Annotated in this window: 51 protein-coding genes and 4 pseudogenes (2 of these 55 cut by a window edge); 28 read left to right on the top strand and 27 right to left on the bottom strand. The window is 50.9% G+C overall.

Going from position 1 to position 57,671, the window contains the following annotated elements:
- From ACP3TY_RS05900 to ACP3TY_RS05915, 4 genes are all read right to left on the bottom strand, one after another.
- Nucleotides 1-1,140, bottom strand: partial view of an EAL domain-containing protein gene (locus ACP3TY_RS05900; RefSeq protein ID WP_426619470.1) — the 5' portion only. The gene continues 24 nt to the left of window position 1, outside the view; only the first 1,140 of its 1,164 coding nucleotides appear in the window; the start codon lies at nt 1,138-1,140; its stop codon lies beyond the left edge, outside the window.
- Nucleotides 1,141-1,263: 123 nt separating this feature from the next.
- A complete protein-coding gene (locus tag ACP3TY_RS05905; RefSeq protein WP_053122317.1) occupies nt 1,264-1,602 on the bottom strand; it encodes a hypothetical protein in 339 nt (112 codons plus the stop codon).
- Nucleotides 1,599-1,985: a phage holin family protein gene (locus ACP3TY_RS05910; RefSeq protein ID WP_008079909.1), complete on the bottom strand. Its 387-nt coding sequence runs from the start codon at nt 1,983-1,985 to the stop codon at nt 1,599-1,601. Before ACP3TY_RS05910 ends, ACP3TY_RS05905 begins: the two co-directional genes overlap by 4 nt.
- A gap of 2 nt (nt 1,986-1,987) precedes the next feature.
- A complete protein-coding gene (locus ACP3TY_RS05915) occupies nt 1,988-2,302 on the bottom strand; it encodes a DUF883 family protein (protein WP_053122315.1) in 315 nt (104 codons plus the stop codon).
- A gap of 307 nt (nt 2,303-2,609) precedes the next feature.
- Here ACP3TY_RS05915 and ACP3TY_RS05920 point away from each other — a divergent pair, with 307 nt between their 5' ends.
- Nucleotides 2,610-3,818, top strand: coding sequence for an ammonium transporter (locus tag ACP3TY_RS05920; protein ID WP_053122313.1), 1,209 nt, complete (start codon nt 2,610-2,612; stop codon nt 3,816-3,818).
- On the opposite strand, the gene ACP3TY_RS05925 is transcribed toward ACP3TY_RS05920, so the two are convergent.
- Nucleotides 3,815-5,527 (bottom strand): cation:proton antiporter, encoded by a 1,713-nt coding sequence (locus tag ACP3TY_RS05925; protein WP_282352569.1) that lies wholly within the window; start codon nt 5,525-5,527, stop codon nt 3,815-3,817. The genes ACP3TY_RS05920 and ACP3TY_RS05925 overlap by 4 nt on opposite strands.
- Before the next feature lie 209 nt (nt 5,528-5,736).
- On the opposite strand from ACP3TY_RS05925, the gene ACP3TY_RS05930 reads away from it, so the two are divergent.
- The 4 genes from ACP3TY_RS05930 to ACP3TY_RS05945 all read left to right on the top strand — a co-directional run bounded on the left by ACP3TY_RS05930 (nt 5,737) and on the right by ACP3TY_RS05945 (nt 7,936).
- Entirely contained in the window at nt 5,737-5,973 is a 237-nt protein-coding gene (locus tag ACP3TY_RS05930) for a glutaredoxin family protein (RefSeq protein ID WP_053122310.1), read from the top strand.
- 165 nt (nt 5,974-6,138) lie between these two features.
- Nucleotides 6,139-6,456, top strand: a complete 318-nt coding sequence (locus tag ACP3TY_RS05935) for a transcriptional regulator (protein WP_053122309.1) — start codon at nt 6,139-6,141, stop codon at nt 6,454-6,456.
- Nucleotides 6,457-6,527: 71 nt separating this feature from the next.
- Nucleotides 6,528-7,418, top strand: coding sequence for a pseudouridine synthase (locus ACP3TY_RS05940; RefSeq protein WP_426619471.1), 891 nt, complete (start codon nt 6,528-6,530; stop codon nt 7,416-7,418).
- Nucleotides 7,419-7,627: 209 nt separating this feature from the next.
- The gene (locus ACP3TY_RS05945; RefSeq protein WP_426619472.1) at nt 7,628-7,936 is read left to right on the top strand and encodes a class I SAM-dependent methyltransferase; all 309 of its coding nucleotides are present in this window, start codon (nt 7,628-7,630) and stop codon (nt 7,934-7,936) included.
- 4 nt (nt 7,937-7,940) lie between these two features.
- Here ACP3TY_RS05945 and ACP3TY_RS05950 read toward each other — a convergent pair.
- Nucleotides 7,941-8,270 (bottom strand): annotated as a pseudogene (locus ACP3TY_RS05950) (GreA/GreB family elongation factor); the annotation flags it as partial.
- 696 nt (nt 8,271-8,966) lie between these two features.
- Here ACP3TY_RS05950 and ACP3TY_RS05955 point away from each other — a divergent pair.
- Entirely contained in the window at nt 8,967-9,878 is a 912-nt protein-coding gene (locus ACP3TY_RS05955; protein WP_426619473.1) for a DUF5677 domain-containing protein, read from the top strand.
- Nucleotides 9,879-10,632: 754 nt separating this feature from the next.
- On the opposite strand, the gene ACP3TY_RS05960 is transcribed toward ACP3TY_RS05955, so the two are convergent.
- On the bottom strand, nt 10,633-11,664 hold the full coding sequence (locus ACP3TY_RS05960) for a serine/threonine-protein kinase (RefSeq protein WP_093099605.1): 1,032 nt from the start codon (nt 11,662-11,664) through the stop codon (nt 10,633-10,635).
- Nucleotides 11,661-12,137: a hypothetical protein gene (locus ACP3TY_RS05965; protein ID WP_093099608.1), complete on the bottom strand. Its 477-nt coding sequence runs from the start codon at nt 12,135-12,137 to the stop codon at nt 11,661-11,663. The genes ACP3TY_RS05960 and ACP3TY_RS05965 overlap by 4 nt, the downstream gene beginning before the upstream one ends.
- Nucleotides 12,138-12,424: 287 nt before the next feature.
- Between ACP3TY_RS05965 and ACP3TY_RS05970 the strand changes: the two genes are divergently transcribed.
- The 5 genes from ACP3TY_RS05970 (at nt 12,425) to gmtX (ending at nt 19,812) form a co-directional block, all read left to right on the top strand.
- A complete protein-coding gene (locus tag ACP3TY_RS05970) occupies nt 12,425-13,687 on the top strand; it encodes a hypothetical protein (protein ID WP_093099611.1) in 1,263 nt (420 codons plus the stop codon).
- Nucleotides 13,688-13,891, top strand: coding sequence for a hypothetical protein (locus tag ACP3TY_RS05975; protein WP_093099614.1), 204 nt, complete (start codon nt 13,688-13,690; stop codon nt 13,889-13,891).
- Nucleotides 13,892-14,187: 296 nt separating this feature from the next.
- Complete coding sequence (gene gmtY, locus ACP3TY_RS05980; protein ID WP_426619474.1) at nt 14,188-15,567, top strand: gamma-mobile-trio recombinase GmtY; 1,380 nt, start codon at nt 14,188-14,190, stop codon at nt 15,565-15,567.
- A 55-nt stretch (nt 15,568-15,622) separates the two neighbouring features.
- Nucleotides 15,623-19,219 (top strand): gamma-mobile-trio integrase GmtZ, encoded by a 3,597-nt coding sequence (gene gmtZ, locus ACP3TY_RS05985; RefSeq protein ID WP_426619475.1) that lies wholly within the window; start codon nt 15,623-15,625, stop codon nt 19,217-19,219.
- Nucleotides 19,216-19,812: a gamma-mobile-trio protein GmtX gene (gmtX, locus tag ACP3TY_RS05990; RefSeq protein WP_426619476.1), complete on the top strand. Its 597-nt coding sequence runs from the start codon at nt 19,216-19,218 to the stop codon at nt 19,810-19,812. Before gmtZ ends, gmtX begins: the two co-directional genes overlap by 4 nt.
- Nucleotides 19,813-19,968: 156 nt before the next feature.
- Here the strand turns inward: gmtX and ACP3TY_RS05995 are convergent, their stop codons facing one another.
- Nucleotides 19,969-22,206, bottom strand: coding sequence for a restriction endonuclease (locus tag ACP3TY_RS05995; RefSeq protein WP_426619477.1), 2,238 nt, complete (start codon nt 22,204-22,206; stop codon nt 19,969-19,971).
- Nucleotides 22,207-22,323: 117 nt separating this feature from the next.
- Nucleotides 22,324-22,935: an LA2681 family HEPN domain-containing protein gene (locus ACP3TY_RS06000; RefSeq protein WP_426619478.1), complete on the bottom strand. Its 612-nt coding sequence runs from the start codon at nt 22,933-22,935 to the stop codon at nt 22,324-22,326.
- Nucleotides 22,936-23,376: 441 nt separating this feature from the next.
- Between ACP3TY_RS06000 and ACP3TY_RS06005 the strand changes: the two genes are divergently transcribed.
- A complete protein-coding gene (locus tag ACP3TY_RS06005; protein ID WP_426619479.1) occupies nt 23,377-25,227 on the top strand; it encodes an NACHT domain-containing protein in 1,851 nt (616 codons plus the stop codon).
- A 721-nt stretch (nt 25,228-25,948) separates the two neighbouring features.
- On the opposite strand, the gene ACP3TY_RS06010 is transcribed toward ACP3TY_RS06005, so the two are convergent.
- From ACP3TY_RS06010 to ACP3TY_RS06030, 5 genes and pseudogenes are all read right to left on the bottom strand, one after another.
- Nucleotides 25,949-26,437: a hypothetical protein gene (locus tag ACP3TY_RS06010; RefSeq protein ID WP_426619480.1), complete on the bottom strand. Its 489-nt coding sequence runs from the start codon at nt 26,435-26,437 to the stop codon at nt 25,949-25,951.
- Complete coding sequence (locus tag ACP3TY_RS06015) at nt 26,434-26,754, bottom strand: STAS-like domain-containing protein (RefSeq protein ID WP_426619481.1); 321 nt, start codon at nt 26,752-26,754, stop codon at nt 26,434-26,436. Before ACP3TY_RS06015 ends, ACP3TY_RS06010 begins: the two co-directional genes overlap by 4 nt.
- Entirely contained in the window at nt 26,751-27,269 is a 519-nt protein-coding gene (locus ACP3TY_RS06020) for an ATP-binding protein (RefSeq protein ID WP_426619482.1), read from the bottom strand. Before ACP3TY_RS06020 ends, ACP3TY_RS06015 begins: the two co-directional genes overlap by 4 nt.
- A gap of 393 nt (nt 27,270-27,662) precedes the next feature.
- Nucleotides 27,663-27,977: pseudogene (locus ACP3TY_RS06025) on the bottom strand (DUF4113 domain-containing protein); the annotation flags it as partial.
- Between the two features lie 256 nt (nt 27,978-28,233).
- Nucleotides 28,234-29,265 carry a TauD/TfdA family dioxygenase gene (locus ACP3TY_RS06030; RefSeq protein WP_426619483.1) on the bottom strand — a complete coding sequence of 344 codons (1,032 nt, stop codon included), beginning with the start codon at nt 29,263-29,265 and terminating at the stop codon, nt 28,234-28,236.
- 88 nt (nt 29,266-29,353) lie between these two features.
- Between ACP3TY_RS06030 and ACP3TY_RS06035 the strand changes: the two genes are divergently transcribed.
- The 6 genes and pseudogenes from ACP3TY_RS06035 (at nt 29,354) to ACP3TY_RS06060 (ending at nt 36,037) form a co-directional block, all read left to right on the top strand.
- Nucleotides 29,354-30,430 (top strand): hypothetical protein, encoded by a 1,077-nt coding sequence (locus ACP3TY_RS06035; RefSeq protein ID WP_426619484.1) that lies wholly within the window; start codon nt 29,354-29,356, stop codon nt 30,428-30,430.
- 2 nt (nt 30,431-30,432) lie between these two features.
- Nucleotides 30,433-33,735 carry a UvrD-helicase domain-containing protein gene (locus tag ACP3TY_RS06040; protein WP_426619485.1) on the top strand — a complete coding sequence of 1,101 codons (3,303 nt, stop codon included), beginning with the start codon at nt 30,433-30,435 and terminating at the stop codon, nt 33,733-33,735.
- 445 nt (nt 33,736-34,180) lie between these two features.
- A pseudogene (locus ACP3TY_RS06045) lies at nt 34,181-34,393 on the top strand (serine hydroxymethyltransferase); the annotation flags it as partial.
- Nucleotides 34,394-34,429: 36 nt separating this feature from the next.
- Nucleotides 34,430-34,507 (top strand): annotated as a pseudogene (locus ACP3TY_RS06050) (BREX system ATP-binding domain-containing protein); the annotation flags it as partial.
- Between the two features lie 58 nt (nt 34,508-34,565).
- Complete coding sequence (locus ACP3TY_RS06055) at nt 34,566-34,709, top strand: hypothetical protein (RefSeq protein WP_426620531.1); 144 nt, start codon at nt 34,566-34,568, stop codon at nt 34,707-34,709.
- Between the two features lie 971 nt (nt 34,710-35,680).
- Nucleotides 35,681-36,037: a hypothetical protein gene (locus tag ACP3TY_RS06060; protein ID WP_426619486.1), complete on the top strand. Its 357-nt coding sequence runs from the start codon at nt 35,681-35,683 to the stop codon at nt 36,035-36,037.
- A 203-nt stretch (nt 36,038-36,240) separates the two neighbouring features.
- Here the strand turns inward: ACP3TY_RS06060 and ACP3TY_RS06065 are convergent, their stop codons facing one another.
- The 3 genes from ACP3TY_RS06065 to ACP3TY_RS06075 form a co-directional block, all read right to left on the bottom strand.
- Nucleotides 36,241-37,407 carry a reverse transcriptase family protein gene (locus ACP3TY_RS06065; RefSeq protein WP_426619487.1) on the bottom strand — a complete coding sequence of 389 codons (1,167 nt, stop codon included), beginning with the start codon at nt 37,405-37,407 and terminating at the stop codon, nt 36,241-36,243.
- A 192-nt stretch (nt 37,408-37,599) separates the two neighbouring features.
- On the bottom strand, nt 37,600-38,901 hold the full coding sequence (locus ACP3TY_RS06070; protein ID WP_426619488.1) for a phosphoribosyltransferase-like protein: 1,302 nt from the start codon (nt 38,899-38,901) through the stop codon (nt 37,600-37,602).
- A 181-nt stretch (nt 38,902-39,082) separates the two neighbouring features.
- On the bottom strand, nt 39,083-39,409 hold the full coding sequence (locus ACP3TY_RS06075; RefSeq protein WP_093099638.1) for a hypothetical protein: 327 nt from the start codon (nt 39,407-39,409) through the stop codon (nt 39,083-39,085).
- 219 nt (nt 39,410-39,628) lie between these two features.
- On the opposite strand from ACP3TY_RS06075, the gene ACP3TY_RS06080 reads away from it, so the two are divergent.
- Together ACP3TY_RS06080 and ACP3TY_RS06085 are read left to right on the top strand one after the other, a co-directional pair.
- The gene (locus ACP3TY_RS06080) at nt 39,629-40,291 is read left to right on the top strand and encodes a hypothetical protein (protein ID WP_093099640.1); all 663 of its coding nucleotides are present in this window, start codon (nt 39,629-39,631) and stop codon (nt 40,289-40,291) included.
- 228 nt (nt 40,292-40,519) lie between these two features.
- The gene (locus tag ACP3TY_RS06085; protein WP_426619489.1) at nt 40,520-41,530 is read left to right on the top strand and encodes a hypothetical protein; all 1,011 of its coding nucleotides are present in this window, start codon (nt 40,520-40,522) and stop codon (nt 41,528-41,530) included.
- 68 nt (nt 41,531-41,598) lie between these two features.
- Here ACP3TY_RS06085 and ACP3TY_RS06090 read toward each other — a convergent pair whose 3' ends face one another.
- A complete protein-coding gene (locus tag ACP3TY_RS06090) occupies nt 41,599-42,777 on the bottom strand; it encodes a hypothetical protein (RefSeq protein WP_426619490.1) in 1,179 nt (392 codons plus the stop codon).
- Nucleotides 42,778-43,046: 269 nt separating this feature from the next.
- Between ACP3TY_RS06090 and ACP3TY_RS06095 the strand changes: the two genes are divergently transcribed.
- The 3 genes from ACP3TY_RS06095 (at nt 43,047) to ACP3TY_RS06105 (ending at nt 45,388) form a co-directional block, all read left to right on the top strand.
- Complete coding sequence (locus ACP3TY_RS06095; protein WP_093099646.1) at nt 43,047-43,211, top strand: hypothetical protein; 165 nt, start codon at nt 43,047-43,049, stop codon at nt 43,209-43,211.
- A 48-nt stretch (nt 43,212-43,259) separates the two neighbouring features.
- Nucleotides 43,260-44,831, top strand: a complete 1,572-nt coding sequence (locus tag ACP3TY_RS06100; RefSeq protein ID WP_426619491.1) for a hypothetical protein — start codon at nt 43,260-43,262, stop codon at nt 44,829-44,831.
- Between the two features lie 110 nt (nt 44,832-44,941).
- Nucleotides 44,942-45,388 carry a hypothetical protein gene (locus ACP3TY_RS06105; RefSeq protein ID WP_231990201.1) on the top strand — a complete coding sequence of 149 codons (447 nt, stop codon included), beginning with the start codon at nt 44,942-44,944 and terminating at the stop codon, nt 45,386-45,388.
- A gap of 110 nt (nt 45,389-45,498) precedes the next feature.
- Here the strand turns inward: ACP3TY_RS06105 and greB are convergent, their stop codons facing one another.
- From greB to ACP3TY_RS06120, 3 genes are all read right to left on the bottom strand, one after another.
- The gene (gene greB, locus ACP3TY_RS06110) at nt 45,499-46,011 is read right to left on the bottom strand and encodes a transcription elongation factor GreB (protein ID WP_093099650.1); all 513 of its coding nucleotides are present in this window, start codon (nt 46,009-46,011) and stop codon (nt 45,499-45,501) included.
- A 91-nt stretch (nt 46,012-46,102) separates the two neighbouring features.
- Nucleotides 46,103-47,662 carry a hypothetical protein gene (locus tag ACP3TY_RS06115; protein WP_426619492.1) on the bottom strand — a complete coding sequence of 520 codons (1,560 nt, stop codon included), beginning with the start codon at nt 47,660-47,662 and terminating at the stop codon, nt 46,103-46,105.
- Between the two features lie 170 nt (nt 47,663-47,832).
- Entirely contained in the window at nt 47,833-48,315 is a 483-nt protein-coding gene (locus tag ACP3TY_RS06120) for a helix-turn-helix domain-containing protein (protein ID WP_426619493.1), read from the bottom strand.
- Nucleotides 48,316-48,660: 345 nt separating this feature from the next.
- On the opposite strand from ACP3TY_RS06120, the gene ACP3TY_RS06125 reads away from it, so the two are divergent.
- A complete protein-coding gene (locus ACP3TY_RS06125) occupies nt 48,661-49,101 on the top strand; it encodes a hypothetical protein (protein ID WP_157720830.1) in 441 nt (146 codons plus the stop codon).
- A 781-nt stretch (nt 49,102-49,882) separates the two neighbouring features.
- On the opposite strand, the gene ACP3TY_RS06130 is transcribed toward ACP3TY_RS06125, so the two are convergent.
- The 4 genes from ACP3TY_RS06130 to ACP3TY_RS06145 form a co-directional block, all read right to left on the bottom strand.
- Nucleotides 49,883-51,049, bottom strand: a complete 1,167-nt coding sequence (locus ACP3TY_RS06130; RefSeq protein ID WP_426619494.1) for a PLP-dependent aminotransferase family protein — start codon at nt 51,047-51,049, stop codon at nt 49,883-49,885.
- A 733-nt stretch (nt 51,050-51,782) separates the two neighbouring features.
- A complete protein-coding gene (locus ACP3TY_RS06135; protein WP_426619495.1) occupies nt 51,783-52,175 on the bottom strand; it encodes a hypothetical protein in 393 nt (130 codons plus the stop codon).
- 574 nt (nt 52,176-52,749) lie between these two features.
- Nucleotides 52,750-53,562 (bottom strand): hypothetical protein, encoded by an 813-nt coding sequence (locus ACP3TY_RS06140; protein WP_093099661.1) that lies wholly within the window; start codon nt 53,560-53,562, stop codon nt 52,750-52,752.
- Entirely contained in the window at nt 53,559-54,035 is a 477-nt protein-coding gene (locus ACP3TY_RS06145; protein WP_426619496.1) for a hypothetical protein, read from the bottom strand. Before ACP3TY_RS06145 ends, ACP3TY_RS06140 begins: the two co-directional genes overlap by 4 nt.
- A gap of 782 nt (nt 54,036-54,817) precedes the next feature.
- On the opposite strand from ACP3TY_RS06145, the gene ACP3TY_RS06150 reads away from it, so the two are divergent.
- On the top strand, nt 54,818-55,426 hold the full coding sequence (locus tag ACP3TY_RS06150; protein WP_426619497.1) for a hypothetical protein: 609 nt from the start codon (nt 54,818-54,820) through the stop codon (nt 55,424-55,426).
- A gap of 60 nt (nt 55,427-55,486) precedes the next feature.
- The gene (locus tag ACP3TY_RS06155) at nt 55,487-56,161 is read left to right on the top strand and encodes a hypothetical protein (RefSeq protein ID WP_426619498.1); all 675 of its coding nucleotides are present in this window, start codon (nt 55,487-55,489) and stop codon (nt 56,159-56,161) included.
- A gap of 174 nt (nt 56,162-56,335) precedes the next feature.
- On the opposite strand, the gene ACP3TY_RS06160 is transcribed toward ACP3TY_RS06155, so the two are convergent.
- Nucleotides 56,336-56,677 carry a hypothetical protein gene (locus tag ACP3TY_RS06160; protein WP_426619499.1) on the bottom strand — a complete coding sequence of 114 codons (342 nt, stop codon included), beginning with the start codon at nt 56,675-56,677 and terminating at the stop codon, nt 56,336-56,338.
- 323 nt (nt 56,678-57,000) lie between these two features.
- On the opposite strand from ACP3TY_RS06160, the gene ACP3TY_RS06165 reads away from it, so the two are divergent.
- Nucleotides 57,001-57,306: a hypothetical protein gene (locus tag ACP3TY_RS06165; protein ID WP_426619500.1), complete on the top strand. Its 306-nt coding sequence runs from the start codon at nt 57,001-57,003 to the stop codon at nt 57,304-57,306.
- Nucleotides 57,307-57,371: 65 nt separating this feature from the next.
- Nucleotides 57,372-57,671: the 5' end (the start) of a hypothetical protein gene (locus ACP3TY_RS06170; protein ID WP_093099671.1), read on the top strand. It continues 447 nt past the right edge of the window; only the first 300 of its 747 coding nucleotides appear in the window; it begins with the start codon at nt 57,372-57,374; its stop codon lies beyond the right edge, outside the window.

Consider the following 57,671-nt stretch of genomic DNA (forward strand, 5'->3'; position numbering starts at 1 on the left):
GATCAGCAGCAGTCGTTCACCGTTGTCGAAAAACTGTCCGGCGGTGAGGCAGTACTGGTTGCTGGTGGCATCGCGGTAGGTGTTCGACAGGGTCAGACGGCGTTCTTCCCAGCCTTCGGCGAGCAGATGATAGAAGTACGGGCGCCACGACCAGTTGTGCCCCAGATAGCGGTTGTCGGCGAACCAGCCGTTCTGCCGCCACTCCAGATTGGGCGTCAGTTGTGTGCCGTGGCGGTCGCATTGGTAAAACCGCAGCAGCCACGGAAAGGCATCCAGTTGCGGCAATGCAGTCAAGGGCGCGCGGGCCTGAGCCCAGGTTTGCAGGATCGTCATCAGTTCGCTGAGTTGCTGGCGCATCTGCATCAATCGCCCGCGTTCGTTGAGTTTCTGCCGGACATAGCGTTGGCGAAGTTCAGCGAAGCGTTGCACAAATGCGTCGGCGGGGAAGAAGTCTTGCTGGGCACGTGCGAACAGAAAACCCTGCACGTAACGCGAGCCACACTCCAGGGCAAAATTCAGCTGCGCTTCGGTCTCGACACCTTCGGCGATGATCCAGCAGCCGGTCTTTTCTGCCATCTGTGCCAGCGCTTTGACCACGTCACTGCTGGGCCCGCCCAACGCGGCCGCCTGGAACAGGCGCATGTCGAGTTTGAGGATGTCTGGCTGCAAGGCCAGCACTCGATCAAGCTGCGAATAGCCCGCGCCAAAGTCATCAATGGCGATTCGCGCTCCGGCCTGACGATAGCGCGCGACCACTTCGGCCAGGCGTTGGCTATTGCCGCCCAATTCAGTGATTTCGAAAACGATGCGCTGCGGATCGACGCCATGCCGGGCCAGTTGCTTGAGACTGGGCAAGGCTTGGTCGGGGCGCAGACGACTGATCCAGCGCGGCGACATGTTCAGGCTGAGAAACCAGTCTGTCGGCGCTTCATGCAGACGGCTCAAGGCGTTGTCACGGATCTGCCGGTCGAGGCGGCGCAGGGCAATGGCCGGCACGCGCGGGTCGGCGAAAAGCGGCCCGACCGAATTCAGTTGTCCATCAGCCTGACGCAGGCGGCCCAATGCTTCAACGCCGGCAATGCGTCCGGTGGCAGTATCGATAAAAGGCTGAAAGCAGGCGAGCGGTTGCCCGTCGATCACGGGGCCTCCTTAGTCGTTCTTGTTCTGGTTGAACCCTGCCGACCGGGTAGGCATGCAGGATTGAACCTCTGGATAAGAGGTTCATCCCGCCGGTGTTGCAAGAATGTAGCCAGATGCGTCAGTTCAGCGTTTGCCAGAGCTTTGCATGACCAGTCTGATCAATGGCCCAAGGCTGGTGCCGAGACGGATCAGACGGGTCAGACCACCGACGCCACCGCTTTTCGCGCCTTTGCCGGTGATGAAGCCCAGCAGCGTTACCGCCGCCACACCCCATAACGGCGCGTGTTTGATGCCGAAGCCGCCTTGCAGGTTTTGCGTCATGCCGCGCATGCGCTGCAGGGGTTGCAGCACTTGTGCGGTTTCGTGGCGGATTTCCTGACGGTGCATTTCCATGCGCAGACGGATCAGTGCCTTGCGCATTTCCCGTCGCGAACCATTGTGCGGAAGTTGAGGCAGGCTCATGGCAGCAGGCGCTCCCGGTCGTTGGCCAGCTCTTCGAGCGTGCCGTGAAAGGGTGAGGACTCATCGAAGATCGCGGCTTTCAGGCGTAGCCCGCAGAAGATCGAGGCCAGGGTGTAAAAGACGCACAGGCCAATGATCGCAGCAAGACGATAGGTGTCCCAGAAGATGATCATCACCAGCGTCGATAAACCCACCAGCAACAACAGGGCAAAGACCAGCGCCAGGCCTGCGAACAACAATAGGCTGACGGTACGTGATTTCTGCTCCTGTAATTCAATGCCGAATAATTCGACATGGCTGTGCAGCAGACCGAGAACGGCGGCGCCCAGACGCCGCGTGGAGGAGGCGGTGCCCGCTGTCGGGCCGGATTCACCGATCGACATGATCAGCGCCGAGTGGCCAGCAGGCCAATGAGGAAGCCGACGCCAGCGGCGATCCCCACCGATTGCCAAGGGTTGGCCGACACGTAGTCTTCGGTAGCGGAAACCGCAGCCTGACCGCGTTCGCGCAGGGTGTCTTCGGTCAGCTTCAGGGTCTCGCGGGCGCGCAACAGGCTGTCGTGGATCTGCTCACGCAGTTCATCTGCCTGATCGCCGGCCAGGGTGGCGGTGTGCTCGAGCAACCGTTCGGTGTCGGCGACCAGTGTCTGGAAGTCGTTCATCAGGATTTCTTGAGCAGTCTTTGCCTTGATGCTGGCCATGGGTGGATCTCCGTAGTTGGCTTTCTGATGCGTTCGAGTATGAGCCTTGCGCGAAGGTTCAGTACAAATGACTGGTACAACTTTTGCTATCTCGTGGTGCGTGGCCCGGTCGCTGTGCGCTGTTGCCGGGCGTGCGCGCTGGAAAACCTTAACTCAAATAATCCCGGTACGTGTCAGGACATCGACCTCGTGCGCCAAAGCAGTTCACTGGACAAATCCCTTCAGTGACTGCGTGGTCGCAACTTGGTGCATGAAATGCCCGCATGAACCGCTTTGGTGCCTTTTTCGCCTTTAGGTCTGCCTGCTTATGGAAAATCTGCAAAGCGCTGTGGACACCCTGGTGCACAGCTCCAACACCTTGTTCATTTTGATCGGTGCAGTGATGGTGCTGGCGATGCACGCCGGTTTCGCCTTTCTGGAAGTCGGTACGGTTCGCCAGAAAAACCAGGTCAACGCCTTGGCGAAAATCCTCAGCGATTTCGCCGTCTCGACCCTAGCCTATTTCTTTATAGGCTATTGGCTCTCTTACGGCGTGACCTTCATGCAACCGGCGGCGGTACTCAACGCTGATCACGGTTATGGCTTGGTGAAGTTTTTCTTCCTGCTGACCTTCGCGGCGGCGATCCCGGCGATCATTTCCGGTGGCATTGCCGAGCGCGCGCGCTTCGTTCCGCAGTTGTGCGCGACGGCACTGATCGTGGCGTTCATCTATCCGTTTTTCGAAGGGATGATCTGGAACGGTAACTATGGCCTGCAAGCGTGGCTGACGGCGCAGTTCGGCGCGCCATTCCATGACTTCGCCGGTTCCGTGGTGGTGCATGCGATGGGCGGCTGGCTGGCGCTGGCGGCGGTGTTGTTGCTCGGCCCGCGCAATGGACGTTATCGCGATGGACGCTTGGTGGCGTTTGCACCGTCGAGCATTCCGTTTCTGGCGCTGGGTTCGTGGATTCTGATTGTCGGCTGGTTCGGCTTCAACGTGATGAGCGCGCAGACGCTGCAAGGCGTCAGTGGGCTGGTGGCAGTCAACTCGTTGATGGCGATGGTCGGCGGCACCATGGCGGCGTTGATCGTCGGGCGCAATGACCCGGGCTTCCTGCACAACGGCCCCTTGGCCGGCTTGGTGGCGATCTGCGCCGGTTCCGACTTGATGCACCCGGTGGGCGCATTGGTCACCGGCGCGATTGCCGGTGCGCTGTTTGTCTGGTGCTTTACCGCTGCGCAGGTGAAATGGCGTATCGACGACGTATTGGGTGTGTGGCCGTTGCACGGTTTGTGTGGCGTATGGGGCGGGATTGCCTGTGGCATCTTCGGCCAGACCGCGCTCGGTGGACTCGGCGGCGTCAGCCTGATCAGCCAGTTGCTCGGCAGCGCGCTCGGCGTTGCGGTGGCGCTGATCGGTGGCTTTGTCGTGTACGGCGCGATCAAGGCCTTGCACGGGCTGCGCCTGAGTCAGGAACAAGAGTATTACGGCGCCGATCTGTCGCTGCACAAGATTGGCGCGGTGAGTCAGGACTAGGCTTCTTCATCGTCGGCACCGGGATAAAAACCGTGCAACAGGCGATAGCGGTCGATGCGCACTTGATCGACTTGTTCCTGCACCTGGTGTGCGGGCAGACCGAGCATGATCAACGCGTGTGAGGCGAGCATCAGGCTCGACTCCAGCAGCTCCGGCACCACTTCGGTGGCGCCGGCGGCTTTCAGTTCGCTCCATTGGCTGTCGTCGCGGGTGCGCACCAGAATCGGTATGTGCGTGTTGAGTCGGCGCGCTTCTTTAAGAATGCCCAGGGCGACATCGCTTTGATCGACGGCGATCACCAATAAGCGGGCGCGCAACAGGCCGACGGCGGTGAGCAGATCACCGCGCGCGGAATCGCCATAATGCACGTCACTCTCGCCGGATGCCGCTTCCTGAACGCGAACCGGATCATTGTCCAAAGCAATGAACGGTTGTCCGGCGTTGCGCATGAAGCGGCCGATGGATTGGCCGACACGACCGTAGCCACAGATCACCACGTGCTTGTCGAGGTCAGCGTTGAGCGCGCTGATTTCTTCGATCTGCGCTTCCTGATTGGGCTTGCGGTGCAGGGCAGCGGCGATGCGTGGTGCGGCGCGTAACAGCAGCGGCGTCAGCACCATCGAGCAGAACGTCGCCGCCAGCAGCAAGGCGCCGAGTCGTTCCGGCAGCAGACTGCTTTGCTGCATCTGCGCCATCAGCGCGAAGCAGAACTCGCCACCCTGCGCCAAGGCGAGACCGCTGCGCCACGCGGTTTCGCTATCGCTACCGCGCCACTTCACCAGCAGCGCGACGACGATCCCCTTGATCACCATCAAACCGACCGTGAGGCCAAGAATCAGCAAGCCATCGCTGACAAACAGTTGCAGGTCGATCAGCATGCCGATGCTGACGAAAAACACCCCGAGCAAGATGTCGCGGAATGGCCGGATATCGGCTTCGATCTGATGCCGGTAATGACTCTCGCCGAGCAACATGCCGGCGAGAAACGCGCCGAGGGCAGGGGACAAGCCGAGCAAGTGCGTCAGCCACGCCGTCAGCAGCACGATCACCAGCGCCAACAGCACGAACAATTCCGCGGAGCGCGAAGCCGCCACCTCATGAAACAGTCGTGGCAGCAACCAGCGACTGGCGAGCAGCAGACCGACAAACAGCACCACGGTTTTCGCCAGCGTCAGCGGCAGGGCCCAGTACCAGGCCTGTGCGCTGCTGCCGGCGAACACCGGCACCAGCGTCAGCAGCAAAACCGCCACCACGTCCTGAAACAGCAACACGCCGATCGCGTTCTGGCCGTGGCTGCTGAACACTTCGCCGAGACTGCCGAGTTCCTTGGTGACAATCGCCGTGGACGACAACGACAGCCCGGCGCCGAGCAACAAAGCGGGCGTCACCGGCATGCCCAGCAAAATCAGGATCAGACCCAGAAGCGCGGTGCTGATCAGCACCTGCTGACTGCCCAGCCGGAATACCACTTGGCGCAACGCAATCATCTTCGACAGAGAAAATTCCAGCCCGAGCGAAAACAACAGGAACACCACGCCCAATTCAGCCACGTCCGGCAGATGCTCACTCTCGTTGACCCAGTCGAACGCACTCGGCCCGACCAGCAAACCCACGAATAGGTAACCCAGCACCGGCGGCAATCGCAGACGGCGGAACAGGGCAATCACCACGAGGGACGAGGCGAGGATGATCAACAGGTTGGCAAACACTAGACACTCCGATGTCAGGCTCTGGCTGTTCAAGCGTAGAGGCAAAAAGAGCGGGAGGATCACGTAATTGCGATTTCTGCGGACTGATTTGCATCAGGGTTTTGCGCGCAAGCGCTGTCGGAAAGGCTCAAGCCTTTGGGCGGCGGTGGGTCGACGGGTTTTGCGCTGCGGCCTAGAATAGGCGCACTCTTTTTGTGGTCGAGCCCATCATGCCTCCTGAATGTCAGCTGTTCGGCACCCTTGGATGCCATTTGTGCGAATTGGCCGAAGCCGAGCTGATGCCTTTTGTCGAGCACGGTTTGCTGGTGGAACTGGTCGACATTGCTGACGACGAGTCGTGGTTCGAGGCTTACAGTCTGCGCATTCCAGTGCTGCGCCGCGTCGACACCGGCGCGGAGTTGGGCTGGCCGTTCAACGCTGATCAGGTTGTGGCGTTCCTCCAATAGTCGGTTTTCTGCATCCTCCCCGCCGGTCGCGACCGCGCATCCATTCCTTGGCAGTTTGCCAAATATTCGGTTACTGTATGTTCATACAGTAATTGGGTTGACCTGCTGCATTCTGTGTTTTTTGCAGGGCGTGAGCTGGTGAGCCGGACGTCAGAGGGATGCACCGTGGTCAATGTCGAACAGTTGAAGAACAGCGTGAACCGGATGTCGGTTGACGTGGTGCGCGAGGCCGTCGCCGAATTGCGCCTCGACGGCTTGGTCACGGAAGGCAAGACGCCCTTCAATAAAGTCCATTTCAATACGTGCTTTGCCGAGATCGAGGCGCTGTTTCAGCGTGCCGGTTATCACAAGCAACTCGACGTAGTCGGTTATCAGGGCTTGCTTTACGCCTTGTATGACCCGGGTCGCTGGGAGGCGGTCGAGGTGTTGCGCTGGCTCAAGGAGTTCACTGAGGCGGCGGCGCTCAAGTCGATTCCGGCGTGAGGATTCTGCGCTAGGTTCGTTTCCCTCAGTGTTGGATAATGCCGGCCTGCACTGAGGGTTAGAATTTTCGTATGTCCACATCTCCATTTTCCGCTGCACACAATCAGGCCAGCACCCTGTATCTGCCACCGGGTTCCTGGTCGACGGTGCTTGATTGTTTGTGCGAGCACTTTCGGGCCATCGGCCGTGAGCAGTGGCTGGATCGTATCGCCCGTGGCCGAGTGCTCGACGGTAATGGTCAACCGATTTCGGTGGATCTGCCTTACAAGGAAGGTCTGCGCATTCACTACTTCCGTGAAGTGCCGGACGAGAAACCGATCCCCGTGGTCGAGTCGATTCTTTATGCCGACGAGCATCTGGTGGTGGCGGACAAACCGCATTTCCTGCCAGTGACCCCGGCCGGTGAGTACGTCGAACAGACGTTGCTGCGACGCTTGATTCGGCGTCTGGACAATCCCCATCTGGTGCCACTGCACCGTATCGACCGGCACACCGCCGGGCTGGTGATCTTCTCGGCTAATCCGCAAACGCGCTCGGCGTATCAGTCACTGTTCCCGACCCGGCAGATCGACAAGCGCTACGAAGCCATCGCGCCAGCGCTGCCTGAGCTGAATTTCCCGTTGGTGCACAAAAGTCGACTGGTCGATGGCGAGCCGTTTTTCCGCATGCAGGAAGGGCCGGGCGTCAGCAATACAGAAACGGCGGTCGAAGTTCGCGAGAAGAACGGCGATCTGTGGCGCTATGGCCTGTACCCGGTCACCGGCAAAAAACATCAACTGCGTGTGCACATGACCGCATTGGGCGCGAGCATCTGCAACGATCCGTTTTACCCGGATGTGTTGAAAGACGTTGAAGATGACTACGCCAATCCGCTGAAACTGTTGGCGCAGGGCCTGCGCTTCATCGACCCGGTCACTGGCGAGGAGCGCGAATTCGAAAGCCGCATCACCTTGCAGTGGTGATGTCGCTTATAGCTGCTGATTCTTGACACTGTACGGTCACGTTATCTAGCATGTGTTTATGCGCCGATTTAAACAGCTACTTGCGGGGCGCCAGGTGACTTAAACAGTTGCCGTCAGAAGCCGGAACAGGGCTTCGAAATACCGCTAAAGCGCTGGTTCGGTGTTGCCTCTCACCTGCCATGCAGACTTTTGAGGCAGAGACACGACCAATGAATGCACTACGCCCTCCTGCACGTCCCGCGCCGATCACCGCGCATATCACTCAACGCAACCCGAAAATCCTGCTTGGCAGCAAACATCAGCCGACGCTGTTGCGTTATCTCGATGGTTGGCCACGCCGCAGCGGCGGCCCTGCCGCATTCCTGATCCAGTTTGTCGAAGACGGCGAGTCGCTGGCGCGGTTTGCCAGTGACAGTTTTGATCTGGCAGTGATTCAGGCGCCAAGCGCGGAAGACGCGCCGGAAATGATCAAGCAACTGACCCGCGTTGCGCGGCAAGGCCTGATCACCCGCCGCTGACTTTTCAGAGATATTCGATCGCCACGATGTAGACGAACTGTTCTCCGGTCGGCGTTTGCACGCGTACCTCTGCGTCCAGCGCCTTGCCGATCAAGGCGCGGGCCAGTGGCGAATCGATGCTGATCAAACCGAGTTTGAGATCCAGTTCATCGGGGCCGACGATGCGGTAACGCGATTGCTTGCCGTCTTCGTCCTCGATCGTGACCCACGCACCGAAGTAAACCTTGTTCGGGTCGCTGGGTTTTTCGCTGACCACCTTGAGTGCTTCCAGACGTTTGGTCAGAAAGCGCACGCGGCTGTCGATCTCGCGCAGCATCTTCTTGCCGTAGGTGTATTAGCACCCCTACCTAAAACATACTATTTTACCCTCCAAACCCTCGTTTTAGCGGTAGATTTCAATCATCCTCACCAGTGTCTTTTGTATTAGATCCACATAATTTGTACTACATACTATCTCTGATGGGGGAGTCAGACACTGTGATGGGGGTGGAGCAGGGGATGCCATTCGCGACCAAGGTGAGGGTTCATTACCGGAGCGACGATACGGGGCGTGGAGTACAGCGATAATGTTTGCGAACTGAGGATGGATTATTTATTTCGCACCTTCAGTACCTGGCGAGTGAGCTGATCAGGTGCGAGTCTTGGCTGCGAAGGGATTATGTTTGCTACGAAACGGCTGATTCAGTGCATCGCTGCAAGCCAGAGGGGTTCGCGGATACGAGGGATTTGCTGGACGCCTGCGCTCAATCTGTTGAATTCAGAACGATCAACACTGAGACCCTGGAAGACCCGATTCGCTTGAACTGGATGCTTAGAAATATTCGCATCTGTTTAATTGCAGGCTTGGGGATTGGGCCTGAAGAGCGAAGCGTACAACTGCCAAAAATTCTATATTCAAGAATAACAGGGTGTTCTGCATTGCTTTACGGCTAGGCGTCTGTTCTGCAAAGATGGCAACGACCCGTATCAAGGAACATCAGATAGCACTTCAAGGTACTAAGTGAAGTGGCTGCATGTTTAAGGAAGATTCATGGATAGCTTTAATCGTAAAGAAGACTTTACCAAACCGCATCTTTCCCACGCACGTCATCTACCTGCCCTAGAAAGTTTGCAGCTTCAAATTGAAGATACGCTGCATGGTATAAATTTAAATGAGGCAGGCGGATTTACAATGCCAACTCGTGTTTGCTGCTACTCGATAGCAGAAATCATTGAGGATCTTAATAGAGCGATTTTGCAAAGCCTAAAGGTTGGGAGCTATTCAGCAGCTGAAACGTTATCGAGAACGTCTTTGGAGAACTCGATAAATCTGATATTTATCAATAATGATAAAACATCAAATACTGCGAAGTCTCTATTTTTAAATTATTTTAAAACTGCGAAGGACAGGGCGCGGAAGTGGCATCGGTATGCTGTGAGTAATGATAATGCTGAGAGCATTGAACGGTCTGCTGGTTTCGAGCAATCGCTCGATCTGATTAGGGGGCTATTTGCTGACTTGGATTCAGGTGGGGTTAAAGGTTGGCCGGATGCTTATAGCCGGTTTAGAGATGCAGGCTATGAGTTTGGCTATCATACGCTATTTGCACCAGCGTCAGATTCTACACATAGTTTTAGTAATGACATTTTCAACCGATTCTTTGTAGAGGCTTTCCCAGTAAGCGACGAAGAGAAGAAAGATCAGCTAGATGGGCATTTCGCTGAGAAGGTGTCATTTGCATTTTATCTCGCGACTCATGCTATACAATTTTACTGCGTTGCAGCCTCACATATCTCGGATAGGGCTGCAGATGAAAGTGCGGGTGATAAATTAAACGTCATCGGTAAGACGATAGCCGAGATGTTGATGGAGCATGAGTCTCTTACGAAAAATTGTTTGGATATGCTAGCTTCCACAAAAAAAGACGCGATGGAAATGAGGAGTCGCGCCAAGGATACATGAAATGTAGAGACCAATTTTGTTGAGATCGCAGGAGCCATGAGCATGTAGATCTCCCCAAGATTTGTTTTCAAGCTCTGATATTTGTAAGCGGACATGCCAATACGAGTATTTAAGTCTGCGGGCTTAAATATGGGTTTTTGAAATGCATTTTATCCTCCAGAGCTATCTGCCGGAACTATTAGGCAAAGCCGTTTATCAGAAGCGCATCCAAGCAGCAGGCTATTCGCCCTTAGGTAGTGACCACCCTGTGCCTGAGCTACTCTACGAGGCGCTAACGAATTGGGCCTGATGCATCGAATTCTGAAAATAGCTCGAAATCTGGTGAGATTTGGTGCGAGTTGGGGTTGCGAAGGATAGGTCGCCTTGCAATGACTAACAATCTCGCTATGCTATAGCTTGTTTCAAAGCACTGTTTGTCTGTACAGTAGTAATGTACCGATTCGGTTATGCAAACGGGAACGTTTATCGCAGGTGAAACCTGCTTTACCACAGTGGCTGACAAATGAGCGTAAGCCGATCCAATCTCAAGCTATCAATGCCTCGTTGCGGCTATTGTGGCGCGGTGTGGGTGCCTCCAGAGGGTGTAAATGCCTTGGAGTCCTTTTGTCCGCATTGCGCCGCTGAGCGACGTGCTGCTGCCTGCGAGCGTTTCCAGCTTGATAGTCTGAACACGACTGATATGCCGGGTCGCTATCTCTTGCCTCGCCGTTTTCGCTTGAACGGGTGAACGGGGCTTGAATTGTGAGTCGAGACGTTACCGGCTGAAGTAGGATTCAAGCTCACGAATTGCCTTGCTTCTTCCAATTACGCCGGCGGATCCTCCAAGCGTTTTCACGCGGCCAGCATCCAGCGGCTCACTCCAGGCTTTCCATTCATGCTTGCGTTGACCGTGGCGGTACCATTCCACGATGATCCGGCGGGTATTGTTAAGTCTTTCCCAGCGTACGAGATCCGGGTTCACAATAGGCACCGTCCAATTAGGTTCAATCGGCAAACGTGAAAGTGCATTCAGAGCTTCGTTGGCGTTTTGATAGCGATTAGCTGGGATATCGTTCAGCATCTTCCGGATGACACGCCGCCATGACTTGGGCACGTGCGGCAGCCAATTTAGCTGTTCGACGAAGTTGCCCTTCACAACAAGGTCATAAGGTGAGTCATTTTCCAATATGTACCAGGCTTCGCCACTTAGTAGGCGGAACAGCGTCATGCCGTACGCCCATACGTCACTTTTGGCGCTGGTTGGTTGTTTTTTCCAAACTTCGTACGCAATGTGGTCGCCGTAACCGGCCGCTGATCCATAGCCCAACAACAATTCATCGGTAACGAGGCCAAAGTCACCAAGCAATGCAGTGCCTGCGTCATTTAGGAGGATGTTTCCGGGCTTGATGTCACGGTGGAGCATGCCTCGGGCGTGAAGCGCGCTTAACCCCATCAGTACATCGATTCCGAATTTTCGTACCTGGCTGATTGTGATCGAGCCCTTTTCATGCAGGCTCTGCAGAGAGCCGCCCTTGCAATAAGCCATCGAGAAGCGAATGCTGTCGTCGTCCTCCTCGATACTGTGAACCTGAACAACGTTGCGATGATTGGCCTTGGATAAATGTTGTGCTTCGGTGAGAAAAGCCGACTTAAGGCCCTGCCATTCCTCATCTGTTTTGGCTAGCGCGCGGCTAAGAACTTTGATTGCCACTTGGCCGTGCACGCTGTCTTCGCCGAGGAAGACCTCGCCGAAGTAACCCTTTCCGATTATTTTCTCTAGTTTTAGCTTGCCGACGACTTTGTTCATTTGCGGCCACGCTGGGAAACTACAAGCATGGCGGCTTCCCTACTGCCTTTACGCAGCGATCCCCCTGCAACCTGTTCGTCCCAAAAGCTGTCGTCTTTGATGCAGTCGTCGACTTTGCGTTTGTAAGCGCGGCTAATTGCTGCTTTAGCCAGCGCCTTGGTGGGACAGACAGAGGCAGCGGCTGCCATGATTACGCCTCTCAGCTCAGCGCCCTCCAGCAGGCTCTGTTTTGCACCGCCGCCTTGGGGGAGGGCGCTTGCTTTGATGAAGACCTGACGGATGTTTTGCTCTTTCAGGTAGCTCACGCATTGCTGGTGCAAGATGTCATACGCATGCAGACGATCGCCTGTAGGTAGTTTCCAGCTGGCATCCATCAGGATGGTAACGGGTTCTGTCATGTCCGTCGGTACTAGGGTGTCGACCACCGTCACATCCCCAGCGGAAACTAATAATCCAACGCAGCGCACAGTCATGAAGCAATCCTTGTCGAGCCGAAAGATGGCGCCATGGTATTACAAGTGAGAGGGGGGTCAACCAGAATGCACGATTGCTTTTTTTGCTCTGCGTATATCGGCGTTGGCGAGTGAGTGCGTGCTTTAGGCATCGTAATCTTGCCAGCTAGTACAGCTATTTTTACTGGCGTATCATGCGCTGGTTGGGCATTGTGCCATCAGGCATTCATTGGCCCAGCTTCCAACGCCGCTTGAGCAATCAGTGGGATCAACGGTGGAGTTTCGCTTAGCTGAAGGAAAGCAGCCTCTTGAACAAGTCTCCAAAAAAGCCCGCTTCCAAGCCATACCTGGCGTATCTCGACGCGAGGGCGAGCTTCGAGCACACAGTTGAAAAACTCAAAGCATGGTGGGCTCAGACCTTGTTGTGTCGTGGACTTGCTCTGTTTTCAAGCTGCGTATGGTTTTTTCTCCTGCCAATTTGCAAGTTCATGAGTTCAGGAGTGGGTTCCTTTCTCATCGCGCTTGTCACCATTGGGAGTGCAGCGACCGTCTCTGTCACAAGTACCGAGATATTCAAAGAGTATGGGGAAACAGCAGATTGGAATACGCTTTTTGCAACCCCGCATTTGTGGCCCGCTGTACTATTTTCGCTGGTGGCTGTCGCCTTTATCACCCTGAGGGAGATGGGGGTTGTTGATTCAGCCAAGAAAAAAGAGAGGGAGTTGCAGCAGCAGATCAACACCATGCCCCCCAAGAATTTTCTGACCGCCTACCGTGACGCGGTGATCGACATTCGCATGCTCTATGAATTCCAAGTGTTGGGTGATACCTCAAATGTGACTTTGGAGTCCATCGCGGCTGATATTCGCCTGGTCATGTCTAAGATGCTCATGCTAGCCCAGCAATGGGAGGGGGCGCCGAGCGATGTCTATCGAGCTAATGTCATGTTGGCTGAAGATGACAAGGCTTGGTGCAAGGAACATTTGTCCAACGAGCTCAACCAAAGTCCGTTCTTTTTGTTTGGGTCTAATCTTGACGCTCGTCTGGACGGAACTGATGGGATCTTGCACATTTCATCTAATGAGCTATCAACAGTTTTTGCCGGACAACTCGATGGGGAGCCCGACGCTGATATTGAACCCATTTGCTTTCCCTTTGTCTTGCCGAATACGAAATTGAAGGCTCATCATCCCAATATACCGGGAGCGCCGGAAGCAGTTTCTTCACTTCGCCCTCAATACATTGCAAATTGCCGTACTCATTACGATGAATGGTTGGATACGGAGTTGCGAGATGACTCGCATATTTCGCCCCATTATCAGGGAGTGATCTCAAAGTACTATGGCCGACATAAATTTGCAGTGTCGATTCTTGCAATCCCTTTATATGTAAAAAACATCGATGGGAGTAAACAGCGTTTAGGGTGCCTTAATATTTACAAGGACAAGAAAAATATTCTGATGGGGGATAGCCGGAACAACCAGTTCGTAGAGCTTCTGCTCCCGCTTTGCTCATTTTTGTCTGATATGATATCATTATACCGTGTCTATAAAGACGTGGAGGCCGCATAAATGCATGAGCCTATTGATAGAGGCGATATTATCGACCAATCGGTGGATAGCCACGCTTGTCTCCAAACCCGTGCGGTTGCGAAAATTTATAGGAGTCGTGCTTCACGTTCCGACCTTCGCGCCGCCATGATCGAAAAAAGCCGCCGCGTTGTGGAAGACGGCATTGATTCGCTCGAAGTGGTTAGTGTTAAAGAGTATCGGTAACCTAACTGTCATTCTGAAGTCGTAGACTAAGGCCACCCATGGGTGGCCTTTTTCATACGCATATGGTTGAGCGCTCGCCTCATTCATTATTTCGGGCGCCACATAGGCTAGCTAATAGGATCACACATTAGTCAGCACGCCTGCCAAAAAAAATTTACTACTTACTCAGATCTTCTCGCATTCGAGGGGTAGATTTCACTCATTCTCATCGGCTATGGTTGTGTTAGATCCGCATAATAAATACTAGGCCCTGAGTCAGATGCATAGTCAGACACAGTAGTGAGGGAGGATGGGGGGTGTCATACGCGACCAAGGTGAAGGTTCGGTATCGGAACGATGATACGGGGCGTGAAGTCCAGCTACCTGGTTTGCTGACCGAGGGTGGCGTACTAATTTCGCACCTTCGATATTTGGCGAGTGAGCTTCCCAAGAGCGAGTCTTGGCGCGAAAGGAGTGTGTTCGCGACAAAGCTGCTGATTCAATACATCGATGCAAACCAGGGTCGGTTCGAGGATAGAAGGGCTCTGCTGGCGGCCTTTGCTCAATCTCTTGAGTTTGGGACGGTCAACACCGAGACCCTGGAAGACCCGAGTGGCCTGTACTGGATGCCTAGAAAGCCTGACGACTTTCGCGCGTTGATGTTCCACCTGAACCAGTACACCGACTGGCTTGCTGAACGTCCTGAGTACCACACAAGGCGCGCGAATCCATTTCGTAACGCCTCTGGTGCGGAGGAGCGAATGAACTGGTGCGCCTACTACAACAAGGAGGCGCATGTGTTCCTGTCACACCTAAGTGACCCGGACGAGGCCAAGAGTTTGAATGAACAGGTTCGTAGTGTGCGTACTGGCCGGACGCCCAAAACCAGTGGCCGCATTACGAAACGGTTTCCCGAGAACGAAATCCATAACTTGATGGTGAACGGTTGGATCCGTCGTTGCGAAAACCCGACAGCTGCCATTCACGATTTCGTTGACTACAAGGGGCGTGCTCTCACATTGCTGATGCATTACGGGGGTGTAAGGAAGAGTGAGGCGTTCCAGCTTTATCTGTCCGACATCATCGTAGATAGAAAGCGGGGAGAGGCGGTAGTCAGGATTTATCATCCCGCATTTGGTGCGTCCCCTGACAAAAAATACAGTACTCGTCGTGAGTATTTGGCTCGTCGGTATCGTCTGAAGCCCAGAACTGAATATCCTAGATCTGAAGCGCTGCATGCAGGGTGGAAAGCGCCGCTGTTGGAAAATCCAGAAAACTATTTCCAAGTGCATTTTTCACCTGTATCGATGGCGAAAGAGTTTTTACTTACGTTTGAACTTTATCTAGCTAAACAAAGGGTCGATGCACCAACGCATGCTGATCATCCTTATGCGTTCACAAATAGCAAGGGTGAACCCGAGACGCTTAAAAACTTTTCTAGACAGCACAAAAATGCAGTGCACCGTATTGGATTGGAGCACGAAAAGTATCTGGGAACTACTGAGCATGGGCATCGACATGCTTACGGTTTTAGACTGCGAGCATATGGATTGAGCCAGTTGGAGATTCAAAAGGCGATGCACCATAAGGATCCTAGTTCGTGCTTGGTTTACTTAGAGCAAACTGATGAGGAGTTGCGGGCAAGCCTGGAACATGCTGAAAAATTAGCAAGTGATCGTTCAATAATAAAAACCTAGAATAATAAAAAACGCGATACGCAGAAAAATTGCAGCCGTGCTGATGGGGTGGATAATGTCAAAGAAAATTCATAAGTTTCTGAGCTATTCTGTGGCGTCAGAAATTGCTTCAAATATGAAGTTGGCGTCATATAAAGATTATCTGGCTAGGTACAAGGAGTATCCCGGTCTACCTAGTAATCCTGCCAGGATTTATGGCGATGAATATGTAGGGTGGGATGAATTCGTTGGCAGAAGTACGAAATATTACGAGACTTTCGAGCAAGCGCGAGATGCTGTCATCCAATTGGGCATTAAGACATGGCCTGAATACAAGGCGCGTTATAAGGAAGACTCTAAGCTCCCCGTAAGCCCACATGCTACTTACGGACAGACCTACCTTGGTTTTACTGAGTACAGCGGACAAGCAAAACCTGATCGATATGCCACTATGGCAGAAGCATCACATGCTTGCCAAAAACTACAATTCAAAAGTAGAACCGACTATAAAAATCGTTATTTTCAGGATGCTTTGCTGCCTGGCGATCCTCCATCGTATTACTCAGATGTGTGGAAGGGCTGGGTATTTTTTCTGAAAGTTGATAACACTCCGAAAACAGGCAAGGGGAAGTACGACACTTACGAAAAGTTTGTGGAGGCGGTGCGTGTTCTAGGTATTACTGGGCAGATTGAGTACAAAACTCGCTACAAAGAAGATCAAAAGTTACCGAGTCATCCATACAATGTTTATAAGAACGACTGGGTCAGCTGGCCCGAAGTTTTCGGGGTTAGTCCTTATCTGAAACGCTGTGAAAGTTGGCAGGAGGCCAAGGTTGTAGCTGCGCCTTATCGATTCGCCACAAGTACAGAATATCAGGAAGGTTGCTCGGCAGACGAGCGCTTGCCCAAATATCCTGGTACGAGATATAAGGATTTTCCCGGGTGGGTTACTTTTCTGCTGCCTGAAGATTACGACTGCTTGGCTGATGTCAAATGTGCAGTAAAAATTATCAATTTAAAGAGCAGCGTTGGTTACAGGAATGCTCGCAAAAAATTTCCGCAGTTACCTGCTCATCCCGACAGAATGTTTGCTGACGAATGGGTCGATTGGTACGACCTGTGCAATATTCCGCGTCCATACAGTTACGATGAACTTCAAGAACTCGTGATTTCGCACGGCTGTACGATTATCAAGGATTACCGGGAGCTTATGGCAAAGCTCAAAGATCCGAGGATGCCTAGTAGTCCTGAAGAGGTCTATCCTCAATGGAAAAATTGGCACGTATTTTTGGATAAGCCGGAGCCTTACACATTAGATTTCCTTCAAGGTTACGGCGTTGGGTGGATTCCGAGCATCCAGCACTTTTTGAGAACTCAAAGAGGTGGGTTGGTTAAGGAAACGAGCCTCTGCCGGTTTATCCGGCACTTCATCGAGCCTCATGATTTGGGCAGGACTCCTCGTGAGTTTCTTACGAGAAAAGCCACCGATATCAAGCCGTTTAGAGAGTTGATCGAGAGCCAGGCTAGTAGACAAGTTGGTCGGAATTTATTGTTAGCCGTAAACGCATACTTGAATGATATTTTGGCGAGCGAGCTCACGATTGAGGATGAAGACACCGGTGAGCTGGTCAGGGTAGATGGTGCGAGCAATCCACTTGCAACGCTGTCGTACAAAGGTGACGGAGCACCGGGCCCCAGTGAGTCGACGAAGCCTGCACTTGCGTTTCAGTACGTTAGCGGGATGAAGAAATGGATGGCGCCCGAAAATGCCATGACTTTTTCCGATCTAGCGTCGCTCCATCAGTTCGATGCTGACTATTTTGAGGTTGATGAAAGTCTTATTGATAGGAACGATCCGGACTGCGTGTTCAAGTCACAAGGTGACAAATTTTTGTTGTGGTACCCCGGCTATTGGATGCACGCCTATGCACTGGTTTCCATTCCGGCGCGTGGTCGTCAAATCGCTTACAACGACTCTGGTGAGGCCGATGAATACATTCCTGATCTCCAAGGCGATAAAGTTGTTTGGGTCAAGAATAAGAATCCATTGGCTCGGAGCAAAAACCAACACGGTTTTATTAAGCGTTGTGACGATGGTGGTTGGGGAATGCATTTCACCTCAAACAAGACTGGCTTTATGGGGAAGGGGTATGACGTACCTTGGATCCCGGAGGAGCTCGTCTATTGGATGATCAGGCTTCGGAAATGGCAGGAGAAATACAATCCAATTCAGCGGCCTATGCCATGGTTGGAGTGCAAGCGAACTAATCTCAATGAGACACAGCTAAAGCGAAAAGGGAAGAACTGTTTCCTGTTCAGGTCATTCAGAGAGGAGGAGCCTCCTGCGTACTCGGCGCGCCTAGCTGAACGTTTGGCGGCAGCACTGTATTTTACCCAGCCTAAAAAAATGGTTTTGGCGACTTTCGCGCACGGTGGGAGCCACAGCACGTTATCCCGCTACGACTCCAAGTACACCCCGCATAGCATGCGTGTAAGCCTTATCACTGCTTACGTTATGGAGTTTGGTCTCCCTATTGAAATCATCATGAAGCTCGCCGGCCATGCTTCGGTGATCATGAGTATTTACTACGTCAAGGTCGGTGCAGCAGTGCTGCGGCGGCGAATGGATGAGGGGGAGAAGCTGGCGCTTCGAGAGCAGGTATATGCGGCGCAAAACATGTTTGAGCAAAACAGGGCGGATGAGCTGACACACACTCTGGTGGCCAATAGCGAGCAAGCGCTGGTGGCATTGATGGCAGGGAATGTCGGTAGCACTTTGGTGCGTGATCACGGGTTGTGCCCATACGGAGCATCACGCTGCGAGGATGGGGGCGCCCAAATCGGTGCGACACAGGTCTGGAGTGCGGTACCAGCGGGATATTTGGGTATGCAAAATTGCACTCGCTGCCGTCACTTCGTAACCGGGCCGATGTTTCTTGGCGGGTTGCTTTCACTGTGGAATGAAATCTCCCTTCGCATTACTTTTCTGTCAGAACAGTATCTCGATTTTGAGAAAGAGATCAGTGACTGTGATTCGAAAATTGCGGGGTTGGATGAGCTTGAATTCGACATGGAGAAAATGGGCGGTATCTTCGACGCCAGCAGCCGCGTTCGAATCGAGCTTGAAAAGAATAAGCTGGAGTCCGAGAAGGAGCAGGTTGCTAAGAAGATGGACATGTTCTTGTGTGACATGCAATCGCTTACCAAGCAGATCAATGACTGCAAAGCGATGATTTCCGAGCAGGCTAGCGACGACGATGATCAGGTGCGACTCGTTGTTCATGACCAAAATGAGATCGTGGTTGAAGTTGAGGAGACATCTTTGTTTCAGCAGTTGAACGAAGTGTGTGTTAACGCGAGTATTTTTCAGTCAGCTTCAGCCGATTTTGCGACGCCTCGTCGTTCTCAAATGTTTGACAACATGGCGCTTCTCAACCGAATTCGGCCGTCCTTGTGCAGCCTGTCTGAAAAGGAACAGCTCGCTGTAGGAAACCAAATTTCAAAATTTTTGCTGGGCCGTTTGAAAACCTGGGAACGTGTCGATCAGGTTGTTACGGGTCAGATTCTGCTGGAAGACTTGAGTGATGAAGAAAGAATCTCGCACGCTGACTTTATTGAAGTCCTCACTGTGAAGACGCCGCAATTGTTGAACGTGCGGGAGGTGATGGCATGACGCCAGAGGAGATCATGGCTCACCTTAAGGAGAAGGCTCCGAGGCAGGAGGCAACGCTTGAGGCCATATTTGCAATTTGCCAAGAGCAGGTTGAACGGGGGAGTACTGACTTCTCATTTGCCACCATTGCTCGTTTTGGGGCCGGGAAGGGCGTCCCAAAAGTGCAAAGCATCCGTAACAAGACGGGGGAGAACTACCGGACGCTGATCAAGTGCTTCGAGGATAGCCAAGGTGCACGTAAGCGTGTGCCGAAGTCGAAGCCTGCTGACTCGTGGGTCGATGAAATTGAAGATCCGAAACTACGGCTGATGGCCAATATCACGCTCTCAAAATTGGCTGAGGCTGAACGTCTCAACCGAGAGCTGATCCCTCCTGGGATGGAGATACGAATTGATGATCGGGGCGCTAGCGGAACAGAGTACAAACTCAGTCCGGTGGAGCGTCGTGCGATTGAGCATTTGATGTCTGACGATCTTCTCACCACTTGGCGTCTCAAGGTCGGCAACAGAGGGACGGTAATCGATGAGCAAGGAAAAGTCGTGTTCAAGCCTGGGACACTGGACGCACTCACGAAGATTTTGAAATATCATTAATTAGCAAAGATCGGAGTGTGCCTTCAGTGCAGGGATGTGCCCAGAATGTGTGACTAACATGGTGGCTTCTGTAGTGGAATACTTAGCCCAATTCATCGAAGGGGAATAATGGCTTCCATTCGATGAATGTGCTGCCTGAGAGTGGCGAACCGATTGTTAGCTATCTCTCTGAAAGAGATCATCAATGCTTTCTATATCCAACTTGCTAGACGCCCGTGATGGTGAGTAGCCCGAATCATTAGATGCAAGGAAATCTTGCATTCGATCCTTTAAATCATAGGCATCGACTATTTCATCGAACATTTCTGCCGTTGGCGTTATATGCCAAGTCGCAAATTTTTCGGTAACGAGGTTTTCTAACTGTTCCTGTGAGGAATCCAAGTCATAGCCATAGCGAAACACATCTCTTTCCTCAAAATATTCACCTAGGGAGGAAAGCACATTGTCGAGTGCTGTTTCGGCAAAGGTATTGGAAAGGGTAGTTGCTTCGCTAGGCTCAAAATGGGTGATTAACTCACCAAGCAACTCGATCTCTTCGTCATTTGCGCCAACCTGCATCGCTTCTAATGCAAATGCCTCTGCATCAATAGGCGCTATGATACCTTGCTTGATGCAATCAAGGAGCAAGCGTAAGCAGTAATAATACTCTTTAGGTGCTTTGTTTTTTAAGATGACTCTGCCAGTTGCTTCAAGTGATCTTTTAGTTACGGTTTGCGATGTTTTAGCAACCCCTCCTACGCATAAACGTGCCAAATACTCAGAATCGCTCCCCCTGAATTCAAGATAAGCCTCGTGCTCAAAAAGAGTCGACAGAATTTTGTTGGTATCCTCGTGGCCAATCATTTTGTTTTGAGTCATATCGAATAGTACGGCGATTGCACTTTGACTGCGTAAACATTTGAGTATTGCTTCAAGAGTAGGCAGGTTACCGGCGTACCTATGCAGTATAAAGTCACCCAGGGATGGGTTGAAGAGTTTATAGTATACCTTGTCGCCGATTATCAGTCGCGTAAGCAGCGAATTGGAGAGATGACGAATCGCCACGTGAAAATCACGTCTACCCACATAACTAGCATGACTCGGCATTGCTATACCGTTGGCATAAGCTTCGGCTAGGTCGTGTTCAGAAATGTTGTCGCGGTTAAAGGCTGCCAATAGGACGATCAATCTCCCATAATCATCAAGCTGTGCGTCGAAGGGATGTTCCCATACCTTGGCCGGGTTTTTAAAAAGATCGCTGATGTAATTCCAGTACTGTGAAGATGGGATGTCAGTTAAGCGCTGCGGGTCAGTTATGAACTGTATGATTCGAGGGTTAAAGTTTTTGTGGCGCACTAATTGTCTATATCTATGCTCAGAATAGAAAGTATCGATGTATGCATGCTCAAGCCCTGAATGCCAGATGTGGTTGTACAGGATGTGTGCCTTATCCAAGTCGGAAAGCGAGTCCAGCTTTATTTCCAATTCATTCTTTTCGATGTTGTTTAGCTCAAAAACATCATTAAGAATGCGTCCTTGGTTAAGGATCGTGGAGCGTGACGTCAGTACAAATTTCTTTTTTGCTTTGTCACGGTTGATTCGCTTGATAAAGTTAACTATCTGGCTACCTTCATGCCCTGACAATGCTTGGAGATAGTTTCGACCTAGGAAATCATCAAAGTAGAAAAGCTGATGTTTCTCTGGTTCGTATGTTTGCTCAGCCTCGCGGACGTCTTGACTGATGCATGTGAGCTCAAATCCATTGCTGGAAAACAACAGAATGAGCTGTTCCGCAAGCGTTGTTTTGCCGATGCCCGCCTGGCCAGTGATAATAACGGTGCCGAGCTGGTTAAGCTTTTCTACCGCTGAATCGAAATTTCGGGTCTGAACGAAGATTTTCGATTTATCAATGATGTCCCTCATCATCGAATCGCTGCGCCCATGGATCGCATTGTTTAGAAGATGCGTCAGAACAGTGGAGCTACTGATCCAGAGCTTGAAATGTCGACGCTCAACCTGAGGATGTTGGGACAGCAGATCGTTCAAATCTTCTCTGCCGTATATGTCGATCGGGCAGGACGCATGGGCGCGTAAAATCCTAGTGAGCTCAGACTTGTTCGCCCTTGAGAGGGAATGAGAGAGCACCAGGATATATCGCTCTGGATTGAGCAACCCTACCTTGGGTGCTTCGGATTTACTGATGTGGGATAGAAGCTGCGGGAAGGGGGTTCCAGACCAGTGCTTTGCCTGAAGAATTCTTTCTCCACCACTGACGCTAAAATAGCGGCCATCGACGCCGCTGTCGCGACCAGGCTTGAACCGCTCGAATCTGACGTTCTCGCTAGCACCGATGAGATCCGTGCATAGCACCTCGAATTCCTTATCGTTCAGACGTGAGAAATCGTAGTCGTTCACTTGAATATCCGCTCCATGACAAGCCGGTAAGATAGCATTTTGCCGTCCCGAGTTAAGAATGCGATGGCAGAAAACGTGCGCAGCAAGTAGTCACGATCATGAAGCGAACAGCCTATTTTAGATCTGCGTGATGCTGGTTATGGAGTCTATTGCGGAGTAAGTGCCCCTCGCCAGCACTACACAATGCCAAGTAATCTGACGACGCCGGTCGTTGCTGATTAACTCCTGACTCACTGTAAAGCGCGGATTGATACCCGCGTTCCGTAAGTCGTTCTGCGAGCGGAGAATTCCATCATTGTCATCATAGTCTTCGGCCAGCTCGGCCAGCTCGGCCAAGCCGTACATCGCGTACACGCCTGCACGAATTATTACTTCTACTTTTTTGCGAGCGGAGTACCTGTTTTCTTGTCTGCGGAATCTCTCCACCGCCTTCCGGAACTTACTTTTTTGAGGGCTAATCCAAGCTCGAAAAAAGTGGTTTGCCGTTACGGCTACCTTGTCGAGTAGGCCAGGGGCTATTCGATGTGCCAGCATAAGTGCGGAGGTATAGGGGCCGTACATTGCATAATCGAGCCTGTCCGCAAACTGTCCTGTCCTCGGCCAAACGCTTGCATCACTTGCACGCCATGCCAGGTCTCGGGCTGACAGAAAATCGCTCTTCAGCAAATCAAACATGGCAAACAACGGCGGAAAATTCCGGGAAGGGTAGGAAGAGTCAACTGTTTCCATCCGGCTGTCCGGAAGTGGGAAAAGGTTTCACTCAGTCAATGGTGACGTTTCCATGCCTGAATGTGACGCTAGCGACATGCGGGCAGGTACGTCTGCTTATATGGAAAGCAGTTATTTTATGAGTGTCTGCTTCGGCCAAAAGCAGCTAGGCAAAAGTGATCAGTTGCCCCACTCACGGCGAGTTGCATCAAGTTCATCGGAAGCTATTTCACTGCGCAGGCGGCACGCTGATTATGTTTGGCCCCTAACCAACTATTGTGATGTTCGGCATAACCTCAATAAACTCTATACCCTTCATTTTTGCACCTCGTTTCACATTATACTTTTATGTCACATTTTTAAGAATGTGAAGTGTCCTGCTGGACAAAATTGGGGTAAATTAGTAATCTGCTAAAATTACAGTTTAATCCCGATTTTCCGCAAAATTAGATGGAGCTTATTTTGGAGCCAACAACTGCACTTATCAGCACTGCTGTGTCAGTAGCTAACACTTCAGGATTAACAAAAAAAATATTTGGTGATCGAATTGAAAGCGCTATTGACTATGTAAGTAATCGCTATAAATTGGGCAGATTTTCTGATTTCAAAAGCAAATATGTGGCATTTTGTTATAGTCATCTTTTAATCAAAACAATATCATCACCTCTCGCGTCCGTGCATATTGATGAGATATATGTACCTCTTGTCCTGAGGGGAGCCGGCACTGTTGAGGTTGGCGATGGTACAACCTTAGACACCGTCAATAGAATAGCCGTAATCACTGGCCTGGCTGGCCAAGGTAAATCAACGTTATTGAAGAAATTGCTATCCAACAATATCGATCGGATTGATAGACTTCCATTTCTATATGAGTTAAAAAATTATAGGGGAGGAACAATTGAAGCTGCGCTTTCGTTGAGTTTGAAAAATCACGGAATCGAGCTTTCATCAAGTGGTTTTGAGCAGATCTTAATGGATAGTAACGTTCGTCTGTATCTGGATGCTTTTGACGAGTGTCCCACCTCGTACAGGCGCGAACTGTTTATTGAAATAAATAAACTAGTAGTAAAATACAAGTGCAGCGTAACATGCACAACTCGACCAGATACTGAATTAAATGCCTTAAGCTCTGCCGACAATTACACAGTTGATTATCTCACGAATGAAAAGGTAAAAGAGATTATATCTCGTGCTTGCCAAGATGTAGGCAAGTCGGAGCTGCTTTACGCTGCGCTTGAGAAAAGCAAATTTCACAATGGTAGTGAGAGTGTATTAAGGTCTCCAATACTAGTTGTCTTGTTTTGTGTAAGTTATAACTTGGGGATGTGTATCCCTGAGTCGCTATCGCAATTTTATAAAAATATTTTCGAAACCGTTTTTCATCAGCATGATAATTTAAAGGGTTTTGTTGAAAGAGCAAGGCACTGGAACGATAACAGACAAATATACAAAAATATATTCGATTATTTTTGCTACATCTCCCAGCGTATTGGACTCAACAGCTTCGATCGAGCGCAATACATTAAGCTTGTTGGGGATTCATTAAGCTATTTAAATGAAAGCGTGGCTATTGCGGACAAAATCGCTGATGAAATAGCTGGAATTACAAATTTGATAATTATGGATGGTTATAATGAATATAAGTTTATTCATAAATCCATTCAAGAATTTTTCTCGGCAACATTCCTTTCTGGTCTTGATACAGAGAAAAAAGAAGCATTTTATAATAAATGTGCATCAAGCTTTGAATTTTACAGTATATTTTCCAATACTCTGATTTTCCTAGAAGAGATTGATCATCACTCGTACGTGAAATTTTACCTGATTCCAGCTGTTTCTCAATTTTTAGGTGTCAATGGAAAGAAGATAGAAGACACTTTCGTATTGCCTGCTGTTATATCAAATCTATTCCTTAAAAGTGTCCGATATAGTGTTGTATACAAAGCCGGCTATGACAGAAAGGCTAAAGCTCCAACAATCGAAACGTCGTTAGGCATACCCTTGATAACCCTAGAGTCAGGTTCGACGCTAGCTTATATAGTTTTCTCCAGGGCGCTTGGTTTTGCGCCTGTTATTACACCGTCAAAAAAACAATTTGATGTATTCGCGGATCGGGGAGTAAAGGTAGATAATGATACTTACGAAATTGACATGGGTATGTATGCAGAGGCAATGGATATCCCAAAAGAAAATATTACCCAGCATTTATATATGGCCATCCAAGCTGTTTTTAGAGAAAAATATAATGCAGCCATAAACGAAGTAAAAAATAGAGATGCTCAAACGAAAGAGCAAGGTTATCTGGATTTCTGAGACTTTCAATGTCATAGATATGGACGCGGCAAGGACTCACTACCGTACTTATTATGAGTGAGCGTCCCGCTGAATTTCCGTGACATGAGTGGTTCTATGGTCATAGATGGTAAGAATCCGTAGGCCTTTAAGCTTTCTACCCGCTAAGAAGATTACCTGTTAGCTCGACGAGGTGCTATTCATGGAAATGAATCAAAAGGTTCTTACTGCAAACGAAGAAATTACATCCTGAAGGTGTGTTCGGGGTTGGGGGGGGGACGCCCTGTGTGACTGGCGATCAGAAATGGACGTTCACCTTTAGGCTCGCCCCCCTGACGGACTTTTTCGAGCGAGGCTAAATGTGGATTGACAGATCCTTCCACGACCTTTTGAGTTGGATGTATTCGTTGACAGAGGTAATCGAGGGGTTGGTAGAACTAAAATATCTGGAGATTAGTGAGGGTCGAGATCGAACGGCTCTGTATGGATGGTCGCCTAAGCATGGTCACGCCTTAACGCAATTACGAGTCAATGGCTGTTTCGGCCGGTCTCTGCGCTTTACTTTACGAGGGACTGCTATGGGTAGATTGGTAGGCTTTAGGGGAAAGCAGAAGTTGGCAAAAGCGAACAGCTTCCACGCGGTTCGTTCGGATTATATCGAGGTCTCAGAAGAGCGCTGCCTATAACAGATTTATTGCAGCTACCTCGAATTAGCCATAACATTTCATAATCACAGTTCAGCTCAAGCTTTCGGATTTCTGACAGCGTCGCGCCATCTGTAGTTGTTTTTACGGGCGCGTAAGATCTCACATTTCAGGTTTTCCGCAGTATTAAGTATTTCTGCGAGAGGTGCCGGGTGTCCGGGTTCCATTTCTCGACTCGGAAAGTTATGGCCCGTACACGCGGTGTTAAATTTACCAAATGCATCGAGAATCTGCTTGCCATTGAACCCTTTATAATCCTTGTTCAGAGCATCAATTGCTACAGACAGACTAGATCTCAGGCCGAGAATATAATCAGCCTCGACTTTAAGTTTGTCGGATACGTCTTTTATCCAATACCGACAAGCGCACTCACCCAACTTGTCAACTAAAGCGGTTAGTTGCTCCATTCTTTTTGAGAAGTCAGCTGAGTAGGCTGTGTACTTGGTTCTGGATATCGTAATCCAAACCCCAAGCACCGCACCGACGACTCCTGTTAGGAGAGGGATAAAACTGAAATCGGCGCTCATGACAGCTTTGTATAGTTCTTGATGCTGTTAATAATCAAAGATCGTTCTGTGTCTGTATCTGCAATGACATTCAATCGAGAAATGAGCTCTTGCTGGGAATGGCCGTGCAGCCGCTTTAAGCCTCCGAATGTCTCCTCAAGAAAGGATTCCCCCACCCCATGTATTCCTGAAAAATCGAGCGTCACAGATTTCTCGGCTTCCAAGGCTGGTTGAAGCACATCCTCGCGAAACTCCTCAGCGCTTCCTTGGCCATCCCTTCGGTAGCGTCCACTTGGGAATGGACAGGTTTGCTTCACCTCGATGATCTTCCCTTTCATATAGATCTAATCCATAGCGGAACGGTAAATACGACGCGTGTACCCTGAGCTATCGAATGAGGAACGGAATCAGAGGCTGCTCCCCCCATTTTAACGGTGCCCGAGGGGCTCTGGAAAATTACGCTGGATACCTTTTTCAAATCGAGATCGCGCAGTAACGCTGACAGCCCCATTCCACGATGTGTCAATCTTGCGTTGGAGGGCTGCAACAACGTTTCGAGCGGCAATTCGGAACCATAACTCTTCATTAAGGACTCGAATATGCCCACACCATCGTCCTCGACGGCCACTTGAAACTCATTTCCGACCGCACGGCAGTCATAAAACCACTTCACTGTATGTTTTTCACCACTAGGGGCGTGCTGATAGACGTTTGAAATGATTTCAGAAGCATGCGCATATATTGTCTTGAGTATGGATTCGCCACCCTTTTCACAAGCGTGCTCACAGAAGGCCTGCATGTCGATAGGTTCGGCAGTATTCCGTACTATGAATTCGTATTGCTCACGCCACATGGGAAGCCCCATATTCCTTTACTCCCTAAAGGTAGCGGTGCCGAAAGCTGCCTCGCTTTCGTATGGATTAGCAAAATAGTAACATTTGCTTTAGATCGAAATGACATCGTACTCGCCAACCTGATCGAAAGGTAGTCTTCGGACTCTAAGCTCGCACACGCATGCAAGCGTTTGCCCCAGCCAAGGGCGAAATTTAGTTGCTTCTATGCGAACGCCAGCTCTAAATGGTGATGGGCTATAGCCGGTTCGGCCATTAGCTATCGTGTTGTCTAGAAGATTTCTAATAGCGGCTGGAGGCACACCTAGCGGGGGGCTAATACCAGTGTCTGCTTCTGGCCGAAAACCGTCATTCACGACGGCGCTATTAAAACGCATATGCTTTTTGCCGCGCCGTTATTGGGCTCTCACCGTCCACAGCTCATTTTCCTTGATCGTGTAGCTCTGGCTCATCAGCTCCCGACGCATCGCCGAATTAGGTGCGACAGGCACACTAGCCACCCTAAGAACTCCCTTTCCCCACCGGCGAACGCTCGTGACCTCGTCCGCCACCACAGGCTGGGAATGCGCAAACAGGACATCAGTAAATTCACCGGGCTGTCGCAAATCCATCAGCAGAACTTCCGCTTTGCTGTATTTGAAGCCTGATCGCAAGAGCCGATTGACCGCTTCTGTCGCAGCCTTTGTCATGAGTCGAACATCGTTTGTCGGGTTGTGGAATCTTCAAGTCAGAACAGTAGAAACCAATGGGGCAGCACAAGTCGTGAAGCAACAGAAAGCGGGATGACTAGAGTGTTGATCTCGTACCTGGCGGGCGTTGCAGAATCGAGGACGTCTCGGAGGTATATCAAAGCCTCAAACGAGTCGAAAAGCGAACAGATTGTCATCTGCAAGGTAGCAGAGGAGGGCATCCGTAACAGGCAGGCCGCTTGCTAGCGGCCTTGCTTGGGTGGACACCTCCAAGCTATCAAGGGAACAGCATAAAGGTGCTATCGGGGTGGCGTTGAAACTCATCAAGATCTGACGTATCCAGCCCATAAGTGCGAAGCATCCAGCGACTTTGGCCTCCGAATTCCTCACCTACCTTCGTTCGGCCATGCAAAGCGATTCGATTATTTACGATGGCGATATCGCCAGGAGCGAGTGCAACTGGGATAGCGCAGTTCAGGCAAGCTTCCGTCAGTGCCAGCATTGCTTGCTTTGCTGGAGACTCACCTGCATCGGCGGCTTTCGTGGAGCTATGGCTGTATCGAATCCAGAAGCCGTTTTGCATCTGGAATAGCAGTTGAGCATCGTCCACGAGCAGCTCCTGCCCCAGAATTTCTTCCATGCCATCACGGAACGTGAGCTGCGACTGGAGGATGTATTGAGGCTTCTGCAGCTCATGAATGTGCTGAGCATCCAATTGACTCAGGATTGCTTCGAGCTGCATCACTGTGGTCGGTACCGCGTTAGGGTTGCGTAGCGCAGCCAGGCATACGAAGTCTGGCGAAGGAGCAATACGAGGATCTTCTGGATCGCGATACCCTCGCATAGGGAATGTAACAGCGTCCGTATGGCCGTTCATTTTGCTCTGCGACTTCTCGGAAACCCGACCTTCACCTGGAATTACCACCAAATTCACGAAGAGGTCTCCGCCGTTTTCCGAACCGTATGACACTGTATCCGCGTCCAATGCGGCCAAGCATACGATTGCCGTTGCACGAGCGATCAGAGTGCCTTCGGAGTCGGGGACAGGACGAAAGTCGAGCGGGGTATCAGGGATGCCCTGTGGGTCGAAGACGCTCCGCAAATGAAGGCATGGTGTTTGCCATGCCAACCCTACGATGTGACTGCGTGTGCACCCCAGCTTGGCCAACTCTTGATCGAGCGCAGGCAACAGCGCGCGGCCGAATGTTACGGGATCGCTCAGTTGCTGAGCCATCTCATCAACGGTCAACTGCGATTTCCAGTCTGTAATGACGATTCGCAAAGCTGTGCAAAAATGAGCTTCAATCAATTGTGTGCCTACGCATGCGGGTGATATATATGTGATATACGCCAGCGTGACCTTTCACGCGCCTTCCAGCTAGCGATCATACTGTTACATGAAAATGCCCAGCCTCAAGCTCGCCGATTATCTCAATGGGTGCGCTAGTTTTCTAGCCTGCCTCGCGCCTTATATAAACCTGACCCATACGGGCGAAGGGGTCAGGTGCCGGCTTACCCTGCCTGATGGCACCTATGTGACAGTGATCGGCAAGGATGAACCTCATGTCGTGCTGAAATTGATGAGCGAGCTTGTGAGCGTAATGCCTCACACGCAACACGAAGAACAGAACGAAAAGCTGTCTGTCTCAACCATACAACCTGTGGTGGATTCCCAGGTAAGGGAGACGATCATGCATTCTGAGGTGAAGGCTAAGCAGATGGACGAAGCTACTCGTAAGGCTCGTGAGCAGATTGGCGTCACGACCAAGGTATCGCTGCTCGACGAAATCGACCAGGTCGCGAAGAGCAGAGGTGTTCCGCGTTCGGTTGCCGCTCGTGACTTGCTGCAAGATGGACTCAATCGTTTTGACCGTGAGTCCCGAACGAAGAGCACGTCAACATTGTTGGCGGAGTACGAGCGTAAGGCGAATGACTTCTCGGGCGCTAAGACTCAAAACTGGAGCATCCGAGCTGAGAGACGCTTGGTTATGAAAGCCCGACTAACAGCGGGAGAATACGAGCGCTCTACGTCCCTATTTGTGAATGGACTTCTCGCTGAGGCCTTATCTCATTGTCCGACGGCCGTAGCGTTAGCGCAAAAAAGTCCAGTAATTTCAGAGGCTTCCGTAATGATGGCTGTCAAAGCAATTAATGGCGTGCGAGGGCCTAAGGCGAAGACGATTGCGATTGAGGCTGGTTTAGGTGAAAACCGTGCCTTGGCTCAGATGATCCTGAGCGGATCCGTTTTTGCACCTGCTCGTGTTCTCAGAAAAATGGCAGACTTCTTACAAGTGCCTATCGACGCATTCTCCGTGGCATTGGAGCGATGCTTCGCGAGTCAGTCACTACCATCCTTCAAGGCAACTGAAGGTAAACCGGAAGTAGATCTAAGACGTAAACCTTGGGATGTCGCGGTGAAAGAATTGCAGTTGCCTGCGAACGAGGAAGCTCGGTTGTTGCAGCTGGAGGGTTAAGCATGAACCCGTTTGACAGGGCTCGCCGGAAAGCCATGGAAGTCCGCGAGTCCCTAGTGGGTTTAGCTGGTACTCAGGCCGCAGTGCCTTCAATAGCACTGCTCGCCAACGCGGAAGAAATTCTGGATGTGGCAATCGAACCACTACCATCCAGTCACTCAATATTAGGTGGTTCAGATGGTGTGCTCAAACGCAAAGACAGAACGCTCTATATCCGCAATGACGTCAGCTTGGCAGAGAAAGCGTACCTCATAGCACATGAGCTCGGTCACTGGTTCTTGGATGCAGACTTGCCTGAGACCACTTACGCTGAGCTCGCTGCTATTACAGCATCAGAGGGTAGTCAGGCGACTGTTGCAATCGATGCATATGGGGCCAACGAGCGCACTGAGCTGCAAGCGAATGTTTTCGCTCGCGAGTTCCTGTTACCGCGCAGTGTTGCTAAGCAACAGTTTTTTGCCAACCTCGGGGCGAGCCAGATTGCACAAACTCTGACGGTGCCGTTGGAGATCGTTCGTCAGCAACTTTTTGACGGATTATTACTGCCTATTCTGCCTACTGTTCAACCATCTCCTCTGCCTGAGATGATCGATGCGCAACGTATAGCGGCTCATGCTGAAGAAAACTTCGTAAACGTCGTTGCTGGGCCAGGCACAGGGAAGACGACTACGTTGGTGCATCGCATCAAGCATTTGCTTGAGCGGGGTGTTCCACCGAATAAAATTCTGGTGCTCACATTTACCAACAAGGCTGCCATCGAGCTGATCGAGCGCTTGGCTGCATCGGGAATTACGGGCGCGTCAAATGTCTGGGCCGGAACATTCCATGCGTTCGGTCTGGAGTTCCTCCGTAAGCATTATCACCTGTTCAACCTCAGCTCTGACGTCAGCGTGGCGGATAAGCTCATGCAGGTGAGGCTGATGGTTGGTTGCTTGGCAAAGGTGAGACTGAAGTATTACCTGCGTTTGCAGAATCCATACGATTGGCTTCCTGATGTGGTCGAGCACATCAAGCGACTGAAGGAAGAGTGTTTGACGGTGGATGACTATCGCGATCGACTCAAGACTTTGTCCCCGTGTGATCAAGACGTACAGGATCAGCGTGAGGACATCGCCACACTCTTCGAAGCCTACGAGGAGGCTATGCGAAAGAAACGGTTGGTTGACTACGTGGATTTGGTTGCTTTTCCTTCCATCCAGGCGCGACGCGCGCGTGCAACCGTATCCCAGTTTCTCGATGAGTTTGAACACGTGCTGGTAGATGAGTATCAGGACGTCACGGAGGTCATGGTCGAGTTAATCAGAGAGTTGGCCCGAAATGCTGAATCGGTTTGGGTTGTTGGCGATGTTCGGCAAGCTATCCATCACTGGCGAGGCTCCTCCATCAAGAGCCTAATTGACTTCGATGGCACGTTCAAAAGCGACAAATATCCATCACCCACCTACAAGCGCTATGCATTGGATCTGAATAGGCGAAGCACGCCTGAAATTCTTGACCTGTTCACCCACGCCGGAACACGTCACGCTTTGAGTGAGTTGATGCCGCTGGAAGCAGTGGCCGCTTATAGGCCTTCGATTGGTGAAACCCCTAGGCTGTACCGGTGCGATTCGAACATCTCTCAGGCATCAACTCTTGAGACGTGTATCAAGGCGCTCGTAGAACAAGGCATCCCTTACCGCGACCAGTTGGTCATCAGCCGTAGCTCATCGAATGTGGAGCGCGCTGTAGAGGAGCTTACAAAGCGAGGCGTTCCGATCCTTCACCTCGGAGAGATCTGTCAGCGTCCTGAAATCAAGCGGCTCTTTTGCTTAATGGAGTTGCTCTGCATGCGGCAGCCCAGATCACTGGTTGGTCTAATGCAGGATCCAGGCTTTTCCATGACGCCTCACGATATTGAGCTGCTCCTTAGTGTGACGCAGAAAGGCAGTGGGACTGATCTTCAACGCGGGCGTTGGATCTGGAAGGATATTCCGGGACTCTCGATGCAGGGGCAATTGGCGAAGGCCAACCTCGCCACGCTGCTCCAGGGTTTTACGCGTAACACGAAGCCTTGGATATTTGTGTCCACTCTTATTCTAGATCGTCGCTACGGGCTTCCTGATACAAGTGACCTTTCCATTGCGGCCCACACCATCAGGCTTGCGCTTTGGCTCTTCGTCTATGCCGTACGTAATGGCGATGGTGATGCAAGTCAGTCCCGCCTCTCCAAGTTTTTGCTTCGAGAAGAACTGCGTAGGCGCATCGGCGAAAAGCTTGCTGATCGAGGCATGCCACCAGAAGCGAGAGCTCTAGATGCCGTCAACGTGATGACGGTGCATTCGAGCAAAGGACTTGAGTACCCGGCGGTGCATCTTACCAACCTGGACGACACTGCTTATGGGAATACTCGCCCCTACTACTATGACTATCGCTCCCTGGAGCTGATCCCTCCTGAGGTAATCAATAGTACCGATGAGGATTTTGCGTTCGAAGAAACGGTAGAAAGGAATAATCTTCTTTACGTAGCGCTGTCTCGCGCCCGCGATCATTTGTATCTCTATCAATTGGCCGACGCGACCAGGCCGGTGGCCTTGAACGCGGCAGGTAGAAAACTGAGAGTCTCGACCGGCATCCGCGAACGCGCGGCACCGCCGATAGCATTAACTCCGCCAGGCAGTCCAATAGGCGCGATCAGATACGAAGCGTTCCAGACTTACATAAATTGCCCGCTTCAGTTTCACTACCGGCATGAGCTGACGTTGACCTCCGAACAAGAAATCGATGTGTCCATGCGAGCTCGTTGGGCCGTGACGGCCATGATGTTTGAGGTGGTAAAGAACAGCGCGGTGCCCCAGACAGCTTTTCAGGCTGCGTGGAAAGATAATTTCTTGCCGCTCAAAACTGAGGATCCCCAGCTATATGAGGATGCTGTGACCGCCGCAAAGCGAGGTCTCGCGCTTTTGAAGGAAATTCGTGGAAATCTTGTTGAGGGGCTCATTTCAGACGTCGGTGGATTGCAAATCGAATTGCCCTGGATGCTTTCAGAGGGGAGCGAAGTGCATTGGATCAGAGCGCACGAAGGTCAATCAGCGGCAATGAAGCAACTGAAGCCAATGTTGGTCAAACTGAATGATCCTGATGTCAGGCGCGCCACGATATATTCGCTGATCACTAATAAAAGGATCAGCGATGGGGCTTCTCGCGGTTTTGAGCGGACGACGGTATTCAAAATGGCCGAGCGATACGTTGCTGGTGATCGCTCTCCCAATAAAGGTAAAAGCTGCAATCGCTGTGCTTATTTGAGTATCTGTGACAGTAGGCCTTAGGCGTTACCCAATCTGCGAAGCGACCATCATGTAAATGAGACGAAGCATACGGGTTCGCACGCTTCACTCGCACATGTCGCATGCTGATTTGCAGTTGATGTAGATCTCTCCTGAGGCGCTATGAGCATCATGGATTTGGTGGGGATGATAATGGGCTTTGATGCATTCTGGTGGGATGGTCTGACTGATGACGTAACACGGAGCTGATCCCAGACTCAGCGCTCGCCTGGTCTGCAATTGCCCCCACGCAGCGAGGATGGTTCTGGCTAGGGAAAGCTTTTGGTGGTGAGTAAGGTACGCCACAGGAATATCGACTTCCAAGACGGTTGGGACACCAACGTGGCGTAGCCGCAGCCTGTAATCCACATCCGGGTTGGAGCGGGTAAGTTTTGTAGCTAGGCCTAGCAGGTACTCGCTTCCATGGATGACATAATGGCCATATCCATTGATCATTTTCCCGTCATCAGCAGTGAGAAAGATTTTTCCAGGTTCCCCGCCAGCTTGGCCGGATCTTGAGAAAAAGCTGAATTCAGCTGTGTTCCCTGGTGGTCAGGGTGGCCCATTGATGCATGTGATTGCAGCCAAAGCTGTATGTTTCAAAGAGGCGTTGCAGTCTGAATTTAAAGAATACCAATACCAAGTGATTCAAAACGCACAGCGAGATCAATGCAGACATTCTGGAAGAATTAGCCCTATGAGCACTATCAGAGCCAAGGATCGCGACGCGGTCATCCAGTCGCTACGTGCTGGTGTCGTACCTCGCGTAGGTCAGATGATAAGCAGTTGGTCGAAATGGGCATCCATCATTTGTCCTGACTGGGCGTGTATTTATGATGCGAGGGTTGGTCGTTGCAAAAGGCTACCTGTCACGCCTGCTTCGCGATGAAGCCATCTCCGCTTACCTGAAGCGTCATTACGCAGAATTGCTCGAAGAACTGCAATCCATCATGGACGCAGTCACTTCCGATGCTTAACAGTTAATCACCTGATGATTAGTGGGTTGTATCGTGTGCATAATTGATAGATATGCTTAGGCGAATAGTGGCAATCAAGATGACAAAAAGCGTCTATGGTATAAATCACTTGCCCTGACTGAATTAGCGTGTGAGCTTGACGGTCAATTGAGCCGCATAGTTATTGTTCTGCAGGTATTAGCACAGGAGCGTTTGAATTCAACGGAGTGCCCGGTTCATCGTTAAAAATGCGTATTAAAATCATAACGAAAAAAAACCGCCCATTGGGCGGTTTTATGTAGAGGCAGTTAGTAGCTGCTTCCACTGCACACCAAAGTGTGCTGACGCACCGACATAATATCTTTGAGCGCAGGAGAAATCAAATGGCCATCAGTTGCCCGCGAATAATCTGTTATCGGGTGGTGGCGTTTTGATACTTTTTTGATATCTATTTGGTGTGCCTGATGATGGCATCAGGCTACGATTTCGCTATCACGAAAAATTGATTATGATGCGGACGTCCGCCGGTCAAAACGGTAGGGCGAAGATTTTTGGCCCCTCTGCCGCAGGCCTAGTAAACCTGTTCAGCTTAACAGAGGGCTCATTCATTCTTAAGACCTGCGCACCGAATGTGCTGACGCATCACTCATTCGAGGACAGAGGGGCTGGGCTCTTCCTCGACTGCAGGTCTGTCCGAGAGGCAAGCATGCTCAGGATTTTGAAGGTCATTTTCAGGACGTATTTGATCGCCTTCCACGTTTGGAAGCTGATTCGCGATTACTACAGATAACGTGCAATCAATAAACCACCGCAGCATGCATTGCTGCGGTGACTATGAATAATACTGCAAGGTCGTTTGCCTCTGCCAAGTTCCCACGATTAATAGGGCAAAGCGAAGATCGCATCCAAGTCGCGTGAGCAATAAACCATGAATCTATTCGTGCGTTTAGAGTTCGTTGTAATTGAAAACATCATATTGTAAGGATAGGATTATGGACATCAAGTCATTGGTGTTTTGGGGCATTGTCGGCACTGCTGCGGGTGGTGGTCTTTACGGTGCCTACATGAAATTTTTTGGTAAGGCTGCTTTTACAAGTGTTGAAGCTATGCAGTTGCTGAATGACTGCACAATTCTGCGTACTGACACATTTTTAAATTACGAAAAGGCGCGACCTGTACTTGAGAAGGTTGAAGAAGAAATCCCTAATATAGAAAAATCTGACTCTGTGATTGCTATTACAGCTATGTTTGCGGGTGATAAAAGCCTTCCAAGTGGTTTTGCAGCATCTTTGCGCGAATGTGTTTTAGACCTACAGGAAAAAATAAAGAGCACGGAAGAGTCGCAGTAGTCAATTACTGGGTTTTACATGAAATTGAAGAGCTGAGGTGCTAACCGCACCTCTTAGCATTGCATGAGAAATTTATGGCGCGTTTTGATGCTAAAGCGCTCTTAAATTAGGGAGTTTGGCATAAAGCCTCTTTGATGCTTTACCCCAAGCTCAATTTCCTTCCGATCGCAAGCCTCAGCATCCAACCTTCGGCCAGGATCAATTTAATACAATACAGGCCAAGCAATGCGCTCAAATCTCGCCTTGATAGCTTGACCGTACGCAGGCTCAATTTGAGCCGCGTAGGCCGCAAGTCCCATCAAATGATTACGCATGCCCGCCACAGCAGAAAACCCTCGTCGCTCCGCATGCTTCAGCGGCCCGACATCTTCGCGTTCTAGATAATGTAGATGCATGCGTATCTTCATTTTGAAGTCGCGGGTCAGTCTCGGAACATCTTGGTTGACCTGAAGTCCCAAAACGATCTTCCTACTTCGCGGTGACACAATAGCTGTTTTGGTCAGATTGGGAGCCAGACCGAATCGCCTCAATACTCCATAGATTTCGTGGACGGCCATGCGGGCATCATTTCGTTTGAAAGAATGATCTGCCGTGGAAAACGTAAGGTCATCAGCGTACCGGGTGTAGTTCAGAGAGTACCGATTTGCCAGAGCAGTCAGTAAAACGTCCGCTTCTTTCATGGCGAGATTTGCCAGCATTGGGCTCGTTGCCGCTCCCTGGGGTAAATGTCCAATTCTCGGCACTGCATACGATCTGATTTTCGACTTGGCGAGAGGAGCTTTTCGAAACCATTTTGCAGAGCGGCGCAAACTGTTGAGCGGCCCGATTCGAGTACAGATGCGTGACAGTTCCAACGACACGAGGGGTTGATATCCAAGGCTGCGAAACACACGGTAGCAATCGACTTCTGATATCGACTCGAAGAATCGTTGCACATCGACTTTGATAAGCCAGCGACTGGCGCAATGGGGGGCGGCAGCGTCGATTAGGCGGCAGTCCGGTGCAAAAGCCGTGCTGGCAGAATGAGGAACTCCCTTCGCCAACACATGCTTGGCAATCCAATGCTGGGCCACCGCCAAGCTGTGCGGTGGTACGCAGATCACCCGAAATGAGGTGGGCTGCCCCGGTCGCGCACGCTTACGAACACGGAATATTTTGTAGGCGTCGGTTTTTCTCGTAATGTAATCACGCAGATGTGGGTATGGCACCTGAGTCAGCAAGGCCAAATGTTTTAAGGTATAAATAGGAGGAAGAGAGCGTTGGACTGCGACGGTTTTTGCACCGGTTGCAATCGCCGCTGCCATTACTGATGCTGGTACATCGGCAGCGCCAGGGGCGCGACGATAGTGTTGAGGCTTCCAATCCTTCATCTACTTTGACACCCGCAGGGTGAGTGCTCCCGCCGCAGGCCGAAGGCCACGCCACGTGAACTGTGGCGAGAGCGCTTAACCGTAAGCGGGGGCTAGGACATAGAGCAGCAGTAGTCTGCGCCCGGTAGATGAGTCTTAAAGCCTGACTCGTCTTGGCGGCAACATTCCAGGAATGCACGCCGATGCTAGAATCTAGACTGGTCGCCTCAACGAGGAGGGATAGTACGGTTGTGGCTCATGATTGCCAACAGGCATGGCGTTTGAAGCGAGCTGAAGCTGCTTTTTTGCATGCGCGAGCTGGCCGACCCCCTTATCAGTCACACGCCGTTGGGAGTCTATCCACCCGTATGCTGTCATCTCTTTTAAAAGCTTGTTAAGTTCGTGCGATGGCAGGCCAACCTTCCCAGCAAGTATCCTGTCATTGAGGCGCGGCGGACGTGACAAGGCCCCCAGAAGAAGAAATATTTGCCCGGTCGGAATATCTGAGTTCATTACCGCGTTGGATTTGGCAAGTATGTGCTGTCCGAGCTTAATCAAGCGGGCATTGATTTTTTCCGTCGTCAGACCAATCCCATAGTGGTCTTTGCTAATGCTTGCAGAAACTCTGGCCGGGAACAGCGGCGTCCAAGGGTTCTTTTTCTTCTTAGAGGCCTTGTGGAACATCAACGGGACATTGTTCGGTGCGCCATGAGCGAAAATGAGTAGGGCGCCGGTACTCGCATACCCCAAGCTTGGCCCACTCCAAACCCACTGTCCGCGACCTAGCTCTCCTTCAGTTGGGTTGTAAACCGTGCAAAGCCTTTTCATTTGCTCTGCCACAGGTTTTGAAAATGTCGTGTCGATGGTTGGGCAGGGCAGAACGATGTGAACCTCAGGATGGCTGGGATGGCGTGACACATATCTCTGCCCGCTTTCTGTCGCCGAATAGGCCATGACCGAAAACTTTATCAGTTGCCCTGACCACCAGCTGCGTACGGATCGCACACGCCAGGCAGCTTCGAGATAGCGTCTTGCTCGATCTCCACTACCGATCAGATCTGTGACGACCCAAAAACTGCGCACATGTTTGCGACGAATCTGGTCGGGCCCGGGATGGTTGAGAAACTTTTTGGGAAACTCATGGCAGAGCTCTGAAATCATCTGCGCCACAATTCCTTCACTACCGACGGAGGGGTCATATGACTTTGTCGGCTTAACCGCAGCAGGGCCGGCCGCTCCAGAGGCTCGCTGAGGAACTCTTCTGGCCTCCTTGAACAGGCGGTGGGGCTTCCCTTGGCGGTGTCCAAGTTCACGTTCGGCGTAAAGTGCGACTCTGCCATCGATGCACTCGGCTTCGCTGAGCAGCATAGTGCGCATGTGATCTATAAAATCATCCCGCGAGACCAAGCAAAAAGCGTCCAGCAGCTTCTTTGCAAGCGTACGGTCTCCCAAACTGAATTGCTGCAACCATGCTTGGGCTTGATGACCATCCGATATCTTTGTCAACTCATCCATGGGGCATCCTGATTCGAGAAAGCCTACAGTTCCCTGCCGCTGTGTCGAGACACCTTTTATTCGGGGGTTGCTGTCGTGAGACTCGGGATATCTTTTGCGATCAAGCGCTCTCTCATTGAGAGAAAGCGCTTGAACACCGGATTAGCTCTCACGAGCGATCTCGCCGTCGAGGTGATTTGGTTTATTCAATGAAGGTAGCCTTTTTGCGCGCTTTCGGTGAAGTCGTGGATGAGACTGGAGGGTTGGTAGGGGTGTATGCAGCACCTACATCCGACAGAGTCGAGGTGATGCCCGAGGCGCTAGTGTCGGTAAAGATCTCGTCCACGAAAGAATCTTGCGTTTGCAGAGCGGTCTGCACGGCCAGCTCGTGGGCTTTTTCCAAGTTGGTGGGATGGAGATGCTTGAACACGTCAAAGTTTACTGCCACCGTCTTAATTGCATGAGCCCTCAGTGCCTTGGTGCCCTTGATCATTCCCTTCGCTTCGTTTGCTTCGTCATTCTTGCTCATATCGCTTGCTCTGTTCAGTGGGAGGGCGCCTAAAAGATGGCTGTACCCTCCCGTGCTTATATGGTCGAGATTTCTGCGTGAGCGCTTCGTCTCGTCTGTATTACCCTTCCAATCGAGCGTATACGCGTGCGCATCGACATGACGGGGTGAAAAAACTATAATCCGATCTGTTGAATGTGTCACCTGTTTTAAAAAGTAATCGCTGGAAGGAGTGTAAACGTGGCAGAAAGTAAGGTAAAAAAAGCGATAAGTGTTCGGTTCGACCCTGCGGAATACGCAAACTATTCGTCCATGGTTGAGGACGCTGGACTTGCCGTGAGTGATGGTTTGCGGCAGTTGGTGACCGAGAAGCTACGGCAAGCTAGTAAAGCCGATATGGGTAAATTTCGCGTTATTTGCGATTTTTTGTGGAAAACGCCCGATGTAGCTTTCCCTGAACACGTCGGAAACATGCTGGTTACAGTGATTCCGCCTCAGGGCTTATCAGTCGAGCTTCTGCAACGACTCGTTTTCGTCATTCCAGAATTTTGGGAGGACTCCAATCAAGGTATGGTGGAGTCCTTCCGTATTGACTCGGCCTATTTTCACAGAGTGACGGAAGAGGGCTACCAGAGAACGAGTGCCAGGACGTCGCGAAATGTCACAAGCTTTCACCTCCTCAAGAGTCGGTGGCGAGCAGCTGTGTTCGATTACGACAGTGGGTGCACTGTGGAGGAGTTGGAAAGCCTGATCCGAACAGCTGTCACCTCTCACTTCACCCAGACCATCCGGTGTTATCTCATCGACCACCTGCCTGAGTCCCGGTTACTCCCAGAGAAACTCTACAGAGAGATGATGAGTTTCCGTGACGAGAACACGCTCGATGAAATGATGGCCTTATAGTGGGGGCCCTACAGGCTTGATGGACAAGGTGCCTATCCTGTGCACGCACCAAAAGTACCGGCGTTTGATCAGGCATTTAGCTTGGTCGCGCTGGATCTGGGAGCGCAGAAGGGCGCAGATCATGCATTTAGACAAATGCCTCGATTGTCCGAAATCAGACCTCATGGTTCCCTTATGAAGGGTTCCGCCCTTTGTTTGCTGCTGACTTTCTAGAGTAGCGGTGTTGATATGACGACAATTGACCAGCCAGCACTACCAAATCGTAGCTCCGTTATCCTCCGCTTGAATGGAGTTCCAACCGCCATCGAGGAAGGAATGGTAGGAGAAGGTTTTTTTCTCGACTCCATAGGAAGTTGGCGATCGTTAACTGACGATGGGCTATATGAGGTCGGCAGCCAGTGTGCGTATCTGCAAGACGAGCTTGCTGCCAAGATATTTGGGAGCCTCAGCGACTACCAAAATTTGCAACCCTTTGCCCCAAGTTTTGTAGTTGAGGCTGGGCTTAACTCGGAGTCGCTGATAGGTCGCAATGAGTTCGAACAGCTATTGCAGACGTATGTAAAACTCCCGGAGCTCAACCGATCTTTGTATTTTTATGATTGCTGCATGCTGGTGTCGGCTATTCAAGAGTGCACAAAAGAGGTGAGTCAGCTCACTGGAGAATTTTATCGAATACTCAACCTGGAGCCTTTCTTCACACCTGGAGTTCGTCTGGATGACGGCATCCGGTGGAGTACATCACCCACCGTTACGAATCTCAACGCGATACTTAGCTTCCTGTTTATCCGAATGCACAGCTTGCTTGATTACCTTGCCAAGCTAGCGATGGAGACGGAAAACCTTCGAACAAATTTTTCGACTTATCCCAAACTAGCCTCGTCAAAATTCCTTTTTGGTCAACGGAACCGGTTGGCGATCAATGATCGCAAAGGATCTCTTTTTGAATCCTGTAAAGAAGTGCAGGAGGTGGAGTCTGTTCGCAATCTGCTCATTCATGATGGGCTACTGGACGATGTGCCAAAGGCCTACGAGGTCATTCGCAATGGCGTGACAATAGAGCGCTTTGTATTGATGCCAGACCGAACGAATGGCCAATTTGAGCGCTTTAAAAATCGACGGCTTTTTTATAGTCGAGAAGACAAGATCAGCCTTCGTCTAGCTAGCCTTGTTCGCGGGTTTCAGTCGCGTGAAGTCGAAACGCTCAAGGGGATTCAGGACAATCTAGCAGCGTTATATTAACGTGGCACGTTCATCGGACGATGTCGTGGACTAGGCCCTATTCGTAGGGGATTTTCCGAATAAACCACTCATGAAATTACTTCTAACGCCTTAACCAGAGAGCCGGTTGATGAATGAACCTGTGTCCCAAAACGCTTGGCAAGTGGCTGCAGTATGCTGGCCATGTACGCATCAGCTCGGAAAAATGTAACGTAGGGCACATAGAGCGCATGGATAGCGTCGACGAAGTCGCTATGCTTCATCACCCGTGTTCCCGTTCCGAAAGAGTTACGTACCGATCTGTAGACCCCACGTAAGCACGTCGACAAACCTGGGCAGTACTGATCGACGAGAGAGATATCTCTGCACGCGGGCGCGCCTGGTACCCAGGTAGTGAGCAGTTTATTGACGATATCGAGAATGCCCTTGTTCTGAGTTTTTACCCAGAAGCTATTATTGAAACTGCTTAATGTGGTTGCTCGATTATCTGCCGGCATACTGATCAGCAGGTTGCGCAGGTCTTCAAGGTTAGCCTCTATCGTCTTGATCAAGTTTTGCGCCGGGCGCCTTACCCACTCACCAATTGCTCCCAATTTATGGTGGTGCTCTCGAAACCACTGAGTCATGTAGGTTGGGTCGCGCAGACTCTCCAAAAGTGCCTCATCAGCTTTTTTTCGACTTGCCTTCCCCATCACATAATTATGAAGCACTTGAGCATCCTTCGGCCGCATCGGAAACGTCTCAATAAACTCATCAAGATTTGGTTTTCCTATATGGCTGATATTCGACCGAAAATTGCCTGACTTGCTCAATGTGGTCGCCTTTAGGGCGCGGCGCTCCTTTCGATTGAGCGATGCGTCCTGAGCCTGTTTATTCAAGGTGCCGGAGATATCAAGGCTGTCCAGCGGACTCACCAGAGCTCCGAACTCCGGGAACCATTGGCCATTCGTGTCCATGACATGGATCCGATCAGAACGTAAAGCAATCAAACTCTCAAGTTCTGCCTTGATCAGTCTGTCGAAAGAAATCATCGCATTTCGTTCACAGAGATCTTTCAAGAGTCCCGTACGCCGAATGGCAGCATCGGCATACGCTTGATCCAACGGCGCCATTTCTGAAATATGGGCGCCTGAAAAAGCGAAGACCGCGCGGCCTGAAGCTTTGAGCGACAGCAGGCTTGATCGAACCAGTGCTTCTGACTCAGACAGATTCATTTTGCTAAGCGCTGAATAGTCGTTGCTGTCCAGATAAATGATGCTTTCAGGCATAACACTTCTCTTTTCTTGAGTTCGAAATAAGGTTCAGGCGCCGGAACACAGCAAGCTAGCCAAAAAATTCATTTTTCGATAATGGCTTGGTACGTGGATCTTTCTGTAGAGACCGTCCGGCCTATCGATGCATTGCGGCGCTGGCAATCGACACGTTGGCTTGCCACCGTATGTCTGCTGAGCTTCCCATAGTTCGTCTCCAAAAAGCCTAGTTACCGCGTTAAGCCAGGTCGCTAGGATGCGACTTTACCAACCCGCAGGAGATAATCATGTCCAAACAACCCACTTCAACTAGCCAGCAACGCCAACAACGCCAACAACAGAATCAAAAATCGGATGCACTTAACAGTAATCCCGGCACATCGGGTACCAATCCGACTAATGCTCACGTTCATGGCAATCGCGGAAAACAGCTCAATCCAAACCAGCGCTAGGAGTGCGTACCCCCGGTCACCAATGACCGGGGGTATCAAGGATTTCAGATGATTATTGACACCTGCTTTGCTACCCAAGGCGAGCTGGCCAAACTCGCCTACGATGCATTCGGCGTGCTCCCGCGTAAGGAAGCCAGTCATGATGACATCGACGAGACTCAAAAGAAGGCCATCCAAAAGCAGTTGGCGAGATTGGCCAAAGAAGAAGGTGGGCTGCTTTCAAATCTTGAACAGGTGATTCAGACACTCAGTAGCATCTTGGAAGCGTACTTGCCCAATATCCAGGTCATGAATGCCGTTGGCGATCCATTCAACGACTTGCTGGACGCATACAGCCGGCTCGTTCGTGAAGAGGGTACCTACCTTAGCAAAGTGGAAACCATCCGATACTTTATTTCGACCCAGGCAATCCCCTTGCTTGTCGTGTCGCTGAATCAGAGTCTGCTTAAACACAGGCTTGCTGATCTTACGCTCGACATGCCGGAAGAAAAATTTTGGTTCCTGCCAACAGTCGCTGAAGACGGCAGCCGGGTACTGCCTCTGGAAAAAGTGATGCGTTGGGTCTACGTGCGCTGTGATCTCTCGCAGACGCAGTTTCACTATCCAGGCAAGAATCCGCGAAGCGACAACAACATGCTTCAACAGAACCTCGACAACGCCATCAAGTGGGCGCGAGGCGTAAGGTTACCGGCGCTTCCAGCCTTGTTTAAAAATTTCGAAGAATCCTTTTCCACCCTGGCTCAAACCGGGCGAGAGATATCCAAGGGACTTCAGGCAAGCATTTTCGTCGCACTAATGGTTGCGAGGGTGTCGAGCTACCTCGCAAGGGAAATCACTGAAGTCTACGATCCTCAATACCTCGCCGATGTCTGCCGACAATTTCGCGAGTACGCCCTATGGATCGCCGATGACGTTAACGAGTTCAAGGCCGAGCTTACCCCGGTAATGAACCAGCACACATCCCCTGAGTCGGCTTCGTTTGTTTGGCACAATGCCTGTAGCCAGTACTGGGCATTTTTCGACAGCAAGTTGACTGCCGTCGCCGCCACTGTGCAGCGGCTCACGGATGCTCGTCCTGGCGAGCCAATACGAGATGACGTACTCACGGCTCTTAAGAGTAGATATGGCCTTTTTGCTGTCTGCTCCTATCAGGATCTGGCTCGGCGGCAGTCAGCATTTCTCCCTCCTCACGGTTTTGCTGAGCTGCTGAATCAGGGGTTTTCGCTCAAGAAGGATGTAGGCACTCAGTTGGAGCATATCGACGAGTATGCTTCCCGTGTAGCAGCGTATGGGTTGGATGAACAGCTGTGTTGGATGCTGCCTTGGCTACGCGGGGTTTACTACTATCGCAAAGGGGAGTTCAAGGCTGCGATGCCGCACTTCAAGGCTGCCTTTGAAAATGCCAAGTACCGAGCAGGGAAAAACCAGTACACGCTGGTGAATCAATACGTGGAGCTCGCGGCGAAAAATGGTGATCGACGTAGCTTTAAGAAGGGAATTGAATGGGCGCAATACCTGGATATCAAGGTGCGCTGGTTGCGTGATGATGAGCCGACAGAAAAGAAGCTGAACTACGTCTACTACATGCTGAGGATAGCTCGGTACGACCACCAGATGTAGCGAACGTATCCACGTGCGGGTGTTAAGCGATGGCGATAAACTCAAGATACGTGATCTGCAAACGATGAACACAACGCATCAGAAAGCATGACGATGAGGCGGAAGTAGCTATGAGCTTAATGAGAATAACACTGCCGAAACAGCCCGGATTCGACCCCCAGTTACGAGGTTTGGGATATAAGACTGCCAAAGAGTACAGCCGTAAGCTAGCGATCGTGGGTAGTGGTTTGTTCGTGGGATGTGGAGCGCTGTTTTTCGTACCGCTTACACAACCTATGGCGCTAGGATTGGCGGGAGTTCTGCTCGGCCTTGCCTGCATCGTAGGGCGCAAATACAACAAGCATGCTTGTGAGTTCGTGAAGCACACGTCGTTGCCTCAGCTCATCAAGATATTTGCCCCAACCTGGCGCTACATGTTGATGACAACCATTTTGCTGGGAGTTGGGTTAGGTCTGAATGAATGGAGCGTTTATGCCGAGAAGAAGGAAATGCTATTAAGCCTGATCTTGTCTGCAGGCTGTTTCGATTCACTTAAAAGTTTCCTCACCACCAAATAGTTGTTCATGGAGCGGTGGTGGTGGGCTCGTCGCATGTAAGCCGCCGCTCAGATAAGCCCATTTATTTAAGTTTGCAGCGTCAGCTCGGCGCTCGGTGTCATGATGTCGCGTCATTTTTGAACCGACGGAGCCGAAGACTGATCTGCTGCTGGATCTTGGTAAAAAATGCTGTTGATATACCAAATGGTTTCGCCGGTTGGAGTCTGTACGGTTGCTTCGTCACCTTCCTGCTTCTTGAGTAGGGCCCGAGCCATTGGTGAATCGATCGAGATGTAATCGTTGCGTCCATAAATTTCGTCGTACCCCACAATCCTAAATTTCTTCACGTCTCCATCGTCTTTTTCAACCTCGACCCAAGCCCCAAAAAACACCTTCCCCTCCTGCTCAGGGGAATAATCGACAACCTTCACGTCCTCCAGACGCTTGCGCAGATACCTAACCCTTCGATCAATCTCCCTTAGCAGTTTTTTGTTGTACTGGTAGTCCGCGTTTTCGCTGCGGTCTCCCAGCGATGCCGCCCAAGCGACTTTCTGGGTTATCTCAGGGCGATACACACGCCACAGATGATCGAGCTCTGCTTTTAGAGCGTCATGGCCGCCGCGAGTGATGATGTTTGTGGCCAAACCGGCCTCCTTTTGAAAAATGATGCAAGCCCTAACAGGGGCTAAGTAAATTGCCGTGCTCGCATACGGTGATTTCAAGGCACTTATTTGCTCAACGGCTTAGCACGAAATCCAGCATCACCGGGACTAAATTCACAATGGGTAGAAAGTGCGTGTAGTTAGTCATGATCGGCTCAAGTCGAAGCAGGATTTTCTCCGTATTTAGCTCATTCTCGCGCAAGACCGTTTTGTAAAGGACATCGAAGTCGGTTGTCGCGACGGTGTAACGTCCTTGCTCTGATCGGCTCATGTCTCCGAATATCGCAATGACAGCCACGTAGCATTTTCCGCCAACTCTCAGGGCAAGCGGTACCAGGCAAGCAGCTTCAAATGGGTCATGTGCCTCGACGAACCTGAAGGATATCCTGGCCCCAGTTTTTCTATTCAAGAAACCAGATATAGCTCTGATGTTTTGATCGCAGTGGATGAGCTCTGTTGCTGATATCGTCAGGTGTTCCCTGTCTGCGAAAAAACTCTTCATCCCCATCAAAAGGTCAGCCGTTTCCAGCGCCCGTGAATAGTCTGGCAAGACTACGCCTCTTTTGACGATCACAGAGCTCTGGGTGCCGTAGAAGTCCATCTCTATGGAGAGGCTTTCAGGTCTGCGTAGCAGGCAGACTATCTGAAAAAAATTAGCAAGCTCGTCCAGGTGAATCGGCAACTCGGGGTCGAGCGTTGCGGTGAATTGGGCGCTTGAACCATCTTCATTCATTAACCAGTCAAAGGTGCCGCAATCGATCCGGATTTTTTTCAGGCTTTTGGGGAGCCATTCATGCATAGGGCTGAAGAAGGCTGAAGCCTCCACCAGCGCACTCACGCCACTCGACAGATCCCGGAAGGTCAATGTGCCCTTGGCAGCAGGCGCCACTGGAGTAAGCTCCATAATCCCCGCAGATAATTCAGTACGACTACGTGGATCTACCTGTCCAAATCTTGTGGTTGAAAATTGCATATTCTGCAGCTCGACGCTCCCGCCCATTCCTAGTGTCGCGTTAACGAATGCAGTGAGATTTCCCATGCCCTCAAGCTGAAAATGCATTGCGTGGCAGCCATCCTCAAAGCCAACATTTTTGAGAAACATGGATTTTTTATCGGTGTATTTGGCAGGGGAGCTTCCAATAGCTCGTAAGATTTCTGACTTGAACGTGCTCGGCTCGCTGAGCCTTATTTCACGACCTAATCCAAAATCAACTCGTAGTGTGAGCTTGTGTAACCTTTCCGCTTTGCCGGCGATGATATGAGTATTAACCCTCTGCAAGATTTCACGGATCAGGGGTTCATCGACATGACGTATGAATGCCCTTTGAGGATGTGGCCCTTGCGAAAAGTCCATCAGGACATAGAAGGAGGGAAGCGGGCTGGTAGCCATCTTGCGCAGGTTGGACAGGGTGACATCCACTTTAAGCGACGTGGTACGCGTGGATTTTACTTGGACTTTGCCTGCAATTATGGGCTCATGAAGTGTCATCAGCGTAAGTTCGCCGGTTTCCTGCTCTACCTCGACGAAGACGTCCCAACCGTGCTTATCAGCACTGCTTTTATTGGCGGTCACTCCATCGACGGAGCAAAAGCCCATAAAAAAATGCTCACCACCCGCACCTATATCACTCATAAAATCCTCTGGCTTTCCTTTTTATCCATGTGCTTTTTTCACCGGAATTGGTTGAAAGCATTTCGTTACGCGCTACGAGTAACGTGCAAGTTGGGGCGACAGTCCTGTTTGACTTTTGGTTAAGACGTAATCAGGCATCATCACGATGCTTCGCCTGAACAAACAGGTGACTAGCACCCTTCAATCGGCTTGCTTGGCGAAGGGGAGGGGGGCCGCGCAGGAGTACCAGCAGGAACGCCAAATCCAACCTTTTTTTTCTTGGCGGCAGCGGCGTTGAGCGCTACAGGACTGAGGTGAGCCAGGCTTACCATAAGACCAAACTTCCTGAATATAGCGTCTAGGGTCGCAACAGTCGGATTGCTGCTGTCGACCTCCAGCTGCGACAGAGTGCGCTTTGAAATTTTGCAGGCCTTCGCGAACCTCTCCTGGCTTAAGCCCAGAACATTTTCACGAAGTTGCTTAGCAGCGCCACCCAGCGACAGGTTCCCTTGGGCGACTTCCTCGGCCACTGCTTGAATGTAAGCCTTGCGCTCTTCTAGAGTCATCTCTTTCACTTTCCCCCACACTGTCAGCCTATCCAGATTGAACGGAATTCTCTTGCGTGGCGCATTATAATGCACTGAGACATGATGAGCGACAGGGTAACGGCGCATTAAAATGCGCTAATCGAACGCGTTTGTTTTTTCGGTGCTTGTAAGAATGAACGGCAAATGGGCGCCTTTCACATAGTACGTTTTGAAGACGGTAGCCCCCTCATCTACCGGCTAATCTGCTGGGTGTGACGATTAGGGAGGCGTATTTACCTTGACGCGGACATTGCATGCTCCGCCTCAGCCCCCTTTCGTATTCACCTCCTAATTGATTACTCAGCTTTTTGCTCCAACCTCATACTGGGCAAAGGAACACGGTCGACGGAAACTCTCAACACCGAATGATGCAAACCGGCATATGCGTGAGCGCTTAGCAAGCGTGGGAGGAAAACCATCGGGGGGAAGCGCATGAATATTTTGGAGCTAAAAGCCCTGAATGACCTGCTGGAAAAAGAGTACGGTTGGCCAGGCGAAGTAGGTGTGTCTCCCGACGATTTCCAGCGTAGCCATCCATCACGGCATCAACGTCAACGTGATCCGCAAGTGGCTATCTATTTACCAAGATCAATCATCCGCTACCCTGCCGGCCTTCGTTCAGTTTTCTCGATGCGCAGAATCACCGCATCACCTGTTTTCACTGATACCTTGACCTCCTTGATCAACACCTCAGAGCAGCCTTGGCCTGTAAACGCTGACAGCCGATGTACGCCCATGGTGAGCCCAAAATGGGCTAACTCCCCGAATGAAAATCGGCAGCGGGGCTCCCATCTATCGAAAAACGAATTGTGCATCTGCCATCTTCGGATTCGTCACCCACCACCACAAGATGGACATCAGATCGTTCGGTGAAACCGTAACGCCTCGACGCTGGAACAAGCTCGGCCCGCTCTGGAGAATATTGCCGCACCGGAACGCACCTTGCCGTCGCAGCGACAGCTGCAAGGAAAGTGAAAAATCTCACTTTTTCCCACAATGTTCTTGCGTCACCGTTTGGAAATGCTAGAGACCTAACGTGAGCGTTCTAAGTCTTTTTTCAAGCACATCCTCAAAATGCGTTGTTAACAGATCGCAGCGATCCTGTGTGAGACCTGACCAGCACGAGATTCCCAATATGAAACCCTCAGCCTTCGCTCCATTTTTCACGGCGATAATCATCGACCCCGCATGCTCAATGTCATAGACGATCCTCTCTGCTCGACGTCTTATAAGTTCAGGTAGAACATCTGTATGGTTGCTCATGACGTGCCTCTCGCCCTATTCAGGAACGCGTTGTGCTGACAGCCGAAGGATCACTGCCTTACGGAAAATGATCAGACGAATTCTATTTTTGAGTTGTGGATCCGTTCAGCGACCTGTCCATGCGCTTGGTAAACGCAATGATCTTTCATTGCAAAGCTTGGTGGCCCAGTCAGATTCCTGGGTTTTAATTTGATGGCTCAACCAGAAGCGCTTAGCTCACTCATCTCGCGAGATTCAGGCATAACCAACACACCGCTGCGTGCCCATCTATGTGCGGATGTTGGTTAAAGAGCGAATGCCCGTGGTTACACACCGTTGCCCGTAATTACAAAGGTCGAAGCGTGACTTCACCGGACGCTTACGTTTCACACGCAATATAGGCTAGCGTTCCTTAAGCGACTCGTAGCGACTGGGCTAGACGCACCACCGCTGCTAATCGTTCAAGCCCTTCGCTCAGTCGCGCAGGTGTAATAAAGCTGAAGTTCAGCCGCAGGTGCCCCAGATTCTTATCCGGTTCGGGGAAGAACGGCTCTCCTGGCATGAAAGCCACGTCAACCGCCAATGCAGCCTTGAGTAATATCCGAGTATCTAGCGGCTGCTTGAGCGTCAACCAGAAAAACAGCCCGCCTTGCGGTAGGTTCCAATCCGCGAGATCGGAAAAGTGCGTTTCCAGTGCAAGCTGAAATACATCCCGACGCAAACGATAGAAGTCCTGCAATTCAACAATGTGCTGCTGAAATTTTTCGGTGCCTATCCATTGCTGCGCTTGCCATTGACCTACCCGACTAGTGTGCAAGTCTGCCGATTGCTTTAGCCTCAGCAAATGCGGGAACAAATCTGGACTGGCAATCAGGTAGCCGACCCGCAAGCCTGGCAGCAATGTTTTCGAGACGGTACCCGTGTAAATCCAGCTGGCTTTTTTCAATCGGCTGACAATTGGCGTGGCGATGCCGCCGTCGTAGGTCAGTTCACGGTACGGCTCGTCCTCGATAAGGGTTACGCCGAACTCATCTAGCAAGGCTCCCACAGCTTCGCGTTTGGCTTCGCTGTATCGCACAGCGGATGGATTCTGAAAGGTCGGGATCAGGTATATAAACGCCGGGTGATGTTTTTCGAGGCGCTCACGCAATTGCGCTAAGTCCGGGCCGTCGGCCTCCAGCGGAACAGTGATGCAGTCAGCTCCAAACAGTTGAAAAATCTGCAGCGCTGCCAAGTAGGTGGGTGCTTCCAGCAGGATCTCAGTGCCTTTGTCGATGTAAAGTTTTGCGGCGAGGTCGAGGGTTTGCTGAGATCCGCTGACCACGAGCACCTGACTTGACTCGCACGGCACACCCAGTGCACGCGCCTCTGCAGCCAAGGCTTCACGAAGCGCTGGCTCGCCTTCGCTCATGCCGTATTGGCCCATGGACAGGGGCATCTGGCTCCACTCTACTTTAGGCAGCATGGCTTCGGCTGGTAGGCCGCCTGCGAATGACATCACTTCAGGGCGCTGTGCAGCAGCAAAGATTTCGCGGATCAAGGAGCCTTTTAGGCGCGAGATACGTTCGGAAAAAGCCATCGATATTACCCGTATGAGGTAGGGGAGAATGATTCGAAACTAATTGACTAAAATTAGGATGCCGCAACGTATAAGTTGCCCGTTGTTACTGAGTTGGACGCTTCACGCTGATGAAGGGGGCCAAAGGTTCGTTCGTGAAACGTTCACTGAGTAGTCATTCAGACGCAGATGGCGTCCTCCAGCCCAATAGGGCTCTGAATTGAAACGGTTATGCCTAGAGTGCGACGGGAAAGGAAGCGCCCAGAACCGTCATCCGAATGTTCAGGCCGGGGTGCACTTCGAAGCTGTTATGTAACCTAGTGATATAACGCGTATGGCGCCTGCCTTCCTGAGTAACCCGAGCATTGGGTATATACGCTTTAGTGGCAGCCATCCTTAGAAGTCGTCTGACGCCGTTTCCGACCTTCCGTAAATCGAAAATGGTGTCTGGGTCATTGGAACCTTAAAACTCACTGCTCAGCTGACCGTTGCTTAACATCGTGCGTTTTCTTCATTCGACGATCCAATGATGTGTGACGACAAAATATGGGGGAGCAAGTAAGGCTTCTGCTAGTACTTAGCCCCCCGGTTGTTGCTGTGCACGCCCATCACATTGGATGGGCATAGCATCTGATGTGTTTACAAGATTGGTTCCAATCGGCACTTGGAGTCGAATGCCGTATGTACACATCTGTCGTAAAGGTCGGTCAGGACTCCGAGGCACAGATCCCTGACCGCTCACCTCATACACCCGCTACTTTTCAGGTTTGTGGATCGGGAGCGTTGGGTGTTTTGGCTTGTTTTCGGGGTTCACATGACGCCGTCGGTCTTCGTTTCCATCATCACGCTTTGGTTTAGGGCCCGGCTTTATGTGAGTTGACATGCTTTTCTCGATATCTAAATGGTTGATTTCAGTAGGGCAGTCAGCGGCTAATGCCAGATGCCGATTTTGCCGCACAATGATTGCTGGACTCGCCAGGATGGAGCCAGTATCAGTTGAAATATTTTTATGCATGGCAGTTGTAAAAGCAGAGCGACCGATGAGTTGGAATTTTTCAGCGAGACGGGCTATTTCATGTCCTTTTGAGGGCAGCCTGCCAACAACCGTCCCGGCGTCCAGGACATGTTTTTCCCTTGCGCCCGACATCAGTGGGGCAATTGAGCTCGGACTTGCTGATAGTCAATCTTGATTCAACAAGTAAAATTCACTTGTTAAGCGTCGATGAGCCGTCCTCGAAGAGCTCAACCGACGCAATGGCGTTAGTCATGTCGACCATAAGAAAGCCGCCAACAAGTACTCGAACACCTTGGATGCCAATATTTCTCCCGATTTAGAAAAAGTCAGCGAGGGCTGTTCGAGGAAATTACAATTTGCAGTAGGCGAAATTTGCGAGCGCAGCGTCGAGCACTCTCACACGATGCGTGGTGTTCAACCCGAAAGAACTGGATGTATTGCGAAGAAAGGAAGGCAGGTCGTGAGAAGGGCTTCGACAATATCTACGATGGCGGAGAACTTCCCGTTTTGCTACGGTGCCAGATCAAGTCAGCGCTTCGAAGATTCGTGAGGTTGTATCGGTGGGAGCATGGAATTTAGCTGTTAAGAGATCTAGGATCTAGAAATTGCAACGCCGATCGTCGAAGGGCAGACACCTGATTAGTCCTTTACACCCAACCAGCCGTCTACCGCCGAGCAATGCTGTGGTGATAGACGGCCTTCGAGTTTATCCTACAGAAGCTCGTCTGGGCGTGAGGACATCAATGATGAAGTGGTCATGCTCTATCATTGATAGAGGCAGGCAGCAATCTTCATATTTCCGGAGACTCCTCCTGCATGGGCACGGAAAAGATGGTGAGTGAACCCCGGTATGTTTTGCAACAGGTACGCCAAGCTTTGAAACACTGAACCAGTGTCGAGCTGTTGTGACTACCTGAAGGCCGGCTCTAAGCAGGGAGTAGTCATAGTGATCACCATCATGCCTGAATGGAACGGCTGCCTTGACGACCGGATTTGCTACTAAATCGTATGTGATGAGTTCGAAATCCTCAACGACATCTTGGCAAAATTCCCCAGCGTAAAGCTTGCCCCTCCGATGCTTGCAACTCTGAAGGACTGATCTGGGGCTCTCGCAGATTGAGCAGCTCATCTTCTTGATAATTTCGCGGCTGCTGGAAAATACTTTATAGGGGTACAGCATTTGCCAGCTGTTGACCGCGTTCGTTAGGAAGGCTTGTCCGTAATCTCGCTCGACATGCTCATGATTGCCGCGAACGTTGGCTAATAGGATTTCTAAATTCTCAAGCTTGCACCATGCGGGATAAAAGCTTTCAGACTTTAGGAGATTAAAAATTTCCTCGTGGAGTAGATGACATTTTAGAAGTGTTGAGTAAACCCAAATTTTGTTCTTGATCACGCCATCATCTGTCGTTGCCTTCAAGGTTTCCAAGGATGACAGGTGGCGCTCATCTTGTAGCCCTACGTACCACCACTGCTTGAGTAAGGTATCGAGCTCCAAAAGCAGATCCGCACCGTTCATTTCTTATTGAGCTCCTTTACTATCTTCAAAACGTCTTTGGGCTTGCCTGACACTGAGTACTTCTTCTTACGTTTGCCTTTACCCTTGATGACGTTTACACGTAGCTCAATATCCTCGGAATTATGTTGGCTGATTTTCGTTTCGATGAATGCGCCTAGAACAGTCACGAACAAAGGCACCCCTACATCCGTCAAAAGGTAGGTACCAATGTCAAGAATGATGCTGTTGACCTGCGAGTAATGGACGTTCTGCGCGTCGCCGCAAACACCAATCACGACTTGATCTGATTCGTTGTCTCGCAGCAGCGCCATGAACTCGATTGCGTCGGCACCAATTACCGCAGCAGGGGTTTGGGGGGTGGTCTCTGGGATCACCAGAGCGATACCTCCTTCTTCGCCAAGCTTGTCGATATAGATCGATGCAGCGCTCTGCTCCGCTACATATTCCTCATAAAGCTTTGCTGCAGAACTCATAGAAATAATTCCTCAAATGATTAGGTGTGGGTGACCTAGCTCCGCTTCAGATCTGCTGGAAGCCTGTATCTGGAGCTACCTAGGTTCAGAAAACCTAAAAGGATGAACCTGGGGGTAGGAGGTAGTGGCTACACGATATCACTGAGCTAGTTGGTTTACATGCGTGCATTTTTTGCAGTAGTTCTCTGCAGCTGGTTGGAGGTTTGGCAAGCATGGGGGGCGGTTTTAAGAAAGACTCAGTCTCATAAAAATTTACGTGGTCACACTCCGTTTTTCGCACAATCTGCTTGCTCCGAGTACCGAGCTTCCCGCCCGATAAGGCTTGATACTGTAGTCATCGAGATTGTTACCACTGAACTAGAAGACCAGCCGACGGAGCGATGAAGCCCATCGGTGCGAAACCGAAACATGCGGATACGATAGCTGTTAGCACCTGGGATTCTAAAAATTCACTGCCGTTCGCCTTGCATCATGGCAAAGATCGCAACAGCTTGGCTGCTCACGTTCCTGAGAAGGGGACGCTGCTACCACTATCAGACAAAAGTTGATCGCGGATAGACTTGCCGCAACTTCCGCTTTTAGTAGGTATCTAATCGATGGCTCGCGATGATTTTACTGCCAGCGTTGTAAGGAAATTGAGGGACAGGGTCGCGCATCGGTGTTCGAAGCCAAACTGCAGAGTGCCGACTTCGGCTCCTCAAGATGAAGATGGCGTCACCAATGTTGGCAAAGCTGCCCATATTTGTGCCGCATCCCCTGGTGGGCCTCGCTATGATTCAGGCATGACCAGTAACGAGCGAAAGGCATTTTCCAACGGTATCTGGCTATGCGCGATTCATGCAGATGAGATCGATCGGGACGTCAACACCCACACCGTGGAGCTGCTCAAAGGTTGGAAAAGGCAGGCCGAGGCCGCTACGAAAACCGAGCTTGGGCGTCAGCTACCTAAAGTTACCGACGCGACCGACCTGTTAGCCATGACGCTAAGCGGGATGCCGAAGAAATTTCTTCCAAATGCAATACATCAAGTCCATACGGCTTCAGCAAATGTATTGGCGGCGGCCGACCCTCGTTTCGATGTGATAAGCAGATACGATCCGTTGTATGGGACAGCTTTTCAGGTCAATGCCAAGGAAAACGTTCAGATCTTCATGAAGGTCGGTGGAGATGATGCCCAGATCGCGGCAACCGGTTATACGGCCCTTTTTGAGAACGGACATGCGTTCGAGCTCGATGCGAAGAATATCGAATTTCAAGGATCTGCGTTATTCGAGATGATTAAGGAACTGGTCAGCGGAAATGAAGGCAAGGTAAGTTTTTTTCGTGCATCCACTGCGGTAGTCATAAAAATGTCTGCAACGGATCCAGTGACTGGCAAAAAGATTAACTAGGACGACATCCCAGGATCGATAACCTCAGGCACCCAATCGTACTGCCTCCGAGGCGTATCGATGAAAGGAATGATAAGTTTGATTGCCGACGCGAGTCATAATGGGGGGAACTCCAAAGTCAATTTTAATATCAATACAGAAAGCTGGAATGGACGCGAGGTTTCTCAGCTTCCTTGGTTTAACAAGATAGCGACCTTCGTCGAAGCGATTCTAGAGAAGTGGGAGATAGATTTAGGTGTGGAGATCGACGGAGAGCTAATCTCTGGCATGATGTTGAACCTTATCCCGGAACACCTCCTGCCGCTTTCGTATGCGCTTGCATATGTACACATGGCCAGAGAGCTGTCTGGCTTTCTGAAGGAGCCAATATTTTTTGATGGACGATTCCGTCTGACTGACGAATCCAACGATGAACTAGCAGATAGTGTAAAGATGATAGAGGGTAATTATCTTGACTTGAATACAATCACCTTCCCCATCATCGGCAGATGTGTCGTCGATGGCCCGGATATTGGTAGTTTGATCGGACGTCAGTATGAGTTCGATAGCTATGAGGCGGTAGAACGTAAACAGATTGAAATTTTTGGTCAGCGCCTCCAGCTGCCTCCGATACGCAGGGTTGTGAAGAACGGCGCAATGGAACTGTTCAGCTGCGAGGAGGGGCAGGGAGTGGTTCGAATACATCACCGGCCCGGTATTTCGGTTTTTAGCCGCTATGTAATAGACAATAACTGATTTGCTGTAATTTCGTGACGGGTGGTGCCATGCTGCGGAAGTGACGAGGCATCAGGAGTTACGCTTTGTTCTGTTCGCATAAACACCTGCAGCAAGGCTGCTGAGAAAACCATTCATTGACTTCGACATCCCAGCCAAGCTCGCAAAACTCAAGGGTGGCCCTGTAATTTTGATTTACATTGTAATCCGGTTTTTTTCTGCGTCCTGCCACTCTTTACAAATAAAACCCCCCGCAATGTACATCCGTTCTTTCCAATCGAACGTTGACAGCATATGCATTGGTGCGCACGCAGGAAAACCAAGCTTCAGGTGGAGTGCGCTGTAGGGTTCGACTAATGCCGGCATAAATATTGGGTCGTACTCATTTGTCGCGTCAAGCTCTCGATATAGCAATCCAATATGTTGGAACACACTTTTCTTTGCGCTCTCCTTTTTCTTTTTGCTGTGAAAAGAGTTGAGGAGCAGAGTGCCTTCTGGCGATCGAGTTACTGTGAAGCGGATTTTCGAGTCGGACATTGAAGTTCTATTTATTTTGTGGTGACGCTGGAGCAAGCGCGGGTGCAACTGTGAGTGATTGGGTTTCTAGTTTTTTCAGTTATGCTTTATTGCTGTGTCAGCTTTGCGTTCATCCTTCAGTATTTTTAACTTGATATCAAAGCCCTTCGGTTCTTATTGATCTATGTGGTCGTAGTCTTATGCGGTAGTAAATATTCAGTTCATTGGCGGCTAGCGGGGTTTTATTTGAAAATAAATGATTATGTAGTGGGGGCGGTTGCCGAGTGAAAGTCTCCATCGACATACTAAAAAAGGAGAGCTGAGCCACAAAAGAGGATAGCGTTATGGAAAGCAGAGATATTGATCAACTGAATATTGATTTGCTTAGGACATTTGGATGGCAGGTGGAGATTGCCGAGCAGGATGAGTCGCTCGGGGTCTCTGGCAAGTACTTGAAGCTTTTTCGGGTTACCAGGCCTGGCCAACCTGATTGCAAAAAATCTTACGTAGGCCCAATGCCTATCGATATTCCCGACTTCGCTATCCATAACGCCGGCTGGCTCTGCCGCGATTACTATCTCTTAGGCTACAAACAAGGGCGCCGTGATGAAGGCCGATTCAGGCGCAAAAAACGACTCCGTCATCGGTAAGGATTGAGGTTGCCAACTGATGCTACGGCTTGCAGGATTTTGGATCCATCCTGTTGGAGTTGCAGATGTTCAAGGCATTTCACCCGTTTGAGCCGAAATCTATTCATATCCGCGACTACATCCACTTGCTCCGCTCTACGCCCTCCCTTGGCGATGCGCGTTGCCCTGCTTGTGAGCAGCCATTAGCGGTTAAGGGGGATCTTGATCCCAACCCAGCCGTGAAGACTCATTTTGCGCACCGGCGAGATCCAGAGTCGCCCGTGTGTCCTATTAAAAGTGAAGGCGCCATCCGGTATCAGGTACTTACCGAGACCTTGCCGGACACTGAAATTGCCGCAGCTCTGCGCGCGCGTTTCTTCGAGAAC

Source organism: Pseudomonas rustica, assembly GCF_049959085.1.
In the GTDB taxonomy this organism is placed as follows: domain Bacteria; phylum Pseudomonadota; class Gammaproteobacteria; order Pseudomonadales; family Pseudomonadaceae; genus Aquipseudomonas; species Aquipseudomonas rustica.

Coding starts and splice junctions, on each gene's coding strand:
- ACP3TY_RS05975 (WP_093099614.1), top strand. CDS start 13,688: ATGCATGAGCCTATTGATAGAGGCGATATTATCGACCAATCGGTGGAT.
- ACP3TY_RS06055 (WP_426620531.1), top strand. CDS start 34,566: ATGATGCGAGGGTTGGTCGTTGCAAAAGGCTACCTGTCACGCCTGCTT.
- ACP3TY_RS06070 (WP_426619488.1), bottom strand. CDS start 38,901: ATGGATGAGTTGACAAAGATATCGGATGGTCATCAAGCCCAAGCATGG.
- ACP3TY_RS05930 (WP_053122310.1), top strand. CDS start 5,737: ATGCCTCCTGAATGTCAGCTGTTCGGCACCCTTGGATGCCATTTGTGC.
- gmtZ (WP_426619475.1), top strand. CDS start 15,623: ATGTCAAAGAAAATTCATAAGTTTCTGAGCTATTCTGTGGCGTCAGAA.
- ACP3TY_RS05910 (WP_008079909.1), bottom strand. CDS start 1,985: ATGTCGATCGGTGAATCCGGCCCGACAGCGGGCACCGCCTCCTCCACG.
- gmtX (WP_426619476.1), top strand. CDS start 19,216: ATGACGCCAGAGGAGATCATGGCTCACCTTAAGGAGAAGGCTCCGAGG.
- ACP3TY_RS06100 (WP_426619491.1), top strand. CDS start 43,260: ATGATTATTGACACCTGCTTTGCTACCCAAGGCGAGCTGGCCAAACTC.
- ACP3TY_RS05955 (WP_426619473.1), top strand. CDS start 8,967: ATGGATAGCTTTAATCGTAAAGAAGACTTTACCAAACCGCATCTTTCC.
- ACP3TY_RS06075 (WP_093099638.1), bottom strand. CDS start 39,409: ATGAGCAAGAATGACGAAGCAAACGAAGCGAAGGGAATGATCAAGGGC.
- ACP3TY_RS06120 (WP_426619493.1), bottom strand. CDS start 48,315: ATGCGCCGTTACCCTGTCGCTCATCATGTCTCAGTGCATTATAATGCG.
- ACP3TY_RS05915 (WP_053122315.1), bottom strand. CDS start 2,302: ATGGCCAGCATCAAGGCAAAGACTGCTCAAGAAATCCTGATGAACGAC.
- ACP3TY_RS06015 (WP_426619481.1), bottom strand. CDS start 26,754: ATGAAAGGGAAGATCATCGAGGTGAAGCAAACCTGTCCATTCCCAAGT.
- ACP3TY_RS06065 (WP_426619487.1), bottom strand. CDS start 37,407: ATGAAGGATTGGAAGCCTCAACACTATCGTCGCGCCCCTGGCGCTGCC.
- ACP3TY_RS06165 (WP_426619500.1), top strand. CDS start 57,001: ATGGAAAGCAGAGATATTGATCAACTGAATATTGATTTGCTTAGGACA.
- ACP3TY_RS06160 (WP_426619499.1), bottom strand. CDS start 56,677: ATGTCCGACTCGAAAATCCGCTTCACAGTAACTCGATCGCCAGAAGGC.
- ACP3TY_RS06125 (WP_157720830.1), top strand. CDS start 48,661: ATGAATATTTTGGAGCTAAAAGCCCTGAATGACCTGCTGGAAAAAGAG.
- ACP3TY_RS06010 (WP_426619480.1), bottom strand. CDS start 26,437: ATGAGCGCCGATTTCAGTTTTATCCCTCTCCTAACAGGAGTCGTCGGT.
- ACP3TY_RS05960 (WP_093099605.1), bottom strand. CDS start 11,664: ATGAACAAAGTCGTCGGCAAGCTAAAACTAGAGAAAATAATCGGAAAG.
- ACP3TY_RS05920 (WP_053122313.1), top strand. CDS start 2,610: ATGGAAAATCTGCAAAGCGCTGTGGACACCCTGGTGCACAGCTCCAAC.
- ACP3TY_RS06000 (WP_426619478.1), bottom strand. CDS start 22,935: ATGGAAACAGTTGACTCTTCCTACCCTTCCCGGAATTTTCCGCCGTTG.
- ACP3TY_RS06040 (WP_426619485.1), top strand. CDS start 30,433: ATGAACCCGTTTGACAGGGCTCGCCGGAAAGCCATGGAAGTCCGCGAG.
- ACP3TY_RS05965 (WP_093099608.1), bottom strand. CDS start 12,137: ATGACTGTGCGCTGCGTTGGATTATTAGTTTCCGCTGGGGATGTGACG.
- ACP3TY_RS06060 (WP_426619486.1), top strand. CDS start 35,681: ATGGACATCAAGTCATTGGTGTTTTGGGGCATTGTCGGCACTGCTGCG.
- ACP3TY_RS06155 (WP_426619498.1), top strand. CDS start 55,487: ATGAAAGGAATGATAAGTTTGATTGCCGACGCGAGTCATAATGGGGGG.
- ACP3TY_RS06145 (WP_426619496.1), bottom strand. CDS start 54,035: ATGAGTTCTGCAGCAAAGCTTTATGAGGAATATGTAGCGGAGCAGAGC.
- ACP3TY_RS06095 (WP_093099646.1), top strand. CDS start 43,047: ATGTCCAAACAACCCACTTCAACTAGCCAGCAACGCCAACAACGCCAA.
- ACP3TY_RS06105 (WP_231990201.1), top strand. CDS start 44,942: ATGAGCTTAATGAGAATAACACTGCCGAAACAGCCCGGATTCGACCCC.
- ACP3TY_RS05940 (WP_426619471.1), top strand. CDS start 6,528: ATGTCCACATCTCCATTTTCCGCTGCACACAATCAGGCCAGCACCCTG.
- ACP3TY_RS05905 (WP_053122317.1), bottom strand. CDS start 1,602: ATGAGCCTGCCTCAACTTCCGCACAATGGTTCGCGACGGGAAATGCGC.
- ACP3TY_RS06135 (WP_426619495.1), bottom strand. CDS start 52,175: ATGTCGGGCGCAAGGGAAAAACATGTCCTGGACGCCGGGACGGTTGTT.
- ACP3TY_RS06085 (WP_426619489.1), top strand. CDS start 40,520: ATGACGACAATTGACCAGCCAGCACTACCAAATCGTAGCTCCGTTATC.
- ACP3TY_RS06130 (WP_426619494.1), bottom strand. CDS start 51,049: ATGGCTTTTTCCGAACGTATCTCGCGCCTAAAAGGCTCCTTGATCCGC.
- ACP3TY_RS06090 (WP_426619490.1), bottom strand. CDS start 42,777: ATGCCTGAAAGCATCATTTATCTGGACAGCAACGACTATTCAGCGCTT.
- ACP3TY_RS06140 (WP_093099661.1), bottom strand. CDS start 53,562: ATGAACGGTGCGGATCTGCTTTTGGAGCTCGATACCTTACTCAAGCAG.
- ACP3TY_RS06020 (WP_426619482.1), bottom strand. CDS start 27,269: ATGTGGCGTGAGCAATACGAATTCATAGTACGGAATACTGCCGAACCT.
- ACP3TY_RS06150 (WP_426619497.1), top strand. CDS start 54,818: ATGACCAGTAACGAGCGAAAGGCATTTTCCAACGGTATCTGGCTATGC.
- ACP3TY_RS06115 (WP_426619492.1), bottom strand. CDS start 47,662: ATGAGTGATATAGGTGCGGGTGGTGAGCATTTTTTTATGGGCTTTTGC.
- ACP3TY_RS05945 (WP_426619472.1), top strand. CDS start 7,628: ATGAATGCACTACGCCCTCCTGCACGTCCCGCGCCGATCACCGCGCAT.
- ACP3TY_RS06035 (WP_426619484.1), top strand. CDS start 29,354: ATGAAAATGCCCAGCCTCAAGCTCGCCGATTATCTCAATGGGTGCGCT.